The sequence below is a fragment of the Arthrobacter sp. ISL-30 genome, assembly GCF_018613855.1.
Classification (GTDB): Bacteria; Actinomycetota; Actinomycetes; order Actinomycetales; family Micrococcaceae; genus Arthrobacter.
In genome coordinates this window covers 55,475-111,429 of sequence record NZ_JAGGPK010000014.1, presented here as the reverse complement: position 1 = coordinate 111,429, position 55,955 = coordinate 55,475, and the positions used below count along the sequence as shown (strand labels likewise).

Sequence of the window (55,955 nt, the reverse complement as noted above, 5' to 3'; positions counted from 1 at the left end):
CCGACTACTTGACTCCGCCGGCGGCAAACGACAACTACTGCGAGTCACTTGGGTCGGCAAATCGTCGGAGGCGTAGGGCAAGATAGGAACTGTGAGCACAGCACAGAACAGCAAGGCAACCACGGAACTGATTGAGGCTGAAGTAGTCCCCGCCGAATCCGTGCGGGAAGAATATGAGAACCTCGTGGACCTCGTGCGCAAATATCGCTATGCGTACTACCAGGAAGACGCTCCGCAGGTCTCGGACGCCGAGTTCGACTCGCTCTACCGGCGGCTCGAGGAAATCGAAGCACTCCACCCGGAACTGGTAACCAACGATTCGCCCACGCAGGAAGTGGGCGGCGAAGTGTCGGCCGCCTTTGCCGCCGTCCAACACCTTCAGCGGATGTACAGCCTGGAAGATGTCTTCTCCCTTGAGGAACTGGAAGCGTGGGTCCGCAAGGCCGAAGCCTCTGTGAAGAAACTGGGCAACGGCCTGTCCAACGTTTCCTGGCTGACCGAACTCAAGATCGATGGCCTGGCTGTGAACCTGTTGTACCGGGACGGCAAGCTGGTGCGCGCCGCCACCCGTGGAGACGGCACCACCGGTGAGGACATCACGCATAACGTCCTCACCATCAAGGAGATCCCCCGCGAGCTCACAGGCAGCGGTTTCCCGGCGGAAATGGAGGTTCGGGGCGAGGTCTTCATTCCTTCCAAAGCCTTTGCCGAATTCAATGAAAGCCTCATCAACGCAGGCAAGGCGCCGCTTGCCAATCCGCGCAACGCTGCAGCCGGTTCACTGCGGCAGAAGGATCCGGCCGAAACGGCGAAGCGGCCGTTGCGCATGTTCGTCCATGGCATCGGTGCCAGGGAGGGCCTCGCAGCATCCAGCCAGTCCGAAACCTACGAACTCCTGGCCTCTTGGGGACTGCCCGTCAGCCCCTACCTGAAGGTGCTGGGTTCGCTGGAAGAGATCCTGGAATTCATCGCCCATTACGGTGAACACCGCCACGACCTCCTCCACGAGATCGACGGCATCGTGGTCAAGGTGGACGACTTCGCCACCCAGCGCGCCCTCGGTTACACCTCGCGGGTTCCGCGCTGGGCGGTGGCCTATAAATACCCGCCTGAGGAAGTCCACACCAAGCTCCTGGACATTGCTGTCAACGTGGGCCGAACCGGTCGCGTCACCCCCTTCGGAATCATGAGACCCGTCAAGGTCGCAGGTTCCACTGTTGAAATGGCCACCCTGCACAACCAGGAGGTCGTGAAGGCCAAGGGAGTCAAGATCGGTGACATCGTGATCCTCCGGAAGGCCGGAGACGTCATCCCCGAGATTGTGGGCCCGGTCCTGGCGCTTAGGGACCAGCAGGATCCTCCGGTCCGCGACTTCGTCATGCCTACCGAATGCCCGTCCTGCGGAACGCCGCTTGCCCCCGCCAAGGAAGCCGACGTCGACATCCGCTGCCCCAACGCGAAGTCCTGTCCTTCCCAGCTGCGCGAGCGGGTATTCCATGTTGCCAGCAGGGGAGCGTTCGATATCGAGGCCCTCGGCTGGGAAGCCGCCGTCGCCCTCACCCAGCCGTCTGAACCAGCCGTGCCGCCCCTCACCAGCGAGGCCGCCCTGTTCAGCCTCAAGCCCGAAGACCTCGCGGACGTCCGTATCCGTCGCGAAAAGCGATCCAAGGGCGTCGCGACGGGAGAGTACGAGCTCGTTCCCTACTTCTACACAAAGGCCACCGCGAAGACGCCGTCGAAGCCCACGGCCAACACCGTCAAACTCTTCCAGGAACTCGAGAAGGCCAAGTCGCAGCCCCTGTGGCGCGTCCTGGTCGCCTTGTCGATCCGGCATGTCGGGCCCACGGCCTCCCGCGCCCTGGCCACCGCCTTCGGGAGCATGGATACCATCCGTGCCGCGTCCGAAGAGGAACTGGCACATGTTGATGGCGTGGGATCCACCATTGCAGCCGCACTGAAGGAATGGTTCGCCGAGGACTGGCACCGCGAGATTGTGGACGCCTGGGCAGCCGCAGGGGTGCGCATGGCAGATGAACGGGACGAGTCCGTGCCGCGTACGCTGGAGGGCCTTACCGTTGTGGTCACCGGAAGCCTGCCCAACTACAGCCGGGACGAAGCCAAGGAATCCATCATCATCCGCGGCGGGAAGGCCGCAGGTTCGGTGTCCAAAAACACCAGTTACGTTGTGGCGGGAGAGAATGCCGGCACCAAGCTGGACAAGGCCGAGCAACTGGGGGTTCCGGTGCTGGATGAGGATGGCTTCCGGGTGCTTCTGGAGTCGGGACCCGACGGACTGGCCGGCAGGGCGCCGGCAGCCGTCGAAACTGTTGGGGCCAAAACCATGGAGGCAGCCGAATGAGCTCCCCAATCGACCACGAGCCGGACTTCCTCCACGGTCTCCTCGAAGTGGCCCGTCGTGCCGCGGCCGCGGGCGCGAAGGTCCTTGCCGGCCGCGATGGCGTCGTCCTGACGGGGGCGCTGTCACAAGAGACGAAGAGTTCGGGCAGCGACTGGGTTACCGACTTTGACCTCGCTGCGGAAAAAGCCGTCCGGGAAGTCCTGCTGGGAGAGAGGCCTGACGACGTCGTCACGGGCGAGGAACAGGGGACCACCCAAGTCGGAAACCCCAGCGGATTCCGCTGGTCCATCGATCCCCTTGACGGGACCACCAACTTCATCCGCGACATCGTCTACTACGCCACAAGCGTTGCTGTAGCGGACGCCGACGGTCGGTGGCTGGCCGGCGTCGTCAATGCCCCTGCCCTTGGCCGCGAGTATTGGGCCGTCCGCGGTGGCGGCTCCTGGCGCAGGGATTATCGCGAGGGCAGTCCGGAGCGGCGCTTGGAAGGCCCCATGCCCGGGCGCGGGGCCGCAGGTTCGGCACTCCTCGCTACCGGCTTCAGCTACGACCCCTCTATCAGGGGGGAACAATCACAGTTCCTGCCCGGACTCCTCGAAGGCTTCGGGGACATGCGCCGCCTCGGCTCGGCTGCCCTGGACCTGTGCCTCGTGGCCGACGGCAGTCATGACGCCTACGGCGAGCGTGGCCTGAATGAACACGATTATGCTGCCGGCGCGCTCATCGCCGAGGAGGCCGGCTGCTGGGTCCGCAGGCCCCACCTCACCAGCCCCCTCGACGGCGGTCCGTCGGATACAGAGCGGCTGGCCTCCTGGACCTGCGCTGCAAGTATAGAGTTCTCCGGCCGCTTTCCTTTGGATTGAGGGGGCATGGGCCCAGCCCAGCAAGCCGGCGTGCCCCAGCAATGGACAGCCTGGCCCGGCTTGACGGGTCAGAAGGCCGAGCCGATGGAGGCCAATACCGGACGTTCCGCACCGGCATACTGGTTGGCTGGCCGTTCCAGGCCGTAGTGTTCGCGGAGGGTCCGCCCGGCATATTCGGTGCGGAACAGGCCGCGCTCCTGCAGGATCGGGACGACGTGGTCCACGAATGCGTCCAACCCTGAGGGCAAAACGGGCGGCATGATGTTGAAGCCGTCCGCGGCGCCGGCCTCGAACCATTCCTGGATGGCATCGGCCGGTGGCATGCTGCGCAACATGTCGACACGGGTACGACGGCCTTCCCTTCGTAAACCGGGGTTGATAGTTGTGTCACGGAATCGGCCCTTTCGGGCGGGAAGGCGTTAGGCGGCCACTACCATGGATCGGTGCAGCCGCAGATTATTGTCCGTCCCGCCGTCCCCTCCGACTTCGACGACGTCGCACGCATCACCCGGGACTCCTACCTCGTGGCCGGCTACTTTGACTCTGCCGAGCACCCCTACATGAAGTCAGTCCAGCAGGTAGCGCAGCGGGCAGCGATCGCCACGATCTGGGTGGCGGAGCGGGCCGGCCAAATCATCGGCTCCGTAACCTTGGCGACGGCGGGGGAAGCCTTCGCGGACATAGCCCGCGAGGGCGAGCTGGAGTTCCGGATGCTCGTGGTGGACCCGGCCGTGCAACGCAGCGGGGCCGGCAGAACACTCGTCAATGCCATCATCAAGCACGCCCGCTCAACCCCGGGAATTCATTCAGTGGTCCTGACCACGGGCGAGGCCTGGGCCAGCGCCCGCAGCCTTTACGCAAAGCTCGGCTTCCAACGCCTGCCCTCAAGGGACTGGTTTGTGCCGGGAACCGAAATAAAGCTGCTGGTTTACGGGCTGGCAGTCCAGCGCGGCTAAAGTTGCCCCGATGAAACCGCGGCCATCCGCCGCGGAAGCGCTGCCCGCCACGGGCAGCAGACATTGCAGCAACTGGAAAGGCACGGCATGCGTAAGACATATGGCACAGGCTCCACTTGGGAGCAGACACTCGGCTATTCCCGCGCAGTCCAGGTGGGCAACACCCTGTATATTTCGGCCACAGCGGCATCAGGACCCGATGGCATTGTCGGGAACGATTTCTACGCCCAGACGAAGTACATCCTGGAAAAGCTCGGCGCCGTCCTGGCCGATGCAGGTTTCTCCTATGAGGACGTGGTGCAGACCAAGCTGTACCTGACGGACATCAGCAAATGGGAAGATGCCGGCAGGGCCCACGGAGAGATATTTGGCGAGATTCGCCCCACGCTGTCCCTCGTCCACGTACTGCCGTTCCTGGACCCGCAGATGCTGGTCGAAATCGAGCTGGTCGCCCAGAAGGGCGTCAACTAGGGCTGTCCAGAAGGGCGCGAACTAGGGCTGCCCAAAAGGGCGCGAATTAGGGCTGTCCAGAAGGGCGCGAACTAGGGCTGCCCAAAAGGGCGCGGACTAGCGGGATCCGGCCGGGACGCCGTAACGGTGTTCCGGCCGTCCCGTAGAGCCATACCGGAGCTGGATCTCGACGGCGCCATCATCGGCAAGCGACGACAGGTAGCGCTGCGCCGTTGCCCGCGAGACACCAACCCGTTCGGCCACTTCTGCGGCGGAGTACTGGACGCCGGGTTCCAGGGATTCCAGCACGGCGGCCTCGGTGGCGGACCGCGGTTTGCTGGGCGATCCCACGTCCCCGGGAATCAACGAACGCTTTGCGCGCTCAATGGTGTCCTGGTCCACAGACTGCTGCCCCAGGATCCGCCGATACCTGGCGTAGGAGCGCAGCTGCTGTGAGAGTGAGTCAGAGGTGAACGGCTTGAGCAGGTAGGCCAGGGCACCGCGCCGAAATGCCACCCGGATGGACGTTGCGTCCGAGGCAGCGCTGAGCATCATGGCATCGACGTCAAGCTGTCCTAGAAGGTCCAGCCCGGAGCCGTCCGGGAGATAGACATCCAGCAGCACAAGGTCTGGGCGCAGGCTGTGCACCGCTTGCAGGGCCTGGGCGGTGGAGCCCACTGGAGTCAGCGACAGGAAGCCCGCGACGGAGTCAACATAGGTGGCGTGGAGTTTGGCGACGTGAAAGTCGTCGTCGACAATCAGCACCCTTAAGTCGTCGGTCACTGCTTTCCTTTCACCGAGCCTGTTCCCGGGCTGCCTGCGGACGTCGCCGGCTTCGGCGGTCCCATGGTTCCGGGGATGTGTGCCATGAAAACGGCCCCAGGACCGCCCCGCTTTCCGGGATCGAGGAGCTGCACGTCTCCGCCCCGCCGGCGGGCCAGCTGCCGCACCAACGCAAGGCCGAGGCCCTGGCCGCCGCCCGCACGCACCGGTCCCTTCGCCGTCGTAAAGCCTTCGGAGAAGATCGCTTCGGGATCCGTCGCGCCCAGGCCGTCGCCGGAGTCCGTAACAACGATGTGCAGCGTGCCCTCGCTGTCTGCGGGGTCATCCAGTAGTTCAAGTTCGACCCAACGGTCCGCGCCGGAGCCGGCGACGGCGGCATTCACGGCGTTGTCGATCAGGTTGCCGAGGACGGTGGTTACGTCCTGGGGGTCGGTGACGTGCCCACGCACCAGGGTCTCCGGCCCTATCCGCAAGACCACACCGCGTTCATCGGCCTCCACGCCTTTGGCGCCGATGAAGGCCTGCAGGTAAGGGTCCTGTAAGAGTTCGGCCTGTTCGACGGGGAAACGCAGGGGCCCTGTGGCCGCAACCCTGGCCAGGTAGTCCTTCGCCTGTTCGTGCTCTCCAATGCTCATGAAGCCCGCGATGGTGTGCAGCTGGTTGGCGAATTCATGGCGCTGCGCGCGCAAGGCAGCGGACATTGTGCCCACGGCATCCAGCTGGCGCGTCAGGTGCTGCAGTTCGGTGCGGTCCCGGAGCATGACCACCCAGCCGAGGTCTTCGCTCCGGTGCAAGGCCTTTCGGGCGCTGGCCACGAGCACGCGGCTGCCGGCCACCAGTTCTACCGCGCCGGCGTCGACGGCGGCAGGCTGGGTCAGTGCCCTCAGGGGTTCCGGAACGGGGGCCCCGTCCCACCGGATGCCCGTAAGGTCCTCGCTGTCGAGGAGGCGGCGGGCGGCCGCATTGAAGACGCTGATGCGGCCATCGGCCGAAACGCCGATGACGCCCTCGTCGACCCCCTGCAGCACGGCCACCTGGTCCTGGACAAGGGTGCTGATCTGCTCGGGTTCCAGGCCTAGGGTCAGGCGCTGCAGCCTTTGGCGAAGCAGGAACGAAGCCAGCACACCGGTCAGGAGGGCGCCCAGCGCCGTCAGCGCGATCGGCCCGATATCCCTGGCGAGGCTTTGGCCAAGGCTTTCCCTCGAGTAGCCAACGCTGACTTCCCCTACGATGCCTACTGAGGGTTCAATCCCGTACACGGGCACTTTGGCCCCGGCAGACGGCCCCAATGTTCCAGTGTTCCGCGTCGTTACCTCACGGCCGGAGAGGGCCTCGGACGGATCCGTGCTTACTTGTTCGCCAAGCCGGTCCTGCTCCGGGTGCGCCAGGCGGAGTCCTGTTTCGTCGGTGACGACGACGAACAGGGCACCGGTGCGCTGGCGTGCGGCTTCGGCCGCCGCCATGATGGGCCCGGCGGCCAGCACGGAGGCAGGCGGCGTGCCATGCTGCAGGCTGATGGCCTGCACTTCGGCTCGCAGCCCAGGATCCGAAGCCACGGTTCTGGCCAGGGTCAATGCCTGGTTCTCGGCCTCGCGGCTGATCCGTTCGTAGGTCAGCCAGGCGTGCACGGCGCCGCTGAGCAGCACCACCAGAAGTACGACGCCGAGCTGAAGCAGCAGCGTCTGCGTGGAAAATCGCAAGTCCAGGCGACGCACCAGCCCTCCTTCCGACGTCGTTGAGGCCGGCCGGTGCGGGGGGCAGCAGCGGCGCTGGCACTAAAACAGTACCCCTCCATTGAATCACTGAGTTAAATGCGCAAAACGTTCCCAATGAGCAGTATGTCAATCAAATCCTGCAAACACCGCCGCGTGACCCGGACCACCCTAACTTTGTATCCGTCATCACATCGCCGTGATGCCGTTCACAAAGAAGGAGCCTGCCAATGCTGGTATTGCTTGGATTCGCCATGATCGCGGTGTTCATGGTGCTGATCATGACGAAGAAGTTGACGCCCGTGCTGGCGCTAATCATTGTTCCCACCGTCTTCGGGCTTTTCGCTGGAGCCGGCCTTGGCATCGGCGACATGGTCCTGGACTCCATGAAGTCCATGACGTCAACCGCTGCCCTGCTGATGTTCGCCATCATCTACTTTGGCCTGATGATCGACGTCGGGCTGTTCGACCCGCTAGTGAAGTTCATCCTCCGCAAGCTTGGCAACGACCCCGCGAAGGTCGTCCTGGGCACCGCCATCCTCGCGGCTGCCGTTTCATTGGACGGTGACGGTTCGACGACGTTCATCCTCACCACGGCCGCGATGCTTCCCGTCTACCTGCGGCTCAAGATGAGCCCCGTGGTCCTGACCTGCGTGGCAGGCCTGGCCAACGGCACCATGAACATCCTGCCGTGGGGTGGCCCCACAGCCCGAGCCGCTACCGCCCTGAAGATCGACGTCAACGACGTGTTCGTGCCTATGATTCCCTCCCTGATTGTGGGCCTCGTGGTGGTCTTCGTGTTCTCGTGGCTGCTGGGCCTGCAGGAGCGCAACCGTCTCCGCACTGCCGCCCCGGAGATCTGGGGCGAGTTCGCTGACCCCTCGGAGTCCTTCGGTGGTACCGGCAACGGAAACCGTGCAGGCAAGGGCGGCCGCCCCGTGCCTTCAGGATCGGGTGCCACTGCTCCCTCCGGTTCCGGCGTTGCTGTCTTGGAGCGCGGCGATGTTCGCACCGAGGAGCTTGTGGACGATCGCGATAGCGCCATGGCCGACACCGCGCTGGACCCCAACCGTTCCACGCTTCGTCCCCGTCTGTTCTGGTTCAACCTTGGCCTGACCTTGGCCGTCATGGCCATGCTGGTTGCCGACCTCGTCCCGCTGCCCTACGTGTTCATGGTGGGCTCCGCCATTGCCCTGATCGTGAACTTCCCCAAGGTCAAGGAGCAGGGCGCCCAGCTGATCGCCCACGCACCTTCCATCGTCGCCGTCGTTAGCATGGTCATGGCGGCCGCCGTCCTCACTGGCGTCCTGACGGGAACCGGCATGGTTGCGGCAATGTCCGAATGGCTCGTCCAAATCATCCCGTCGGACATGGGCCCCTTCATGGCAGTAATCACCGGTGTGCTCAGCATCCCGATGACGTTCTTCATGAGCAACGATGCGTTCTACTTCGGCGTCCTGCCCGTCCTCAGCGAAACGGCTGCGCACTACGGGATCCCCGCGGCGGACATGGCCCGCGCCTCCATCACCGGCCAGCCGTTCCACCTGCAGAGCCCGCTGGTTCCCGCAATCCTGCTGCTGGTTTCACTGGCCAAGGTGGACCTGGGCGACCACCACAAGAAAGTTCTGTGGAGGACCGCTGTGATTTCGCTGGTCATGCTTGGAGTCGGCATGCTGACTGGAGCTATCGGTATCGGCTAGTCTGATGCTGTCTGCGGGCGACCGTGGACAAACAGTGCTCGTTCGGTGCCCACTGGGGGACGCCGGACGGGTACTGTGCTTTCCGGACTCCCTACCGTCGTCCGGCCGCATGGCCGGAACCGGAACCTGCGCAGCCACGTAGACTAGAGCCGAAAACCAATTGAACTTGCAGGGGAGATCCATGGCTGCGATCAACCGTGAGGACGTCGCGCATCTGGCGCGACTCGCTCACATCGAAATGAGTGCCGAAGAGCTGGACAGGATGGCCGGGGAACTGGCCGTCATCGTTGATGCGGTGAAGTCCGTCAGCGAAGCCGCCGGGGAGGACGTCCCGGCAACATCCCACCCGATTCCGCTGAACAACGTCTTCCGTGAAGACGTCGTGGGCCACCTCCTCAGCGCGGAGCAGGCACTTTCCGGCGCTCCGGATTCCGACGACAACCGCTTCAAGGTTCCGGCAATCCTGGACGAGGACTAAGACCATGACTGAACTGAACAACAGCCTGATCCACCAGTCCGCAGCCGCCCTCTCCGCCAAGCTCATCGCACGCGAAGTGTCGGCCGTTGAGGTCACCCAGGCGCATCTGGACCGCATCGCCGACGTCGACGGACAGGTGAATGCCTTCCTCCATGTCAATGCCGAAGAGGCACTGGCTGTCGCGTCCGACGTCGATGCCATCCGCGCTGCCGGCGGAGAAGCCGCAGCCGGGCTGCATGACCTCGCTGGCGTGCCGATCGCCGTCAAGGACCTCATCGTGACCGTGGGCCAGCCCACCACCGCGGGGTCGAAGATCCTGGAAGGGTGGCACAGCCCCTACGACGCCACCGTTATCAGGAAGCTTCGTGCCGCTAAGATGCCCATCCTGGGCAAGACGAACCTCGACGAGTTCGCGATGGGCTCCTCCACGGAGCATTCCGCCTACGGTCCTACCCGGAACCCCTGGGACCTCGACCGCATCCCCGGCGGTTCAGGTGGCGGCTCCGCTGCCGCCGTCGCTGCCTTCGAGGCTCCGCTGGCATTAGGCACGGACACCGGCGGGTCCATCCGCCAGCCCGGCGCCGTCACCGGAACCGTGGGCATGAAGCCGACCTACGGTGCCGTCTCCCGCTATGGCGCTATCGCCATGGCCTCGTCCCTGGACCAGATCGGCCCCGTGTCCCGCACAGTGCTGGACTCCGCGCTGCTGCAGGAAGTCGTTGGCGGCCACGATCCCTATGACTCGACGTCCCTCAGCGATCCGTTCGACAACCTCGTCACCGCTGCCCGCACAGGGAACGTCGCCGGCATGAAGATCGGCATTATCAAAGAACTTCACGGCGAGGGGTACCAGGCCGGCGTCGAGAACCGCTTCAACGAATCCCTGGAACTGCTCCGGGAAGCGGGCGCGGAAATCGTCGAGGTCTCCTGCCCCAACTTCCAGTACGCCCTGGGTGCCTACTACCTAATCATGCCGTCCGAGGTGTCCAGCAACCTGGCAAAGTTCGACGGCGTCCGCTACGGGTTGCGGGTCCTGCCCAAGGACGGTCCCATGACCATCGAGCGCGTTATGGGCGCCACTCGCGCCGCCGGCTTTGGTGATGAAGTGAAGCGCCGCATCATCCTTGGCACGTATGCCTTGAGCGCCGGTTACTACGACGCCTACTACGGCTCCGCGCAGAAGGTCCGCACCCTCATCCAGCGCGACTTTGACGCCGCTTTTGCCCAGGCGGACGTGCTGATCTCGCCCACCTCGCCCACTACGGCGTTCAAGCTGGGGGAGAAGCTGGACGACCCCCTGGCTATGTACCTCAACGACGTCGCCACCATCCCGGCCAACATGGCCGGGATTCCCGGACTGTCCCTTCCGGGCGGCCTCGCCGACGAAGACGGCCTCCCTGTCGGCATCCAGCTGCTGGCCCCTGCCCGCCAGGATGCCCGCGTCTACCGTGTCGGCTCTGTCCTTGAGTCCTTGCTCGAAGAGAAGTGGGGCGGTCCGCTGCTGGCGCAGGCGCCTGTCCTCGGTTCCAGCTCCACCATTGCCGGAGGTTCCAAGTAATGTCTGTCGACACAATTGTCAGCTTCGAAGAAGCCATGGAGAAATACGATCCCGTCCTCGGCTTCGAAGTCCACGTTGAACTGAACACCAAGTCGAAGATGTTCTCCTCGGCCCCAAACGTCTTCGGTGACGAGCCGAACACCAACGTCAACGAGGTAGACCTCGGCATGCCGGGCGTCCTGCCGGTCCTGAACAAAGCCGCGGTGGAATCCTCCATCAAGATCGGCCTTGCGCTGAACTGCAAGATCGCCGAATACTGCCGTTTTGCCCGGAAGAACTACTTCTACCCGGACACGCCCAAGAACTTCCAGACCTCGCAGTATGACGAGCCGATCGCCTACGACGGCTACCTGGATGTCGAGCTGGAGGACGGCACTGTGTTCCGTGTTGAGATCGAGCGCGCGCACATGGAGGAAGACGCCGGAAAGCTCACCCACCTTGGCGGTGCGGCAGGCCGCATCCAGGGCGCAGACTACTCCCTCGTGGATTACAACCGCGCGGGCGTGCCCCTCGTGGAAATCGTCACGAAGCCGATCGAAGGTGCGGGCAGCCGTGCTCCCGAACTGGCCAAGGCCTATGTCGCTGCCGTGCGTGAGATCGTGAAGAACCTTGGCGTGTCCGATGCCCGAATGGAGCGGGGCAATGTCCGCTGCGACGCCAACGTCTCCCTGCGTCCGCATGGCCAGGAACGTTTCGGTATCCGTTCCGAGACGAAGAACGTGAACTCCCTGCGCGCCGTCGAACACGCTGTCCGTTACGAAATCCAGCGGCACGCGGCGGTCCTGGATTCCGGCCAGCCTGTAGTCCAGGAGACGCGGCACTGGCATGAGGACACCCGTTCGACGACGTCGGGCCGGGCGAAGTCCGACGCCGACGACTACCGCTACTTCCCGGAGCCCGACCTCGTTCCCGTGGTCGCGAGCCGCGAGTGGGTGGAGGAGCTGCGCGCCACCCTGCCCGAGCCTCCGGCCGAGCGCCGCAAGCGGCTCAAGGAAGCCTGGGGCTACTCAGACCTGGAATTCCGTGACGTCGTCAATGCCGGCGTCATGGACTCCATCGAGGAGACCATCGCCGCCGGAGCCAGCGCCAATGTGGCCCGCAAGTGGTGGATGGGCGAGATCGTGGGACGTGCCAAGGTGGCCGACGTCGATCCGGCCGAGCTCGGCGTGACCCCGCAGATCATCGTGGAGCTCAACGGGCTCATCGAAGCCGGCAAGATCAACAACAAGATGGCATCCCAGGTGCTCGACGGCGTACTTGCCGGCGAAGGCACCCCGGAGGAGATCATCGAGAAGCGCGGCCTGGCCGTGGTCTCCGACGACGGCCCCCTCCTCGAAGCAATCGATGCCGCCCTGGCCGCGCAGCCCGACGTCGCAGAGAAGATCCGTGGCGGCAAGCTCCAGGCCATCGGTGCGATCGTGGGCGGCGTCATGAAGGCCACCCGAGGGCAGGCCGATCCCGGACGCGTGCGCGAATTGATCCTGGAGAGGCTCGGCGTCCAGGCCTGATCGGACGCAAGTCCAGCACCAGGACAGCCAAAATGCCTGGTGACACCCGCATACGGGTGTCACCAGGCATTTTCTGTGTCCCGGGGCATTATCTGCGTCTTTGGCTGTTCTTGCGCTAAAAGTGATCCAATTCACAGGCAAATCACAGTTCATGGGGCCATCCTAAATTTCCCCAGCTCATGTGGCCTTGGATTTTGCACTGAGAAAATTGGCCCTGAGAAATTTGGCATTGAAAGGTCTCGCCATGGATAACCTGCAGCTTCCCCCGGAATCCGGATCGGATGGTCCGGTCTCCGGGTCGAACCCACGCCGGTGGTTGCGCGCTCGCCGGGTCGCGCTGGCAGCAGCCGTTGTCCTGGCCCTCAGTGGCGCCGGCGCCGCGACCGTCTGGGCCGCGTCAGCTGACGCACCCAGCCCGCTACCGTCGTCATCGGCCACGCCCACTCCGGACTCCGGGAAACCGGGCAAGGGCAACCAGAAGTCGCAGGACGCGAAGGCCCAGGACCAGAAGTCGCAGGACCAGAAGTGGCAGGACGCGAAGGCCCAGGACCAGAAGGCACAGGACGGGAAAGCACGGCGCGGCGAACATCTCCACGGCGAGAACGTTGTGAAGAGGCCTGACGGGACTGTGCTTACCTTCCTGACCCAGAAGGGGTCGGTGGAATCGGTCAGCGAATCCTCCATCACCGTCAAGAGCGAGGACGGCTTCAGCCAGAGCTATGCGATCAACGCCGACACCAGGCTCTTTCGGATCCCGGCGGGGGCTGGCGGATCTGGAGCCACCGGATCGGCGGAGAAGGACGCCGCGGGCAATCGGCCGAAGCCCAACGACGTTAAGGCCACGGACCTGAAAGCTGGCGACGTCGTTCGCGTGGCCGGCACCAAGGAAGGCGATACCGTGACGGCTATTCGAGTAGTGGCCGGGGATCTGCCCGCCAACGCCAAGGGGCCCGGGGGTCACTTCGGGAAGGGCTGGCTGAACGGCCAAGGCCAGGGAGGCGGACCCAAAGCCTCCGATAGCCCGCCCCCTGCACCATAAACTCCGCCCCCTCGAACTCGAGTTCAACCCCTACGCCATAAGTTCGCCCATGACAGTCTGAAGGGAATCGCAGACGATCCTGACAGATTTGCGCTTAAGTGTCTCCGGCCGGGCAAGAATGTCGATTCGTCGCACGGAATTAACACCTGTCAACGCCCGCAGCACCAGCCCGGGGTGGAGGACGCGCTGGGCCGTGTACCGCGGCAGGAGGCCAATCGCTCCGCCTGCGGCAACAAGGGCGGCAACGGTTGAGTAGTCATTGATGCGGTGCAGCACTTCGGCGCTACGGCCGTTCACAGCAACGACGGCGGCAAGGACGTCCGCGGGGGAGTAGCCGTCGCGGCTGGTCACCCATGCCTGCCCGACGACGTCGGCCGGCGAAAGCTGCCGCCGGGCGGACAGCGGATGCTCGGCAGGAAGTGCTACGTCCAGGGGCTCCTCCGCGAGCGGAATCACCGCCACCTTATCCTTCGGCCACTCGGGGCTGTGTTCCATTCGGTGGGCCAGGACCAGGTCGTACCGGGCGGCCAGGCCAGGGAAATCCTCCTGGGCAACGTCTTCGTCCGAGAGGCGCAGCCGCGGGCCGCCGCCCTGTGCTGCGAGGATTGCCGCCAAGGGAGCGAACAGCGCTTGCCCGGCACTGTGAAAGGCACTCACTGTAACCGCAGAGTCAGGGGAATCGTGGAAGGTTCCGATCGCGGCACGGGCGTCCGCCATCGCTTTCACGACGGCGGCCCCAGCATCTGCGAGGACCCGGCCGGCGTCGGTCAGTACGAGCGCCCGGCCCTCCTTGCGCGTGAGCGGAACATCGAAGGACTTCTGGAGCAGCGAGAGTTGCTGGGACACTGCAGACGGCGTAACCATGAGCGTCTCGGCCACCGCCTTGACGCTGCCAAGGTCCCCGAGCTCGCGAAGCATTTGCAGCTGATGGACTTCCATTTAGTAGATACTAAATCGTTGATTGAGAAATACCTAGTTGTGCTAAATCTTTTCCGGCGTTTCAATTAGGGAACTGCCCATCGCTGATTGAGGAAGAACCAATGAAGGCTCTGTACAAGTCCGGCCCGCACGCGGGTTTCGAGCTGGTTGACCGCCCTGAGCCGGAGCCCGGCCATAACGAGGTCAAGATCAAGGTCCTGACTACCGGGATCTGCGGCACCGACCTTCACATTCAGTCGTGGGACGCCTGGGCGCAAGGGATCATCGAGGCTCCGCTGATTGCGGGCCACGAGTTTTACGGCGAAGTGGTGGAAATCGGCGAAGACGTCAGGGACGTCAAAGTGGGGGATAAGGTCTCGGGGGAAGGCCATGTAGTCTGCGGGATCTGCCGCAACTGCAGGGCAGGACGCCGCCAAATGTGCATCCACACGGTTTCGGTCGGCGTTCAGCGGGACGGGGCGTTCGCTGAATACGTCGTGATCCCCGAGACTAACGTCTGGGTCCACCATGATCCCTCCGTCACCCCCGAACTCGGGGCAATCTTCGACCCCTTCGGCAATGCAGTCCACACCGCCCTGAGCTTCCCGCTGGTGGGCGAGGATGTGCTCATCACCGGTGCCGGTCCCATTGGACTGATGGCCATCGCCGTCGCACGCCACGCTGGGGCGCGGAAGATCGTCATCACTGACGTTTCCCCCTCCCGCCTGGAACTGGCTCGCCACATGGGCGTGGACCTCGCTATCGATGTCTCCACCACCCGGGTGAGGGACGCCCAGCGCGAGCTTGGACTGCTGGAGGGCTTCGATATCGGACTGGAAATGTCCGGCCACCCCACTGCACTGCCTGAGATGATCGACAACATGAACCACGGCGGACGCATTGCCATGCTTGGACTACCCAGCCAGTCCATCGATATCGACTGGGGCAAAGTGGTCACGCACATGCTGACCCTCAAGGGCATCTACGGACGCGAGATGTTCGAAACGTGGTACGCCATGAGCGCCATGCTCTCCTCCAACGCCGTCCTGCACCGCAACATCTCCGCCGTCGTCACCGACAAGCTTCCTGCAGCGGAGTGGGAACGGGGTTTCGAGATTGCCAGGACCGGCGTGGGCGGAAAAGTGGTCCTGGACTGGACCGACGTGTAGGCCCTGAACTGTAGCCGGTATTGAACTGTCAGCGACCCAAACCTAGACCGAGGAACCACACCATGTATTCAGCAATCAAGGAACAGCTCCAGGACGAACTGGCAGCCATCCGGGACGCCGGCCTCTTCAAGACAGAGCGCCACATCGATTCCCCGCAAGCCAGCCACATCATTGCCGGCCAGCTAGGCCAGGATGGCACCGGAGTCCTGAATTTCTGTGCCAACAACTACCTCGGCCTTGCCGACCATCCCGACATCATTGCCACAGCGAAAGCGGCCATGGACCAGCGAGGGTTCGGAATGGCTTCCGTGCGCTTCATCTGCGGAACCCAGGACCTTCACCTGCAGCTGGAGCGGAAGGTCTCAGAGTTCCTTCGCACGGAAGACACCATCCTCTTCTCAAGCTGCTTCGACGCCAATGGGGGCGTCTTCGAGTCCTTGTTCAGTGCGGAAGACGCCGTCATTTCCGACGCCCTGAACCACGCGTCCATCATCGACGGCATTCGGCTCTGCAAGGCCCGGCGGTATCGCTACGCCAACCGTGACATGGAAGACCTGGAAGCCAGGCTGGTCGAAGCTTCCACTGGGGAAAGCCCCGCACGGCGCAAGATCATCGTGACTGACGGCGTTTTCTCCATGGACGGTTACCTCGCACCGCTTGAAGCCATCTGCGATCTCGCCGAAAAATACGATGCCCTCGTGATGGTGGATGATTCCCACGCGGTGGGCTTCATGGGTCCCACCGGGGCGGGCACCCCCGAGCACGCCGGCGTCTCCTCTCGGGTGGATATTTTCACAGGAACCTTCGGCAAAGCGCTGGGCGGAGCATCCGGAGGGTACGTTTCGGGCCGTCGGGAAATCGTGGATATGCTGCGCCAGAAGGCCCGGCCCTACCTCTTCTCCAATTCACTGGCGCCTGCCATCGTGGCCGCCACCATCAAGGCCCTTGAACTCGTGGTGACTTCCGGAGAGCTGCGATCGAGGCTTTTCGAGAACGCCGGGCTGTTCCGCCGCCGCATGACCGAGGAAGGTTTTGAGCTGCTTGAGGGCGAACACGCAATCGTTCCTGTGATGTTCGGCGATGCCGTGGTGGCGGCCAGGGTGGCGGACGACATGCTCCGTCACGGGGTCTTCGTGACCGCCTTTAGCTATCCTGTAGTGCCGAAGGGGGCCGCCAGGATCCGCGTGCAGCTGTCGGCGGCCCACAGTGCGGAGGATGTCGAGTCCTGCGTCCAGGCGTTCGTCAAGAGTCGTGCGGCGATAACCGCCTAAGGCAAGTTGCGGTCTGCAAGGATGTAGCCATGGCAGCGACTTATGACGTGGTAATCGTTGGTGGCGGCATCGCCGGACTTTCGCTGGCTTCGGTCCTGGCCGGTCGCTGCTCGGTGGCCCTCGTCGAAGCCGAGCAATCGCTCGCCTATCACGCCTCCTCGCGTTCGGCCCGGCAGCTGATCCCCAGCTATGGGCCGCCGGTTGTCCAGGAACTCACCATGCGGACCCTGGAACTCATGGCGATTCGGGACTCCGTGCTGCCGGAACCGGTCCTGACCCCGAGCAGCTTCATGCTCATCGGCGACTTCGAGCAGGTGCGCGCCCAGGCAAGCGGCCACATGCGCCCGATCAGTGTCGCCGAGGCCCTTGAGTTGTGTCCCGTCCTCAAGCCCGGGACGTTCAGCGCGGCGGGCCTGGACACCGGTTCATTTGCCTGCAATGCACCACTCCTGATCGAAGACCATCGGCGGTTGGCCGAAGCTGGCGGGGTTGACATCATGGCGGGAGCGCGGGTCCATTCAGCACAGCGGCTTGGCAGTGGCTGGCAGTTGGGGGCCGGGCAGGAAGCCTTCCAATCGGCCGTCGTCGTTAATGCAGCCGGTGCATGGGCGGACGAGCTTGCGGTGATCAGCGGTGTCGAGAAGCTCGGCCTGCAGCCCTTCCGCCGAACAGCGGCAATTGTCGACGTCGAGCGGCCGCTTCCGGAAGGCTGTCCCGGGGTGACCGCCGCGGACAACTCGTTCTACTTCTGGCGCAACGACGGCCACGTGCTAATCTCGCCGTCCGAAGCCGTCCCAAGCGGGCCCGAGGATGCCAGGCCGAGGCCGGGGGACATCCAGCAACTGATCTCCCGGCTGAACTCGCTCACGACGCTCGGCATCCGCTCAGTGCGGCGGTCCTGGACGGGGCTGCGTACCCACGCGGCTGACGGCGTCCCGGTGGTCGGCTTCGATGCGGAAGCCCCCGGGTTCTTCTGGCTCGCCGGTCAGGGCGGCTACGGCTTCCAGACGTCGTCGGCCATCGCCGAGCTTGCCGCCGATATGATCCTCGGGTCGATCTCCGGGGGAGGCGCCCACGAGGCTGCGCCGACTTATACCGAGCATCCGGAATCCCGGACAGCTGAGGCGCTGGCGGCGACGCGCTGGTCGATCCGACGTTGAAGAATGGATGCATGTCCATACTGATCGGCGATATCGGCGAACTCATGACCCAGGACGTGGATTACCGCGTCCTCAGCAATGCCGCGGTGGTGATCGAGGGCGAACGGGTTTCCTGGATTGGCGCCGCCGCAGAGGCGCCGGCGGCGGACGAGTTCGTCGACGCCGGAGGCCGCGCCCTGTTGCCGGGCTGGGTCGATTCGCATTCCCACCTGGTTTTTGCCGGCGACCGCACCGCTGAGTTCGAGGCTCGCATGGCCGGCCAGACCTACAGTGCGGGCGGGATCGCGGTGACCATGGAGGCCACGCGCAGCATTGGTGATGAGAAGCTCGCGCAGCTGACGGCAGGCCGCGTAGCCGAAGCCGTCTCGCAGGGGACCACGTATCTGGAAACCAAGACCGGCTATGGGCTGGACATCGAACACGAAGCCAGGAGCGCCCGGATCGCGGCCGGACTCGTCGACGAAGTGACGTATCTGGGGGCGCATCTGGTTCCCAAAGGGGCCGATGCCGACGAATACACGGAGCTGGTCTGCGGACCGATGCTGCAGGCGGTACTGCCCTATGTGAAGTGGGCGGATGTCTTCTGCGAGCGCGGAGCGTTCACTGAGGAGCAGTCCCGCAAAGTACTCCAGGCGTGCAAGGACGCGGGCCTGGGACTTCGGGTGCACGGGAACCAGCTCGGGGAGGGACCCGGGGTTCGCCTGGCTGTGGAGTTCGGCGCAGCCAGCGTGGACCACGTTAACCACCTGACGGAAAAGGACGTCGGTGCCCTCGCGGACAGCTGGAGCAGCTGGGACGCCTCCTCCGGAACGGGCGACCGGGGAACTGTGGCAACCTGCCTGCCTGCCTGTGATCTTTCAACCAGGGAGGTCCTCGCCCCCGGGCGGGAACTGCTCGACGCCGGTGTGCAGCTTGCCTTGGCCTCCAACTGCAATCCCGGGACGTCTTACACCACCTCTATGGCCTTCTGCGTCACCACAGCCGTCCTGCAAATGCGGCTCAGCGTCCATGAGGCTGTCCGGGCGGCCACCTACGGCGGCGCCCTGGCGCTTGGCAGGGAGTCCGGGAACGACGTCGACGGCGAGCGGGCCGTCGGGTCGATCGCCGTCGGGCATCGGGCGGACCTTCACCTGCTCAACGCTCCGTCGGCCACGCACCTGGCGTACCGTCCCGGAATTCCGTTGACCCGCGCAGTGTGGAGGGCCGGGAGCCGCGTCCAGTGATGTAGGGTCCACCACCCTTAACAGCCGCCGTCCTTCCGGACGGCGGCTGTTGCTTTTGGTGGACCAGGTTTGGCGCACCAGCGTTGGAGCAAGAGTCTTGTGCGATTGAAAATGCTCGTTTAGTGTTTGCATAAGTCAGAAAACGTCAACACTCTCCATTTCTTCGCCTCGCACAAAGGAACGTGAATCATCATGGCTGACACCATCCTCGGAGCCTTCATGGAAGAGGAACTGTTATCCCAGCCGGACGTTTGGCTCCGTGCCATCGCCCAGGCCGGGACGGAAAGGCTGCTTCCCCAGGACGGGGCGCGGGTCGCCGTCGTCGGCTGCGGCAGCTCCTGGTTCATGTCCCAGTGCTACGCAGTAGCCCGCGAGGGCGCCGGCAAGGGCGAAACCGAGGCTTTTGCCGCCTCCGAAGCCTTCCTCGACCACTACCGGAAGAACCGTGACTACGATGCAGTAGTTGCCATCACGCGTTCCGGAACCACCACCGAAGTCCTTGAACTCCTGGCCGAGCTCAACGGAAGTATTCCGACTGTTGCCGTCATCGGCGATACCGGCAGCCCCATCACGGACCTGGTTGATGAGGTCATTGGACTGCCCTATGCCGATGAGCAATCAGTGGTGCAGACCCGCTTCGCTACTGCTGCGTTGGCTTACCTCCTTACCAGCCTGGGTACAGACGTCCGGGCGGCAGTGGACCAGGCCCGTGAGGTGCTGGCCGAGGCGGTACCGGCAGAATTGCTCGACGCCGAGCAGTTCACCTTCCTCGGCCGCGGCTGGACCGTAGGACTTGCGCATGAAGCTGCCCTCAAGATGCGGGAGGGCGTCCAGGACTGGACCGAGTCCTACCCCGCCATGGAATACCGGCACGGGCCCATCTCCATTGCGGCCCCCGGCAGGGTTACCTGGCTCTTCGGCGAGGAACCGGCAGGACTTGAAGCGGATCTTGCCCGGACCGGTGCACTCTATGTCCGCTCCGCACGGCATCCACTGGCCGAGCTTGCCAGGCTGCATAAAGTCACCCTTGAACGTGCGCGGCAGCGCGGGCTGAATCCGGATGTGCCCCGCCATCTCACCCGTTCTGTCATCCTCGACCCCTCGGCCTAGGCCAATGGACTCCGAGACTGTTCCCCCGAGGACTGTTCCCTCAGGTACGGCGGCAGCCCTGCCGTCGGGCAGGCTCGGACGCGCCTCACACGCTGTCCTGGCCTTCGACGTCGGAGGTACCGACCTGAAAGCGGGCCTCGTAGATTCCGACGGCTCCCTGAAGGGCAGGCGAAGGACTGCCACTCCGCATGATCCTTCCCGCCCGGCGGAGTCGATCCTGGATCGCGTGGCCGAGCTGGCTGCAGAGCTGGCCCACGAATACCCTGGCTCCCCGCCGAGGGCTGCGGGCGTGGTGGTGCCAGGCATCGTCGATGCCGTAGCGGGCGTGGGAGTCTTCTCCGTAAACCTCGGCTGGCACGATTTCCCGTTTGTGGCAGAAGCAGAGGCACGTCTTGGCATGCCAGTGTCCTTTGGCCATGACGTCGGAGCGGCAGGCGACGCGGAAGTGCTCCTTGGTGCAGCGCGGGACTACCGGGACGTTGTGGTCATGGTGCTGGGAACAGGCATTGCCGGAGCTGTGTTCTCCGAGGGGCAGGCTGTGACCGCGGGAGGGCATGCCGGCGAGTTGGGCTATGCCCTGGTGCCGTCACCGGACGGGACGGGCACAACAATCCTTGAGGCAGTGGGTTCCGCGGGGGCCATCGCCCGGCGTTACACGGAGCATTCCGGACATGCGGTAGGCGGTGCACGGGAGGTACTGGCCCTGTCCCGCTCCGGTGATGCGAGCGCCGCGAAGGTATGGAGCGAGGCCGTTGACGCCCTCGCCTTCAGCATCTGCCAGTGCGTCAGCATCCTCGGAACGGAGGCCGTGGTGGTCGGCGGGGGACTCGCCGAAGCCGGCGAGGCCGTTCTTGGACCCCTGCGCCGTCGCGTGGACCAGCTGCTGGACTTCCAGCGGAGGCCGGTCATCCTTCCCGCACAGCTGGGCCAGGATGCCGGGCTGCTTGGGGCGGCGATCCGGGCCCGGGCGCTGCTGGGTTCGCCGTGACGCTTCGCCGGGTGGTCACCGTGACCCCAAATCCCGCCCTTGACTTGACGTACGAAGTGCCCGGCATCAAGCCCGGCGCCAGCCACCGCGTGCCCCCGCCGTTCAGCCGAGCCGGGGGCAAGGGATTAAACGTTGCCCGAGTGGCCCATCAGCTGGGATATCCGGTAATGGCCGTAGTCCCGTTCGGCGGCCACACTGGAGACTCCTTCATCGCCGAGCTTCGCAGCAGCGGATTGCCGCACCGCCCGGTTGCCATAGCCGGCGAAACCCGCCGGAGCATAGCCCTGATGGACACGGACAGTGGCCTGGCGACAGTTTTCAACGAAGAGGGTCCTTCCCTGCAGCCTGGTGAATGGCGCGCACTCGCGGCAGCCGTCGTCGACGTCCTTGGCGTTTCCGGCGACCTGGTCCCCGGCGTCCATAACGTCGACGATACTGCCGGTGGGCAGGCCGGAGTGCTTGTGGGAGCCGGAAGCCTGCCGCTTGGGGCGCCGGGCGACTTCTATCCGGCGCTCGTGCGGCTGGCTCACGACGTCGGAGTCCCCGCCGTCGTGGACACGTCAGGATCAGCGCTCCTCGACGCCGCCCGGGCCGGCGCCGACCTTTTGAAACCGAATCACCACGAACTCCGGGAGGCCACGGGAGAGGACGAACTGCACAGGGGCGCCCGCAACCTGATCGCACAGGGAGCCCGCATGGTCCTGGTCAGCGCCGGCGCCGACGGGATGTCGGCTTTCCACCGCGACAGCCCGGACGGATATTTCACGGCACGCCTGCCGCAGCCCCTCGAGGGAAATCCGACCGGCGCCGGGGACGCAGCTGTCTCTGCCGCGGCCGTCGCGCTCGCTGCCGGGATCACCGACCCACCGGAAATCCTGCGAAGGGCCAGCGCCTGGTCGGCCGCCGCGGTCCTCATGCCGGTCGCGGGGGAAGTATCAGCTCGCCTGGACATGCTCGAAGAGCAGTTGGTTATCACGTGGGAGGAGGATACGCAGTGACGCTGGCCAGCACCCGGGAACTCATGGACAAGGCGGCGGCAGAAGGCCGGGGACAGGGCGCTTTCAACGTCATCCACCTCGAAACGGCGGAAGGCCTCGTGGCCGCGGCGGAAGCCGCGGGTCTACCGATGATCCTGCAGGTCTCCGAGAACTGTGCCCGCTACCACGGTGGGTTGGAGCCGCTGGCGCTCGCCGTAAAGTCGATCGCGCACAGCTCCTCAGCTCCAGTGGCCCTGCACCTCGACCACGCCGAAAGCGAAGACCTCGCCCTGCAGGCTATCGACCTTGGCTTCAGTTCAGTGATGTACGACGGCGCCCATCTTCCTTATGAGTGGAACGTCGAAGTGACTCGCCGTGTTGCCTCCTACGGCCACGACCGGGGAGTGTATGTGGAGGCCGAACTTGGCAAGGTAGGAGGCAAGGACGGTGCCCACTCTCCGGGAGTGCGAACGGACCCGAAGGAGGCTGTGGACTTCGTCGCCGCCACAGGCGTTGATGCCCTCGCCGTCGCAGTGGGGTCATCCCATGCAATGACGGAGCGGAACGCTGTGCTGGACCTGGAACTGATTGCCCGACTTAAGGAGGCGCTGAACGTGCCCTTGGTGCTGCACGGTTCATCCGGCGTCGCAGACGAAATGCTAATGGCAGCCATCGCTGCAGGTATGACTAAAATCAACGTGTCCACACACCTGAACGGGTTCTTCACCCGCGCCATCCGTGAGTATCTGGAGGCCAACCCCGCTGTCATGGATTCCCGGAAGTACCTCAAGGCAGGCCGGGACGCGCTCGTGCCGGAAGCCGCACGTATGTTGACGCTGTTCGCGAAGGCGACGTAGTCCCGCCCATGAAAGGCCAAGAATGACCCGCACCGAACGGCTGACAGCCATCCTGGACCTGCTTGCCGAAACAGGCCAGGTAGAAGTCGAGGATATCGTCACCAGGCTTGGGGTTTCGCCTGCCACAGCACGTCGGGACCTGGACAGCCTGGCCAAGCAGCGGCTTCTCAGCCGGACCAGGGGAGGAGCCACTACGGGCTCAGTCGCTTACGACCTCCCCGGCCGCTACAACAGGGACGACCACGCGGAAGCCAAGCACCAGATCGCCCTGGCTGCCTCCGGGCTCATCAAGCCCGGAGCAGTGATCGGGCTGAGCGGTGGAACCACCAGCACCGCGCTGGCCCAGGTGCTCTCCACGCGCGAAGACCTCAACGCGCCGTCGAACAAGCCCATGCTCACCGTCGTTACCAACGCAATCAATATTGCGGCGCAGCTCGCGGTCCGGCCCAATATCAAGATCATGGTGACAGGCGGCATCCTGAACCCCCGATCCTATGAACTGGTGGGGCCCTACACGGATGTCATCATGCAAAAGGTTGCCCTGGACATCGCCTTCATCGGCGTGAACGGAATCGATCCCATGATCGGTCCCACGATCACGGACGAGGGCGAGGCCATGGTGAACGCTGTCCTGGCACGCCGTGCCACTGAGTCGTATGTGCTGGCAGATTCCTCCAAGGTAGGAAGGCGAGCGTTCGCTGCTATGGCAGGTTACGATTTCCGCTTCCTGGTGACGGATGCCGGCATTAAACCAGCTGACAAGGAAGCCTTTGAGGCGAACGGCACCCAGGTGATTGTTGCCCCTGAAGCTTAGGGGACGGGACTCCATGGGCGGGGCGCGCTGCTGCGTTCGGCTTTGTGCCAGGAAAGTACGGGCAAGATAGGTACATGCTGGTACCGTCCCGCCGTCGACTGCGGCTCGAAGTCCTGATCGTCCTTGGCCTGTCCCTGGGCCAATCAGCCGTCTACTCAGTGGTGCAGCTGCTGGACAAGATGACGCGCGCCCCCTTGTCGGAAGCTACGTCCACACTCAACAGGTCCCAAAGCCCGAGGGAATACTTCGACCTGACGTACCAGCTTCTGGACATCGCCTTCGCGCTGGTCCCGGTGATGCTGGTGTTCTACTTCTTGTCGGTGCAGCGGCAGGGGGCGGGAGAGGACGGCTCCGCCTTCAAGAAATTCGGCTTCAACCTCGAGCGCCCGGGAAGGGACGCCCTCCAAGGACTTGGGCTTGCCGCCCTGATAGGCCTTCCCTCGCTGGCGTTGTACGCCGCGGGCAGGGCGCTCGGAATCACGACGTCAATCATTCCAAGCGGCCTCGACGCCTACTGGTGGACAGTCCCGGTCCTCATCCTGTCGGCCATCCGGCACGCCATCGTGGAGGAGGTCATCGTGGTGGCGTATCTGTTGGACCGTTTCGGAAAGTTTGGGTGGAGCACGCCGGTAGCCATCGCGCTGAGCGCGATGCTGCGCGGCACCTACCACCTGTACCAGGGCTTCGGCCCGTTCCTCGGCAACGCCATCATGGGCGTACTGTTTGCCTGGCTGTACACCCGGACCAGGAGGGTTCTTCCGCTGGTCGTGGCCCACGCACTGCTGGACATCGTGGCCTTCGTGGGGTTCAGCCTCTTCGGCAACGCAGTAGGCCTTGGCTGAGGTCGCCGTTAAAGAATTCGGCCGCCATCTCCGGGTGGCGCCGTTGGCACCCGCGGATGGCGGCCGAAGTTTCCGGGACACTCCATCGTGTCCCTGGCGGTCAGTGGTTACCTCAAATGATTACAGCGCCGTTGGCGGTTTCGAACGTTACGGACAGGATCCCCGGCGTGCCGTGAGGAGCTACCCACTGGACGGCTACGTCCTCAAGCGGCCTCTCCACAGGTTCGCCTAGCCATTCGGTAACCCGCTCAGCCGAACCGGCAATGGTGAGGCTGGACATCTTGACGTCGCTCGCGTAGGCATTCGACGGGTGGAGGTCCGGGTCGCCTTCCCACTTGAGCATGTAGGGCACCTGGGGGTCGGCGATGAGGCCGAGGATGCCGATCTGCTGCCAGACGAGTTCACGGCCATCCGGGAACTTCCGGTTGCCCGGGACAGCGGCGCGGCCAAGGCGCTCCTCGAAGGGTGCAAGGTCCTTGACCTCCACGCACCATCCCATCCAGCCCCCTCCGGCAGCTGAGCGGGCCCGAACCGCCTGGCCGAAAGGTGCCTTGTCCGAGGCGGGGTGGTCCAGGACCTCCACGACCTCCAGGTACTTATGGTCAGCAAGGGGAATGATCATATTGCGGGTACCAAAGCGGGGGTGCACTCCACCCCTCACGGCCTCAACTCCGAGGGCCGCGGAGATCCGCTCAGTTGTGGCCGCGAGGCCATCTTGTTCACAGGCGTAAGAGACGTGATCCATGCGCATGGCTTCATCTTGACACTTTGTGATGGACCTCTCAGCTAAGGGTAACCTAACCAAAATTCCGGGAAGGCAAAGGCGAGGCAACGAGGCGCTGGAGTCACATAGCTGTCACATTCTTGGGGTATCCGGAAGCGTGTTTCGTACACTCTTTGTAGGTCATGAGTGCCAGCGACAGCCCCGGCTTGCTGGCCGGCAACCCTCCTTCCGCGGCGGGGTGCCCCGGGTGAAGACCTGGCCTGCCGAACAGCTGACGGCAGGCAAGCGCGATGAAGAGGTCTTTTTAATGTCGATAGCCGTAACAGCCATATCGTCCGAGGATTCCGAGAACGGGGATGCCCTGAGCACTGTGCCTGACGGAACGGTCCAGTATCTTTCCGTTGGAGCGCTTGAGCTCGAAGCCGGCGGATTCCTGCCTGAGGTCACGCTGGCCTATGAAACCTGGGGCCGCCTCAACAGCGATGCCTCCAACGCGGTCTTGATTCAGCATGCCCTCACTGGCAGCACCCATGTCACTCGTGGTGCCTCTGATGAGGAGGGCTGGTGGGAACAACTGGTGGGTCCCGGTGCCCCCGTTGATACTGACAAGTATTTTGTGGTGTCAATCAATATTGTGGGCGGCTGCTACGGTTCCACGGGACCGTCCTCCATTTCTCCAGATGGCCGGCCCTGGGGTTCCCGCTTCCCGCTGATCACCCTTCGCGACAGCGCCGCCGCTGAGGCCAGGCTGGCCGATGCACTGGGCATCCGAAGCTGGTATGCGATTTTGGGCGGCTCCATGGGCGGTGCCCGCGCGCTTGAATGGGCGGTCACTTTTCCGGAGCGGGTGAAGCGCTGCGGCGTGATTTCCGTGGGAGCGTACAGCACGGCGGAGCAGATCGCCTTCGCCCAGGCCCAGACCCTTGCCATTCGGCAGGACCCCGATTTCAACGGCGGCGACTACTACGGCGGCCGCACCCCTGAAGCCGGGCTCGCCCTGGCTCGTCGAATCGCCCACATCACTTACCGTTCGGCTGATGAGCTGGATTTCCGGTTTGGCCGCAACGCCCAGGGCGAGGAATCGCCGTTCGACGCCGCGGTGCTGGGGGAGCGGGGCCGTTACCAGGTGGAAAGCTACCTCGACCACCAGGGCACAAAGCTGGTGCGACGCTTCGATGCCAACAGCTATATCGCCATCACAGAGGCACTCATGAGCCATGACGTGAGCCGGGGGCGCGGCACCCTGAAGGAAGCACTCGAGAAGGCAACCGCGGAATTTTTCATCGCGGCTGTGGACTCTGACAGGCTGTACTTCCCGGCGCAGTCCCGCGAACTTGCCGATGCCCTGCCCGGCGACGTTGACGTACACGTTATCGAAGCTCCGATCGGCCATGACGGGTTCCTCACGGAAATCGGACAGCTCCAGGAGCAGTTGAGGAACGGGTTCTTCGCCTGACAGGGCCCCATGGCTCACGGGGCTATCTCCTGGACCGGCCGTTGTCCCTTGGGTCGGACGCCCTTGGGTAGGGCGTAGCTCGGCTTCAGGTTCGTTTCACGGGCATGCCAAGGAACGCGCCGTACGCGGAGATGGTCCTCTCCAGCGCCTCGCGTTCTGGGCCATCCAGCTCCGTATCCATGCGGATATCCAGTTCGCACGTTCCCCGTTCAAAGCGATGACGCCAGAAGCCCGCGAGCCTGCCATTACGGAGCACGACGTGAATGGGCTTATCGCCCGGGAAGAGCGGCACTGTCCCGCCAAGATAATGCCTGGACTGCGAGTACCCCATCACGTACTCGTCATAGCACTGGATCAGATCCAGGCGCGTCCCGTCGTCGTCGCTCGAGGCATCCGGACGGAAGTAGAAGTCAGTGCCATCGATCGTGAAGGACTCCAGCAGGCCCGGGTCCTGCTCTTCGGCCAGCCGTAACCCAAAGCGGACATCGGTCATGGTCATTCCGGACCATCCCGCGCAATCCCTGACGGTCGCCGGTCCACGGCTGCTGAAATAGCGTTGCGCGAGCCGGGCCAGCGCGGCTTCGCGTTCCACGGACCCCGCCGGGACCCTTTCGTCAAAGAGCGCGTAGCGCTGCTTGAGGGCGCCGCCCGGGGAACGCAACGGCGTACCACTCACCAGGATTCCGTTGACCTCAGCATGCATCACCAGGTAGGCCAGTCTCAGGCGTTGAGCTTCGAAGCCTTCATCCTGGAGGATGGCCGCCAGTTCCTCCCGGGTCTTGTGTCGGCCTCCCGCCACGGCTTCGGCCAGGATCGCATCGCTCCTGGCCGAATCCCCGGCACTGATGCCGGTCTGCCGATAGGTTGCCTGGTTGGCCTGGTGCAGCCGCGGCCGCGAGAGCTCCATCAACCACCTGAGGTCGTCCCTGTGAACGAAATGCCAGGTGGGCCGGAGGATATGCGTCCGCAGGATACGGCCGTCCGCCACCGCGTCCTCAACAAGTTGGGCTGTTGTCCCCGAGGTGCGCTGTGCCAGGGACCAGCGCGCGTACGCGAATTCCTGCGCCTGTACCGCCAGGAGTTGCCTCAGTATCTCCTCCGGGGAGCTCGCATACGGGGGGCGAAGCTTTTGGCGGACGAGCCGGAGCCGAACAAGCTCTTCAGCGTCCATTGCGTCCACCGGCCGAAACAGCCATCACCCGGGGTCGCATCACTCGGGCGGAAGGATGAGCGCCGTGCCCTGGTCGCTCCCAAACCGGTCGCTCCCAAAGACGGGTCCCGGCGTCGGACGCTTGGCCGTGATGCCGTCCCCGGAAGATCGGTGCCTCAGGCGCCGGATGACCCAGGGGACAAAGTATTCACGGGCCCACACGAAGTCTCCGGCTCGCGCTTCACGCCAAGTCCGCGGCGGAAGCGGCTTGGGGGACAGGGGCTCCAGGGTGTGGGGAACATTGAGGGAATCCAACACCATCGCGGCAATCGTGTGATGGCCCAAGGGTGAAAAATGCAGCCTGTCTTCATTCCACATCTGGGGATCGGCCAGCTGTCGCAGCGACCACATGTCAGCCACCACGGCGTCGTGACGGGCGGCCACAGTGCGCAGGTTCTCGTTATAGATGGCTACCTTGCCGCGAATGCGGCCCAGGACAGTTGAGCCGGTGTCCGGACCGCTGAACAGGATCACGGTCGCACCGGCGGAACTCAGGATCTGGACGGCGGAATCCAACTTTTCGGCCAATAGATCCGGATCGCCGCCGGGGCGGATGAGGTCGTTGCCCCCGGCGGAAATGGACACGAGGTCCGGCTTCAGCGACAGGCACGGCGCCAGTTGCTGGTCGCTGATCTGCTGCAGGAGCCTGCCGCAAACGGCGAGGTTCGCATAGGCAAAATCGGCGTGGCCGCGGCTAAGCTCCTCTGACACGCGATCTGCCCAGCCCCGGTGGCCGCCCGGGCTATTGGCTTCCGGGTCTCCGATTCCTTCCGTGAAGGAGTCTCCCAGCGCCACATACCTGCCCCAGGGATGGGCCGCAGCCGTTCCGTCCGCAGCCGCCAACGAGTTGATCTCACTCACCATTTCATCCTGCCTTTAGCCGGCGGACCTCGCCAGGGAAAACTTGTTACTAGTGGGTAACTGCAAGAATAGTCCCATGACTGAAGCTGTTGTGTTTCCTGCCCCTGTTGTCTTGTGGTCCAAGCCCGAAGAGGAACGTAAGGGGAAGCCGCTGCTGGTGCTGCTGCACGGCTACGGAGCCAACGAACAGGACCTTTTCAGCCTGGCACAGCTCCTGCCGGACGAGTTCGTCGTCGCCTCAGTGCGCGCGCCGCTGGTCATGGGCCCCGGCTTCACCTGGTTTCCGCTGAGCCAGTCCATCGATTATTCCGTTGAGGCAGTATTGAAGGCCTCTGACTACGTGCTGGACTGGCTGGACGGCGTCAAGCGCAACCATCCTTCTGTCACTCTTTTGGGTTTTTCCATGGGTATGGCCATGGCGACCACGCTCTTGCGTCGCCGGCCGGGTGACTTCGCCGCCGTCGTTGGACTATCAGGTTTCGCTGTCGACGGCGGCGCCCACGCAGACTTCCGCGACGCCGAACTCGACGGCACGGTCCCGATGTTCTGGGGCCGGGACCAGCAGGATCCAGTCATTACGCCGGACAAAATCGAATTCACCATGGGCTGGGTCCGTAAGCACGTGAAGCTCACCAAGGTCCTCTACACGGGAATGTGGCATGGCATCAATGAGCAGGAAATCGGGCACGTCAACGAATTCCTGACCCACGAGGTCCTGAAAAAATAAGCTTTCGGGGCGGAAGTAAGACGTCCGGTCGGTGGAGGCTTGGCGTCAGGAAGCAGCAATCCGTACGGACTGGCCACTGACGGTGACTGTGTCGCCCGGGTGAAGCTGGCGGCCCCGCCGCTCCTCGATCTCCCCGTTGACCTTGACCAGGCCGTTCTTGATGAGCTCGGTAGCTTCGACGCCGTCTTCCACCAGGTTGGCAAGCTTCAGCAGCTGCCCAAGCCGGATCATGTCGTCGCGGATGGGGATCTCTTCGATTTCGGGGTTGCTCATAGAAGCAATGATGCCTGAAGTAGGGTGGGTCGAGTGCCTTCTCCGACCACTCGCTCCTCCCTTCCCCTCGCCGCGGGCCTGCCACTGGCTGTGGCCGCCGGCCTGGCTATTCCGCTGCAGGGCCGGATCAACGGCGCCCTGGGCACCCGGCTGGAGGATGGAATTGCCGCAGCCGTAGTGAGCTTCACTACGGGACTGATCCTGATGGTGGTGATCTCCCTCATCCTGCCGAAAGGCCGCCAGGGGATTGCCCGAATCGTGCCGGCCATCCGCTCGCGGAGATTCCCGCCGTTCTATGTGCTTGCTGGCGGGATCGGGGCCCTTTTTGTCTTCTCCCAGTCCTTCACCATCGGCCTGCTCGGGGTGGCGCTCTTCACGGTGGCAACCGTGACTGGACAGACGCTCAGCGGGCTCCTCGTGGATCGGCTGGGCATCGGTCCGGGAGGGAAACGTTCCATCACCGGCGTCCGCATCCTTGGCACAGTCATGACCATCGCTGCCGTGGCGTGGGCTGTTTCCCCTCGGTTCGGGGGCGCGGGGAGTGACCCTGCAACCCCGCTGCCGATACTGCTGGCGGTCCTGTTGCCGATGTTGTTGCCTTTGGCAGGTGGCTTCCTCATGAGTTTCCAGCAGGCTATGAACGGCGTTGCGACCCAGCACTATGGGACGCCGATCGCAGCCACCCTGGTCAACTTCATCGCGGGGGCGGTCATCCTGTGGCTTGCACTGTTGGTCAAGGTCCTCTTGGCGGGACCCGGCCAGGGGCTGCCATCGGAGTGGTGGTACTACCTTGGCGGACCTATGGGCTGTATCTTCATTGGCCTTGCCGCCTTGCTGGTCCGGAGCCTAGGCGTCCTGGTCACCGGGCTCGGAATGATTGCGGGGCAGCTTATGGGATCGCTGGCATTGGACGTGGCCTTCCCCGCGCCGGGGACCGTGGTGGCCCTGCCCACAGTCCTCGGGACCCTCCTGACCCTTGGCGCCATCATCATCGCCACCCTCCCATGGCCGCGCGGAGCCTTCCGGGTGAAGAGCGCACCCCTCGGGCGGGAGAGTGGAGCCAAAGGCCGGTAGGCTAGGACACGCAGCTTTCTGCACACAGCTTTCCTTCCCAACCCCGCCGGGCATCAGCCACGGCCAAAGGACAAAACCGCGGACCGCACCCAGCGGCCCTGTAGAAAATGGAGTTCCCATGGCAGCAAAATCCGTCCTCGACCAGGTCATTTCCCTTTCCAAGCGGAGAGGCTTCGTTTTCCAGGCCGGCGAGATCTACGGAGGCTCCCGCTCGGCTTGGGATTATGGTCCGCTCGGTGCAGAGCTGAAGGAGAACATCAAGCGCCAGTGGTGGCAATCCGTAGTACGCGGCCGTGAAGACGTAGTGGGCCTGGATTCGTCCGTGATCCTGCCCCGCCAGGTATGGGAAGCATCCGGCCACGTCGAGGTCTTCTCCGACCCGCTGGTGGAATGCCTGTCCTGCCACAAGCGCTACCGCGCCGACCACCTCGAGGAAGAATACGAGGAAAAGAAGGGTCGCCCCGCCGAAAACGGCCTCAAGGACATCGCCTGTGCCAACTGCGGCACCCGCGGCCAATGGACCGAACCGCAGGAATTCTCCGGCCTCCTCAAGACCTTCCTCGGCCCGGTCGCCAACGAAGAAGGCCTGCACTACCTGCGTCCGGAAACGGCACAGGGCATCTTCGTCAACTTCAGCAACGTGCTCACCACCTCGCGGAAGAAGCCCCCGTTCGGCATCGGCCAGATCGGCAAGTCCTTCCGCAACGAGATCACTCCCGGCAACTTCATCTTCCGCACCCGTGAGTTCGAGCAGATGGAAATGGAATTCTTCGTCGAGCCCGGTACGGACGAAGAGTGGTACCAGTACTGGATGAAGGAGCGAATGGCCTGGTACACGGACCTGGGCATCCGCGAGGAGAACCTCCGCTTCTTCGAGCACCCGCTGGACAAGCTCAGCCACTACTCCAAGGGCACCACGGACATCGAGTACCGCTTCGGCTTCCAGGGCTCCGAATGGGGCGAGCTCGAGGGCATCGCCAACCGCACGGACTTCGACCTCTCCACCCACGCCAAGGCCTCGGGCGCCGACCTGAGCTACTTCAACCAGGCCACCAACGAGCGCTACATCCCGTACGTCATCGAGCCGGCGGCCGGCCTGACCCGCTCCTTCATGGCCTTCCTGGTGGACGCCTACACCGAGGACGAGGCACCCAACGCCAAGGGCGGCGTCGATATCCGAACGGTACTGAAGCTGGACCCGCGGCTTGCTCCGGTCAAGGCCGCCGTGCTTCCGCTGAGCCGCAATGAGGACCTCTCACCCAAGGCCAAGGAACTGGGCACGCAGCTGCGGAAGAACTGGAACATCGACTTCGACGACGCCGGTGCGATCGGTCGCCGCTACCGCCGCCAGGACGAGATCGGTACGCCGTTCTGCATCACAGTGGACTTCGACACCCTCGATGACCAGGCCGTGACCATTCGCGAACGCGACACCATGAGCCAGGACCGCGTGTCCCTGGACAAGGTGGAGGGCTACCTCGCCGCGCGGCTGATCGGCGCCTAGCAATGGCTATTGAGTACCGGGAATGGCGGGAGGCCGACGACCTCGCGCTGCTGGAAATCTGGGGTGACCCCGAAACCCTTCCCGCACAGCAGTTTCGCGCTGCGTTTGCGCCTTCCTCGCAGTCCCCCTGGAGGCGCTGCATTGTGGCTGAGGACGTCGTGGACGGCGTCGGCATTCCGGTGGCGGCGGCAGTGGTCCACGAGGCTTCGCTGCATCCGGAAAGGCTTTGGGCCTACGTAGAGGTGGCCAGGGACCACCGGCGTTCGGGCGTGGGCAGCACGCTGCTGACCATGCTGCGCCGCGAGGCGGAGCTGGCGCCGTCGGGCGTCTCCCGGCTGCGCAGCAAGGTCGAACCCGGAACGCCCGGCGCGGCGTTTGCCGCCCAGGCCGGACTGGCTCCGATCCAACGCTCGCGCCTGGTGGTAGTGAACCCCGAGCCGCTGAAGCTGCCTGTGTTCGGTGACGGCTCCGAGGAAGCAGCCTCCGAACGGGTGGAGGACCTCGCAACTGGTTCGGTTGAACTGAGCGACGTCGTCGGCCGGTACTACACAGCGGTCCACCATTGGGACAGCCCGGGCGATCTCGGCATCCCCACCGTCCAGCGGCTTTTCCTTGACGACCGCACCGGAGCGCATGGCGCGATTGTGTTGCGGGCACCCAAGGCCAGCGCGTTCGGACAAGGCGTTCCGGCAAGCCGGAAGGGAAAGCTGCAGGCCTTTGCCATCAGCTATGCCCAAGGAAAACCTGACGAGCCCTCGGAAGTCTTCCTCGGCCACAATCCGGATCTTTCCCCTGGGGAAGCTACGGCCGCTGTTCGTGACCTCCTTGCCCTCATCGCCTACCAGCACCCTGTGCTGCTGGAACTGGACGACTCCATGACGGCGCTTCGCGACGTCGTCGAACCCCTGCTTGAGGCAGGAAAGGCCCGGGTGCGGGGCTCAGAAACGCACATTGTCAGCGACTAACTGCAGGGTCCGGGTGCGGCGCATCCGGGCTCCTGGATGGGATCACACAGGCTGTGGGACACGGACACATACATGCAGGGCAACATGAGCCCACGCCGCAGGCCCTTACGGCCAGGCGGCGGGCAAACTGGATCCTTGTGGCGGTGCTTGCTCCCATTGCGTTGTTGACCATCGCTGCAATGGTCCTGATGTGGCCGTCGGGGAGCCGCGAAGGAATCTCGTTCGCAAGCCCTTATGCGGCCGCCCCCGGAGTAACCTTCGACTCCGGACGCATCCAAAGTGTGGTGGAGGAAAGTTGTGCGGCTGCGGGGTCCGGGCCGGGCACGGAAACCACTCCCCAAACTCCCGCCCCGCAAACTCCCGATCCCGGGGCCGGAAGCCAGCAGGGCTCCCAATGTACGTTCGCCTTCACCGAACCGGACAAGGGTGGCAGCCCCGTCAAGGTGGTCATCAATCCGGACATTGCCAAATCCCATGGCGTCAAACCCGGAGACAACATCCGCTACCTGAACCTGTCCGCTGTTCAGGGCACCGGTGCCGGCGCCGGATCGCCCGCCTACGTCTTCGTGGATTTCGTCCGCTCCATTCCCATCACCCTGCTGGCCATCCTGTACGCCGTCGTGGTCATCGCGGTGGCTCGCTGGCGGGGGTTCCGTGCCCTCCTGGGACTCGTCGGGGCCTACGTCGTGCTGGTCGCGTTCATGCTGCCCGGCCTGGTCGAGGGCAAGCCGCCCCTGCTGCTGGCGCTCGTTGGGTCCACGGCCATCATGATCGGCGTGCTCTATTTCGCCCACGGTTTCTCCGCCCGGACGTCCACGGCCCTGCTCGGCACCATCTTCGGCCTGGGCATCACGGCAGCGCTTGCGGCCTGGTCCACGGACGCCGCAAACCTTGCCGGAGTGGGCAGCCACGACGCCGCCACCCTGGTCAACATGTCGGACCACATCTCCATCTCCGGAATCATCCTGTGCGGTCTCATCATCTCGGGGCTGGGCGTCCTGAACGACGTCACGATCACCCAGTCTTCGGCGGTGTGGGAGCTGTACGAGCTCGCCCCGGAAACCACGGCCCGGAAGCTGTTCACCTCGGCCATGCGCATCGGCCGCGACCACATCGCCTCCACCGTGTACACGATCGCGTTCGCCTACGCCGGCGCGGCCCTGCCCATCCTCATCATCGTGATGCTCTATGACCGGCCCCTCGCGGAGGCCCTCACCAGTGCCGAGCTCTCCGAGGAAGTCATCCGCACGCTGGTCGGTTCCATCGGACTGGTGCTGGCGATTCCTGTCACCACGCTGATTGCCGTCCTTGTCGTGAAAGCGACCGGGGTGAAGGGCTCCGGGGCGGTGGCCGTCGGGCCGAACGGCGGGGGCACGGTCCAGGTAGGGCCCGACGACGTCGAGGACACCGGCGCACTCGCGGCAGCCGCCGTCGTGGCCCGGAAAGCTGACGGAACGTCTGCCCTGCCGCTGCCCGGCGGTCGGAGGGCCAGGCGCGAGGCACAGCGCGAGGCCGAGCGCGGGCAGGACGGCAGTGCGGAGCGCTAGGAAGGTCCGGGAGCCGATTTGCCTGCTTTTGAGACAATGGACGAGTGACTTTAGCAGCAACCACTCCCGCCCCGAGGCTTGAACTCCCGCCCCTGAAGATCGGCAGGATCACGGTGGACACTCCCGTGATCCTGGCTCCCATGGCCGGAATCACGAACACTGCCTTCCGACGGCTCTGCCGCGAATACGGCGGTGGCCTGTACGTGGCCGAGATGGTCACGTCCCGCGCCCTGGTTGAACGGACGCCGGAATCGCTGCGGATCATCTCCCATGACGACGATGAGAAGGTCCGCTCCGTGCAGCTGTATGGCGTCGACCCGGTCACCGTGGGCCAGGCCGTGCGCATGCTGGTGGAAGAAGACCGCGCCGACCATATCGACCTCAACTTCGGCTGCCCCGTGCCCAAAGTCACCCGCCGCGGCGGCGGTTCTGCGCTGCCCTGGAAAATCGACCTCTTCACCTCTATCGTGCAAACCGCCGTCAGGGAATCGTCCAAGGGCGACATCCCGTTGACCATCAAGATGCGCAAGGGCATCGACGATGACCACCTGACCTACCTCGACGCCGGCCGCATCGCCCGGGATTCCGGTGTGGCCGCCGTCGCGCTCCATGGCAGGACCGCGGCCCAGTTCTACTCCGGAAAGGCCGACTGGAGCGCCATTGCCCGGCTTCGGGAGGCCCTGCCGGACATTCCGGTCCTCGGCAACGGCGATATCTGGTCCGCCGAGGACGCTGTCCGCATGGTGCGGGAGACCGGCGTCGACGGCGTTGTGGTGGGACGCGGCTGCCAGGGCCGTCCCTGGCTGTTCGGCGACCTGCAGGCAGCCTTCGAAGGCAGCGATCACCGGTACAGGCCGGGCCTGCGCCAAGTGGCCGACGGCGTCTACCGCCACGCGCAGCTGATGATTGAGACATTCGGCGACGAATACAAGGCACTGCGAGAGATCCGCAAGCACATGGCCTGGTACTTCAAGGGGTACGTGGTCGGCGGCGAGCTGCGGGCCAAGCTGGCCACCGTGCCCACCCTGGAAGTGCTGCGGGAGCTGCTCGATGAGCTGGACATGGACCTGCCCTACCCAGGCGTCGACTCGGAGGGACCGCGCGGCCGCGCGGGATCGCCCAAGAAGCCGGCCCTGCCCAAGGACTGGCTGCTCAACCGCCAGATGGACGCCGTCCAGACCCGCGATATTGCGGCAGCGGAACTGGACGTTTCCGGCGGCTGAGGCGCGATGGCTGATGGGCACTGTGCACGCAGATGGCCCAACTCATGGAAAACTGGCAACCACAGGCACCATCGAACTGAATCCGGGGGAGGCAGATAACAATGGGGAATGAATCAACGTCTGCGCTGGACCGGACTGTCATCACGGACAACGCCGCCGCGGGCTTCGGAGCCATGCCCGGCTACTCCGAGGCCGACTCCGCACGCTGGGTGAAGGAACCGGCCAAAAGCACCTACCGCTCCGATTTTGAGCGCGACCGGGCAAGGGTGCTGCACTCTTCGGCGCTCCGCCGCCTCGGGGCAAAGACCCAGGTGGTTGCGCCCGACACCGACGACTTCGTCCGCACCAGGCTCACCCACAGCCTTGAAGTGGCACAGGTGGGCCGGGAACTCGGCCGCGCCTTGGGTTGCGATCCCGACGTCGTGGACACCGCCTGCCTCAGCCATGACCTGGGCCATCCACCCTTCGGACACAACGGTGAGGCGGCCCTCAACGAGGTGGCGCACAGCATTGGCGGCTTCGAGGGAAACGCCCAAACGCTGCGGCTCCTGACCCGCCTGGAACCCAAGGTGATCTCGGCTTCCGGGCATCCCGCAGGGCTGAACCTCACAAGGGCCAGCCTGGACGCCGCCTCCAAATATCCGTGGTCGGCAGATGACGCGCCCGTCATCCATGGCCACCGGACCAGCAAATTCGGGGCGTACCAGGACGACCTGCCCATTTTCCAGTGGCTCCGTGAAGGGGCACCCGGGAACCGCTCCTGCATCGAAGCCCAGGTGATGGACCTCGCCGACGACATTTCCTACTCCGTGCACGACGTGGAGGACGCCATCGTGGCCGGGCACTGCCAGCTGCGGTGGATGGATAACCCGGACCATCGTGCGCGGGTGGTGGGGTACGCCAAGCAGTGGTACCTGCCGCACAACGATCCCGCTGAGATCGACGCCGCACTGGCCCGGCTGGAGGCCACCGACGTCTGGGTGCGGGAAGCCGACGGCAGTCGCAAGTCCATGGCCGCCCTTAAGGACATGACCAGCCAGCTCATCGGACGCTTCTGCCAGAGTGCCCTGGAAACCACCCGTGCCATGTATGGTCCCGAACGACTCACGCGTTATAACGCCGAGCTTATTGTTCCCGATGACACTGTGATGGAAATCGCCGTCATGAAGGGCCTGGCCACAACCTTCGTGATCTCCACGGACCATCGGCAGCCGGTCTACGAGCGGCAGCGGGAAGTGCTGCATGCCCTGGTCAGCGCCCTCAAAGCCACAGGTGACCGCCACCTGGAGCCGATGTTCGCGGCAGACTGGCGGGACGCCGTCGACGACGGTGCCAGGCTCCGCGTGGTCATCGACCAGGTTGCCTCGCTGACCGATGCTTCCGCACTGGCCATGTACGAACGGCTGGTGGGCAGCCTGCCCTCGCTGTGGTGACTAGTATTGGGTTGTGGCCGGCCTGATCAAACGCGAAGACATCGACGAGGTCCGGCAGCGCACCGATATCAAGGAAGTCGTCGACGGCTACGTCACACTCAAGGGTGCCGGGCTTGGCACTTTCAAGGGTCTTTGCCCTTTCCATGACGAGCGGTCGCCGTCGTTCAACGTGCGTCCCCAGGTTGGCCGTTACCACTGCTTTGGCTGCGGAGAAGACGGCGACGTCATCTCGTTCGTGCAGAAAATGGACCATAGCTCCTTCCATGAGGCAGTGGAAAAACTAGCGGCCCGAATCGGTTACGAACTCCGCTATGAAGACGGTGGAACGGGACCCAGCCGGGAAGAAGTAGGACGCCGGCAGCGGCTGCTGGACGCCCACAAGATCGCCGACGAATTCTTCCGGGCGCAGCTGCTTACCCCCGGCGCCTCCGAAGGCCGCAAGTTCCTCCAGGGCCGTGGCTTCGACCGTGCGGCTGCGGAGCAGTTTAGCGTCGGCTACGCGCCCCAGGGCTGGGATGCGCTGCTGAAGCACCTGCGCGGGCGGGGCTTCACTGATCCCGAGCTGAAATTGACCGGGATGTTCTCGGAAGGCAATAGAGGGCTGTACGACCGTTTCCGTGGGCGCCTGATCTGGCCGATCCGCGACATCGCCGGAGACACCATCGGGTTCGGCGCCCGGAAACTGTACGAGGACGATCAGGGCCCCAAGTACCTGAACACTCCGGAGACCACCCTCTACAAGAAATCCCAGGTGCTGTACGGCATCGACCTCGCCAAGCGGAACATCGCCAAGGACCGGCAGTTGGTGGTGGTGGAGGGGTACACGGACGTGATGGCGTGCCACCTGGCCGGCGTCGCCACTGCAGTGGCCACTTGCGGCACCGCCTTCGGCGCCGAGCACATCAAAATCGCCCGCAGGCTGCTGTCCGACGACGGCACCGGGGGAGAAGTCATCTTCACCTTCGACGGCGACGCCGCCGGGCAGAAAGCCGCGCTGCGCGCGTTCGAAGAGGACCAGCGCTTTGTCGCCCAGACCTATGTAGCGGTGGAACCCACGGGCGCCGACCCCTGCGAGCTGCGTCAGCTCAAGGGCGACGACGCGGTCCGGGACCTGATCGGGATGCGGCGCCCGTTGTTTGAGTTCGCCATCCGCGCCACGCTCAAGCGGCACAACCTGGAGACAGTGGAGGGCCGCATCGCGGCTTTGCGCGAGGCGGCCCCGGTGGTCGCCCAGATCCGGGATTCCGGGATGCGACCCGCCTACACCCGGGAACTGGCTGGCTGGCTCGGGATGCCCATCGAGGAGGTCAGCAGGGCCGTTGGCGCAGCCGCCAAGCGCGCCGCGGCGGGCGCGGCAGCTCCGACGTCGGGCGCTACCGGACAGCAGACCTCCGACGCAGGGGCAGGTGGGGCAGGGTCTGGTGCGGTGGGGTCTGGCGTTGCCGGGTCGGCGGCAGGCTCGACGCCGCTGCAGCCAGTCTTCACTCGGCCCGACCCTCGCGACCCCATAGCCGCCATGGAACGGCAGGCGCTCGAAGTAGTTATCCAGGAACCCGGCGTACTCGCCGGTGAGGCGTGGGAGAGGTTTACGGACGTTCATTTCACGGTCCCGGCTTACGCTGCCGTGCACCTGGCCGTACGTGCCACCGGACTTGGCCCGTCGGCGGATCCTGTGTCGTGGGTGGAGCACATCCGCCAGGAGGTTCCGGAACCGCTGCGTCCGCTCGTCTCGGAGCTTGCCGTGGTGCCGCTTCCGGCCAGCAACCCCGAGGCGATGCAGCGCTACTGCCGCGACATCCTGGCCAGGCTCTTTGAACTGCAGATCACCCGGGTGAAGGCCGACAAGATGGGCCAGTTGCAACGGCTGGACGCAGCCGCCCACCCGGAGGAGTTCCAGCGCCTGAACCGGGAACTCATGGAGCTCGAGATGCAACGCAGGGCACTTCGCGCCGACGCCTGATCTCCTGCAAAGACCCGGACAGGCGCTCGATTTCATTTAGCGGCGGGGCTTTGTTAGGCTTATATCCGCTTCATTCCTCCGTAGCTCAATTGGCAGAGCATTCGACTGTTAATCGAAGGGTTACTGGTTCAAGTCCAGTCGGAGGAGCGCACAGTCCCCGTTCCGGCTTCCGGAACGGGGACTTTTTTCATACCCTCCGGGGGTATCCCTGCGGCTCGGCTTTCCGATTTCACTTTGCGATGCAACCTTTGCTACAGTCATACCTGCTTCATTCCTCCGTAGCTCAATTGGCAGAGCATTCGACTGTTAATCGAAGGGTTACTGGTTCAAGTCCAGTCGGAGGAGCGCGCGGGCCCCTGACAGGTTTCATAGCCGGTCAGGGGCCCTTTTTTGTTGCCATCGCTCAGGGCGTCAGCTTCTGGAGGCAGTCCTAGACGAAATCCATTTCCACCTGCAGGAATCGTTCGGCTTCGGCAACGGCCGCTTTGAACGCTTCAGCCTCAGTGGGCGATTTTCGGGGTTCGCGCGGATGCCATTCATGCGGCGCGGAATAGACCCTCGTAAAGCCAGCGCCCGGCGGGGCGTAGAAGATCCCGAACCGCTGCACAGGCCATTCGGGAGAGGTCTCAGGCGCCACCAGGAGCGCGGCATCGAAGGCTGGGTTGAACCATTGGGCGATTGGCCTGCGCCGGTCCTCCGTGAAGAGCCCGGCCGCATAGAGCGCCGCTGACTGCTCGCTGGTCACGGAACACAAGCGGTCCCACCACAGCGGCAGGATTCCGTCATCACGGCGCTGCCACATCGCTGGTAAAGGCGTTCGATCCCGCCGGTTGGGCACATTCCAACTTTATCGCCGGGCTGTAGCGGACAAAAGCGCGTGGCCGCCCAAGTAACTGGCACTTGTTGTCGTCATTAGCTCTCGTATTACGACAACGAATGCGAGTCAGTCGGGATTCTCCGCTTCACTGGAGGCTATCGGTATCTCTAGAATTTTGTCCGCCTCGATCCAGCTGCTCCGCGTACCCAGCCGGCTGCTCAGCCGTTGCATCCGCTCGGCAATTGCCCCGGCGCTTCGACGCGCCAGACGGGTTTGCAGGCGGACGATATTCGTCGGATGCAGTCGCAAGCTACTGGGCAGGCTTCCTTTGGTCTCCAAGAGGAAGATGAACGACTGGTCGTTGCGTTCGTCCGGGTCCACGGCGTAATCATCCACAAAGTCGCCGGCACTATAGATGATGGGCCTGTCCCTGTGGATTTCGACGCCGCGGAAAATGTGGGCTGAATGGCCGAACACGACGTCGGCCCCCGCATCGATCAGCGCGTGGGCCAGTAGCTGATGCGCAGGCGGGACACCGGCTCCCCAGTTGGGACCCCAATGTGCCGAAACGATCAGCAACTGGATCCTGCCCTTCGTCCGCCGGACCAGGTCCAACAAATCCGCTCTCCTGTAGTCGATGTCGTCCACGGGGACATAGTGGGTCCCTGGAGAGTGGCTGGTTGCCTCCCAACCCGGCTCATTGTCGGTGAACGCGATGAAGCCCACCGCCGTTGGGCCAAAGTACTTGACTGCAGGTCGCCGGGCTGTAGCCAGGTCCAATCCTGCTCCTGTCGCCAGGATCCCGTGCTGTTCGAGCGCCGGCAACATCTCCCGCAACGCCTCAACTCCGAAGTCCAGCACATGGTTGTTGGCGAGTGACACAACATCGATAGCCACGGACGTCAGGCTCGCCACGTTCTTTACATCCGAGCGGAAGTGATACACCTTGCCTGCCACAGGCATGCCATCGTCCGCGAGGACGCATTCGAGGTTGGCGAACCTGAGATCCGCCTGCCGAAGGATCGAGAGGGTGTCCCCCCAAACGTAGGCCGGATCGGCTGTCTTTAGGTGGTCGTTTACCAGCCGGCCGAGCATCACGTCCCCAAGGAGCGCGATCTGCATGCTCCACCTCCAAGGTGCATGGCTTCTCCTATCAGCATGAACCGCTTCCTTTTCTCCGGCCAGTCAGCCTCCTGAGGCGTTATCCGCCGTCGAAACCTCGCAGACCGCACCTCAGCAATTTCTTGCTACGAAAGGCCTCGATTTGTCCTAATCCGTGAGGGATAGTGGGAGCAGGAGCCTGTCGCGGGCCTTTCCTGGCCCGCGGACCCTGTTGCCGATGGGGCGAGTCCACTGTCCTGATGAAAGCCCCTGATGGGAAATGTCGCGATGGCCATTTTTGAGGACAGGCCTGATGCAGGGCGGCAGTTGGGGCTGCGCCTGGCGTATCTGCGCGGCCAGGATTCAGTGGTCCTTGGACTGCCTCGCGGCGGCGTCCCGGTGGCTTTCCAGGTTGCGGCGGCCCTCGACGCACCCTTGGATGTGATCGTGGTGCGCAAGCTGGGCGTACCGCTCCAACCCGAGCTTGCGATGGGAGCAATCGGGGAGGAAGGGGCGTATGTGCTGGATGAAGCTGTCCTCTCGGCCGCAAAGGTCAAGCAGGAAGAGTTGCGCGCTGTTGAGCGGCGCGAGCGCGCTGTGCTCGATGAACGGGTGGCACGACTGCGCGCCGGGCGTCGGCGAATAGACCTGAAAGGCCGCATTGCCATCATTGTTGATGACGGGATCGCCACGGGGTCAACAGCCAGGGTGGCATGCACAATCGCACGGAAGCTGGGGGCTGCGAGAGTAATCCTTGCCGTTCCTGTTGCTTCCGCCGAAGTCATTGCGTCATTGGCGGAAGCGGACGACGTGATGTGCCTTGCGACGCCCCGGAAGCTCGTGGCCATCGGCTACCACTACCATGACTTCTCACCTGTACCTGACGATGATGTGCTGCGGCTGCTCAATACTGCGGCCAAGCGACTGAACGAAGCATCTTCTGCCGTCCCCGACCCCGGACTGGAGGAAGCCGAACCTGGACTTGAGGAAGCCGAACCTGGACTTGATGAAGATGTGCAGATCCCATTTGAGGAGGTGCTGCTCGAAGGACGGCTGTACCTTCCAAGACCGGCTGCCGGAATAGTCGTGTTCGCCCACGGAAGCGGCAGCGGCCGCCACAGTCCGCGAAATCAGTTCGTCGCCGCGGTACTCCAAGAGGCAGGCCTGGGCACTTTGCTGCTTGACCTGCTCAGCCCCCGGGAAGAGCTCAATCGGGCAAACGTATTCAACGTGGAACTGCTTGCTCGCAGGCTGCGCGCTGCAACGGACTGGCTTGCCGGCAGGCCGGCTGTGGCTTCATCCGGGGTGGGATACTTCGGCGCCAGTACCGGAGCGGGTGCCGCATTGTGGGCGGCGGCCGAACAAGGGGACCACATCGGCGCAGTTGTTTCACGAGGGGGCCGTCCGGATTTGGCTGAGGAGAAGCTTGCCTTGGTCCGCGCCCCGACACTCCTGATCGTCGGCTCTGCAGATCATCGGGTCCTCGAACTCAACCGCCAAGCAAAAGCCTTCCTGAAGTGCCACAACCGGCTGGAGCTTGTCGAAGGGGCAACCCACCTGTTCGAGGAGCCCGGCACTTTGGAGGAGGTGTCCATACTCGCCAGGGACTGGTTCGTTCGGTACCTGTCGTCGGAGATCAGCGGCGCTTCCAGGGGCCTGGGTTGACTCGATAAAGCAGGGCGGCCCCGACGACGGCACCAAGCAGGGCGCCGAACACGGGGTTTCCCGCCCCACGACCAATGAAGAACCCAACGATGGCGCCCACCACGGCGCCGAGGAAAAGACCTCGGCCATTGCGGGAGGGTTTGCGGGAAGGCTGCTTGCGTTCCATTGCTAATTGCGTTCCATGGCTAGTGAATCGACGGAACGGTCTGAGGGCGGACAACAAGCCACAAGGCGGTCAGGCCACCGAGCAGGCACAGGGCCTGGACAGAGCCCATAGGTACCGCTGAACCGACGCCGAGCCAGCCCACAATCGGCGAAATAATGCCGGCCATCATGAATGTGGACGCACCGAGCAATGACGCCGCCGTACCCGCTTGGGCCCCGTGCTTCCACAAGGCAATGACCTGCACGCAGGGGAAGGAAAGGCCCGTCGACAGGATGTACAACCACAATGGAACCAGAATTCCCCATAGGCCGGCACCGAGCAGGTCCAGCCCCACGATCAAAGCGCCCATGAGGAGCGTGGATGCTGTGGAGCAGGCAAGGATCCATTGTGGTGGAATGCGTTTGATGAGTCGGGAGCTGATCTGCACCCCCGCCACGATTCCCAGGGAGTTGATACCGAAGAGCAGCCCGTATTCCTGGGCCGAGAAGCCATAGACTTGCTGGAAGAGGAACGGGGATGCAGACAGGTAGGCAAATAGTCCGCCGAAGTTGAAGCCACCCACTAACAGCATGCCCACGAAAATCCGGTCTGACAGTACGGCTTTGTAGCGCTGGCGGAAGGTATTGCCGGACTGGCTACGGCGTTCGGGAGGGAATGTCTCCCTGATCAGGAATATCGAGGCCATAACCACAAGGCTCCCGTAGGCAGCCAGGAAATAGAAGATCCCGGGCCATGGCATCACGAGTAACAGTTGGGAGCCGATAACCGGGGCCAGGATGGGGGCAAGGCCGTTCACAAGGGCCATGCGGGAGAACATCCGCACCATGGGATAGCCGCTGAACAGGTCCCGGACCATGGCCATGGCAACTACCCCGCCGCCTGCGGCGCCTACCCCCATGAGGACCCGAAATACGGAGAGTGTGGTGATGTCCGTGGCCAGCGCCGCTCCCAGGGAGGAGGCAATATGCAGTGTCGTGGCCAGGATCAAGGGCCCGCGGCGGCCAAACCTGTCGCTGAAGGGACCCACCACCAGCTGTCCGACGGCGAAACCTACCGTGGTTCCGGTCAGGGTCAGCTGGATGGCCGCGGCGGTTACGTCAAAGCTCTCCTCCAGGGCGGGAAAGGCTGGCAGGTAGAGATCCACAGTGAACGGGCCAAGAGCCGTCAGCGCACCCAGGAGCAGGATGTAAAGGAATTTTCGGCGCCGGCTCAGGGCATCGCCCGGATTGGGGGGAGTGTTCACGAAGTTCCATCCTAGGGGTGCCGGGCGAACTTTTTACAGCGTTGGAGGCGACTCACCGCGCTGGAGACCCGCAAGTTGAGCCTGAGGCTGAATGATAGTTTTGTGGACAGGTGCGTTCGGGAAGCCGAGCCAGCGTAGAGAATTTGCCGAAACCGAAGCGTCAAGGGAAGCAGTAAGGCGGAACTGATGAGTGGACGTCACAGCAGTGAGACAATCCAGGGGCCCCGCATCACGGCCTTGCCGAAGACCCTGAAGCTTGTGGCTATGCTGGCGCCCAGGCAGCTGAATGACGAGATCCGACTGGCGAAGGAGGAGATCAAGCGCAAGGCGACCCAGGTGGGCGTTGCCGGCGCGTTTTTCGGTGTAGCCCTTGTCTTTCTGACCTTCCTGGTCGTCGCACTGATTGTTGCCGCAATCCTTGGCCTCGCTACCGTGATGCCCGGCTGGCTTGCCGCCCTCCTGGTTGCGGCACTGTTCCTGCTCATCGTGGCCATTGGAGCAGTAACCGGCCTCCTCAAGTTCAAGAAGGCCATGCCCCTAATGCCGGAGGACACCATCCGTGGCATCAAGCATGACCTTGGCATCGCGAAGGAAGGCACCAGCTTCGATGCCCGGAAGCTTGATCCAAACTCCGAGCAGGGCAAGGCTGAAAAGGCAGCCAAGGAAGCGGAGGCGGCGAAGGCCAAGGCCGAAAAGGCTGCGAAGGCCGCCGCCCGTGATGCGGACGAAAAACCAGTCAGCGAGGCCGAGCTCCGGCGTCGGCTGGGCCAGCGACGAGACCACCTCGCCAGTGTTCGGGACGAACTGGACGTGGAACTGGACGTCAAGACGCAAGGCAAGGTTCTCCTGGACGCCGCCGGCCGTCGGCTCGATGACGGAAGGAACGTTGCCCGGAGGCGGCTCAGCGCGCTGGGCGAATCCCTCCCGGACGACCTTCCGGAACGCCTCGCGGCACGCTGGAAAGCGCTGGCAGCGTTCGCCGTATCTGCCACCGTACTGGTTGTGCTGCTGCGAAGGCTCTTCCGGCAGTAGGCTTGATTGCCGCTTCCTCCCGACGGGGTTGCCGTCAATGCGATCTCCGGGGCCGGATTAAGCAGCCGCCACGTCACAGCCGAAAGTACGGAAAGGGGGACAGATGAAGTTCATCGGCGCCGGTGAGCGGCCAGGCCAGCCGCCAATCGACCACGACGTGGTCTTCACCGTCCCCAACCTCCTCACAGTGCTCCGCTTTATGGGCGTGCCGCTGTTCGTATGGCTGGTCCTGGCACAGCGCGAATATGGCTACGCCGTACTCGTCCTGGCCATCATGGGCAGCACCGACTGGATCGACGGCTACGTGGCGAGGCGCTTCAACCAGACCTCTAAGCTCGGTCGGGTACTGGACCCCGCCGCCGACCGGCTGGCCCTCATCGCCGTCGCAGTCACGCTGGCGATCGCCGGCGTCGTGCAGTGGTGGTACCTTGCCGCCCTGGTGGTGCCGGACATCATCCTTGGGTCCGTGTCGCTTTTCTATTTCCGGGGCCACCCTGACCTGCCCGTGAGCCGGATCGGAAAGATCCGTACGGGGCTGCTGCTTGCCGGAACCCCGCTGCTTGTGCTGTCCAAGCTTCCGATCCCGCTGACGGACGTGTATTTCGTGGTTGCCTGGATCTTCCTCGGGCTGGGCCTGGTGGGCCATTGGGTGGCAGCCTGGAACTACTTCTGGGCCATTCGCAGTAAGGGCCGCGAACTCAGGAACGACGACGGCGGATCCGCCTGATGGTCTGGCTCGCGGTTTTTCTCGCAGTACTTGGTGCTTTCTGCCTGGCTTTCGGCGCTCAGCGCCAGGGCAGCGCGGTCAAGGCAGACACAGGCGGCCTGGCCCTAAGCTCGAACGGCTTCCTGCGCCTGCTTCGCAATCCGCGCTGGGTGCTCGGGTTGTTGCTTCTCTTCGCGGGTATGGCCATGAACGCCGTCGCACTGGTCTCGGCGCCGCTGACTGTGGTGCAGCCTATCGGCGCTATCGCGCTAGTCATCACCACTGTGGTCAACGCCAGGGACCAGGGGCTGAGCATCAACCGGGCCACGGTGGTCGCGATTTCGGCCTGCGTTACCGGTTCGGCACTGTTCGTGCTGCTGGCAGTGAACGTCACACAGGAAAACCACCATGTGAGCGGTGAGGACGAGCTCACCGTCGTGCTGCTGCTTGCGCTCGCGGTGGGCCTCTTTGGCTCGTTGGCCGTAATGTTCCGCCACCGGATGAACGCCTTTGTCTACATACTGGGCGCGGGGGTGCTGTTCGGTTTCGTCGCCGTCCTGACCCGGATTATCGGAAAACACCTCCTGGACCCGAACGGGCTGTTCCTGCTGAACGTCCAGTGGTACACCGTTGTTGCCATCGTTGCAGCTGGGGGACTGGGGTCCTGGTTCGTGCAGAGTGCCTATTCCACCGGCCCGCCGGACCTCGTGATTGCCGGGCTTACCGTGATCGACCCCATCGTGGGTATCGCAATCGGGATTGCCATATTGGGTGAGCTTCGTCCCGATGTCCATGCTGTGATGGCAATCGCCATGGCGGTGGCCGCTTCCCTTGCTATCGTGGGGGTTATTGCCCTGAGCCGGCACCATCCGGAGGTCACCACGCGCAAGCGCGACGCGAAGGCGGCCACAGGCCGGAAGGCTTAGGGCAGGAGCTGCATCTCAAGGTCGACCGCCAACCCGGTCCGGCGAAGCGCGGATTCAGCACAGCGACCAACTCGTCGCTGCCGCATTAGACCATCCGCACCGTGACAATCAGGAGTTCTCCACGTGACCATTCCCGACAGTAATAAACCGCTCTCTATCCTGATTGCCGCGGACACCTACCCGCCCCATGTCAACGGTGCAGCGCAGTTCGGGTATCGGCTGGCGAAGGGCATGACCTCGCGCGGTCACAGCGTCCATGTGCTGGCCTGCCGCCAGGACAAAGGCAGGAGTTTCACGGAGTTCCGCGACGAAGCCACCGTCCACCGGCTCCGCTCGCACTCCGTGCCCACCCACGACTACTTCCGCATTTGCTTTCCCTGGGAAATCAAGAAGGAAATCAGCCTGCTTTTTGACAAGGTCAAGCCAGACGTGGTGCACATCCAGAGCCACTACATGATCGGCGAACACGTACTCTACGAAGCCGTGAAGCGTGGCGTGCGCATTGTTGCCACCAACCACTTCATGCCTGAGAACCTCAATCCCTTCCTTCCGTTCCCGCAATGGTTCAAGAACATCATTGGACGGATTTCGTGGAAGGACATGGGCAAGGTCATGGGCAAGGCCGACGTCGTTACAACGCCAACGCCACTTGCCGCCAAGGCGATGCATGAACACGCCTTCCTTCGCAAGGTCCTTCCGCTATCCAACGGTATTGATTCAGCGGCCTACGAACTGCAGCCGGGGGAGTGGATCGAACCCCACCCCCACCCCACTGTGCTGTTTGTCGGCCGCCTGGCCGAGGAAAAGCACGTCGACGTGCTGATCGACGCCGTCGCGAAGACCCCGGCAGCGCTGAACGTGCACCTGGAGATCATCGGGGGAGGCGAGGTGCGTCCGGCCCTGGAAGCCAGGGTCGCCAGGCTGGGGCTCCAAGACCGCGTGAAATTCCTGGGCCTGGCGAGCGATGAGGAGCTGCGCGAGGCCTATATCAAGGCAGACATTTTCTGCATGCCCGGCACCGCCGAGCTCCAGTCCCTGGTGACCCTTGAGGCGATGTCTGCCTCGACGCCCGTGCTGCTCGCAAATGCCATGGCCCTGCCTCATCTGGTCCGTGACGGCCAGAACGGCTTCCTCTTCACACCGAATGACAGTGAGGAACTGGCGGCTAAGCTCACCGCAATGCTGGAGATGCCGTCCGCGGAATTGCGGGCGATGGGCGAAGCCAGCAGGAAGATGGTGGTGACGCACAGCATTGAGGGAACGCTGGCCACCTTCGAGGAGCTCTACCGCGGCGCCCGCTATGAGGACCTGGTGGTGTAGCAGGACTGATTTTCCCAGGGCTGATTTCCGCAGGGCGGGGCTTTTGCGACGCCGGAAGCGATTACTATTGCTAAAGTGTTTTTGCCCCGATCGTGCAATACGTTGCCTCGTGCAGTGTGTTGCCGGCCAGTGTGTTGCCGGCATGGGGCACTATGGGGCTATAGCTCAGCTGGTTAGAGCGCGGGACTCATAATCCTAAGGTCCTCGGTTCAAGTCCGAGTAGCCCTACATGAAAAGTGCCTCTGACTTGCGGAAACGCAGGTCAGGGGCACTCTCGTTTTTGCGTTCTGAGGTCATCACCCACCGGAAACCCACCGGAAACGTTTTGGGCTAGTTGCCGAAAGCCTCGAGCAGCGAGGTGTTATCCGGTGCCTCGTGCGTCTTCTGGACGTAGTGCTTCCTTGTCACGTTTTCGCTGGAGTGGCCAAGCTGGGCTGAAGCGACAGCCACTCCTGACGAGGCCTCCAGCAGGGTTCCTACGGTCTTTCTGAAGGTGTGCGGGGTAACCCATTGAAATCCAAGGTCGTCACTCGCAGAACGCCATTGCCTGCGGAAGTTATTCGGATCGCGCAGCGAACCAATGGCCGAAGGGAACACCACGTCCCAGGGATTGGCCTCCAGAAGCCCAATTTGCCGTCTCAGGAGCATTTCCACGGCGAAAGACGGTAGGAAGTACCTTTGACGGGAATTGGCGCTCTTAGGGTGCTCCTGGATGGTCAAGCCCTGCTTGGGCATGTAGACAATCGTTCCGTTCACGGTGACCGTTGGCTTCTCGGATTTTAGATCGACGTCCTTCCACCGTATGGCCAACGCCTCCCCGATGCGTGCGCCCGTGGCGAGCATGATGTCGATGACGTCGAGGATGTCCACAGTCGGGTATCGGCCGACCTGCTTCTTGTCGGCCTCCCATTGCCTGAGACCCGCACGTAATGCGACAACCTCTGTCACGGTTAGCGCCCGGACTTCTTTATGATTTGTCGGGATCGTAGCCACGTCTCGCAAGGGGTTTCCATCCAGCGCGCCGTGGCGGGCTGCAAGGCCCAGCATGCCCGACAGGACGGTCTTGCAGAGCTTTGCCGTGGCGTTGCCGTGCTTGATGCGTATGGTCTTGAGGAAACGATCCAAAGTGGAGACCGTTGCTTCGCGAATCCGCAAACCTCCGACGCCGGGAGAAACGTAGTTGTCCAGGATGTCCCTGTAGCGCTGGCGAGTGTTGAGTGCGCGATCGGCGTCCTCAAATTCCGCCCACCAAATCAGAGCCAGCTTGGTGATTCGGGTGTCCGACGTGATGTCTTCGCCTGCCGGCATGGCGCGGTCCGTGAGCGCAGAAATCAGCAGCCGTTCGGCCTTCCCACCTTTGTCGTTCTTCGACGTGGCCGCCGCTCGAGCCTCCACTTTGCGGGTGACGCCGTCGAAGTCCCGGAATCTTGCCATTGCGCGCCAGACCCCAGGCGACACCTCGTCTCGACTGATCTTCCCCCAAGTGCCGATCTGCAGCGGCGGTCTAGGCATCGCCGGCGCTCCCTTCTCGCCCGATGATCCCCAGACTATGTGTGATGAACCCCGGCGTGATGAGTGGATTGGAGATCATGGATTGCCTGCTCGAGCTCAGTTTAGAGCTGCCAACCGACATTTATCAGGCTGGGTTCCCGGTTGCTCGGCATGCCAAGCCAGATATCAGAATCCTGATTGGCGACTGCGCGTGAGGCCGCGTCAATGAGTCGCTGAACGCCCACGGTCTGAGATTGCTGTTCCCTTTCGTAGTCCGCAGGGACGGGTCCGAGGGGGAGTGACGAGTCACCGACGCCCCACCTTTCCCGATAGATAGCAACCGTGCCAATCGCGCTGTTGAGGGCATCTGCGCCTATGTTGGGCGGCAGAGCGTCGAGGAGGTTTTGCTTCCACTCGGGGTCGAGCACCAGAGCTGCTCTGATAATGCTGTCCGTCCTGCGTTTGATCCGTTTGCTTACTTGGTCAATCAGGTCGGCGAGATCCGGCCGATCCGTGTGGATCGGATCCGGGACGACCGCAAACTCGCCGGAGGGCATCCTGGACGCGAAATTGATGAGTCGGGCGTGCATGACGGCTGCGATATCTTTCGCGCCGGTGCTTGTTTCCAGAGCCGCGGCGATAGTCCGCTCCGCACCGGGGCGGCTGATTACGGCGGCTCGGCGCCAGGCCGCCACAGCCGCGCCCCATGACGGAGACTGATGCAGTTCCTCCACGGGCCCCGGAACGCGCCCTTTGATGAACGTTGTCAGGTCCTCGGCGGCCGCGATCTGGGCGAGGTAGTCGTATTCGGCGTGGAGTCGTTCGAGATTGTCGGCGCTCGACTGTTCGGCGGCGAGGATTTCGTGGGCGGTTCGTTCGGAGCCTTCCGCAGCCAGTACCTCACCGAGGATCTCCCGCCATGCGGCCTGCGATGACGTGACGGCCCCACGGGCTCGTGATCGCCGTGGTCGGTCTCGCTGATGTACGCGTGGTTGTCTCCGCGCCCGCGGGTCATGCTGACGTACAGTAGTTCCCGGGTGAGGCGGCCCTGGGTGATGACGGTGTGTCCGGCATCCACGGTGATCCCCTGGGAGCGGTGCGCCGTCGTCGCGTATCCAAGCTCGACCGCGTTCTCGACATAGTCTCGGTGCAGCATGATAGTGGCTCCGGTGTCCCTGCGGACCGCCACTAGGGAGGCGTCGCGCCGTCCGGTATGCACGACGTCGAGGAGGGTGCCGTTGCGGATAAAGTCACCGGTACTGTCTGAAAGAGTTCGGTCGTTGCGGCGTGCGATGACCGTGTCACCGCGCCCGGCACGCAGCCCGTCGCTTAGTGGAACTGTCTGCTCGGCGTCCACGGCGCCTTGGGTCACCCGGTCGCCCTGGGCTCTCTCGTTGAGGATACTGACGGTCTCATTGTCCGCGGCAATGAGAATGGACGATTTCCCGCCACGGGTGTCGGATTGCCAGGCCAGGTAGGCGTGGTCGACCATGTCGAGATAAGCGCCATTCGTTATTCGTTGGTGCTGGTCGTAGTCGTCGATGGCTGTGATGTCCCCGGCCCTGAGCTTCAGCGAGGCATTCCGTTCCCAAGCGTGCTCGAACCGCCAGATGGTGCTCAGACGCGCGGTTTTGCCTTGCCGGTCCAGCCAGCCGAGGACGCCGCCGGCGTCGATCGCATCCAGTTGCCCCGGATCGCCCACCAAGAGTATTTTGGCGCCGGCGTCCCGGGCCTGGTGCACGAGGGCGGACAGCTGCAGGGTGGGGACCATGGAGGCTTCGTCGATGATGACCAGCTGATTCGGGTGGAATCGCCACCGGTTCTGCTCCGCGGCAAGCCTCGTTGCTTCCTGCGCCAGCCGGGTATTTGCCGCCCCGGAGTTGCTCAGGCGTGCTTCGACGGCGAAGAACCGCCCAGCCCGGCGGCTGGCACCCGCGCCGGCGGATTCGTGGAGCCATTTCGCGACGTTCTCGGCGGCCATGGATAATTCCCGGCCGAGAACGTCGGCGGACGCCGCGGCGGGTGCAAGGCCGATGACGCCACCAGCTCCGTATTGGGCTTCCCATGCGGTTTTGACTGCGCCGAGCGTTGTGGTTTTGCCGGTGCCCGCCGGGCCGACGACGGCGTCGAGCCGGTTGCCGCTGAGTACCACCTCGGACGCGGCGGCACGCTGATCGGAGTGCAGTGCGAACCGGCCGTGGTGTTGGTAGCCGGCGAGTGTCTCCATGGCGACGGTCGGGCGGAGGGCGGGGCCGCCGTCGTCGTTCCTTGCCGCCATGACCGCCTGCTCGCAGGCGAGTGTCGTGGCGTCGGTGCAGAGACGCGATCCATGGAAGTCGAAGACGCTTTGGGCGCCGAGGCGCAGATCGGGCAGCGCATTGGTGGGGACGCTGTAACGGTGCTCGTTGAGTGGGACTGATTGGGCCTCGGCGGCGGTGGCGATTGCGTCGATCATGGCGGTGCGGTCTCGTGGCGTTTGGCAGCGGATCGCGGCGCACACTCGCTCGGCTTCGGCGAGGAGGTTCCATCGGTTCCAGGTGGCCCGTTTCGCCGCGACGCGCTGCCGGGCAAGTGATGCGACGGTTTCGATCCAGTTCGTCCTGAAGTCGCCGGCGCGGAACGGGGCTTTTTGGGAGCGTCGAACGGTGTTGGCAAGGATGAGGCGGGGGTCGAAGCCCTTGGCGACTGCGCGCGCCTGCCACTGCGCGGAGAGCTGATGAAGGGGTGCAACTGACTCTGCTTTGGGAGTTCTCGTGGAGAGGGTTGCCTGCTGGCGGAGTTTGAGGGTAGTCGTTGCCGTCGGGGGAGTGCCGTGCTGTTTGGTCCATTTGGCCACGAGCCGGTCGGTTTCCAGATCGATGAGGCGGGATCTGTTGGAGAATTCGCGGATCAGCGCATCGTCGACACCGGTGAGCTGCTGACTCGGGTTGTGGGTGTTTGTGGCCGGAGCACGAATTTCTGTGTCCGTAGCTAGGTGGCGGTGGAGGGCGTCGAAAAGGAGACCGTTATAGCGCTCGCTGGCAGCGACGGCGGCGTTGTAAAGCGTTCTCGAATCCAGGGTGACCCAGGCGCCGTCGCTGATGCGCTGGACCCGGTTGGCGATGACCAAATGGGTGTGCAGTTGCGGATCCCCGGCACGCGACTCCCAGTGATCGAACGCAGCGGCGATCGCGCCACGGGTGCCGAGGCGGGCGATGCCATTGCGTCCGGCGCGCGTGTGGATGACCGCTTTCTCGAGCCATTGCAGGGTGGCGTGGATGGCGTCGTGGTGCGTCTGGAGGATTTGGTCCTGGATGGGATCTGGGGCTCAGTGCCCAGAGGACGGACACGGACTTGGGCACGCTGAAGGTCAGGTCGAAGCCGACGACGGCGTGGCGCGTTTCGGTTCGGCCGTGGCTGTTTTGGACGACTGTGGGTCGGCCGTGCGGACGGCCCAAGGAGGTCCCGGTGTCCGGGTGGACCGCATGGTCAAAGATGGCTTTCGCATCGGTTTCGGTGACGGCGTCTCCAGTGGCGCGGCTGATGCCGGGCAGGCCTGAGCCGAACCAGCGGCCCTGTGGTGTCCCGGCCTTCATGTAGTACGTGGTGGCATCCGCGGGGGTGACGGTCCGGTCGTCCATCATGGTGGTCTTGAACAGGTATTTCAGGCCGGACTGAGCGGAGAGCCGGGCGATGGACATGGTCATTGCTTTTGCGCCTCAGACTGGCTGCCGGCCGTCCAGCCTCGACGGCGGAACAGCGCCTCGGCGCTGTTGCCGCGTCCGAATCCTGCGGTCTCGGAAGGGACCAGCAGGCTGCTGGCGACGCGGACCAGGTCCTCGGCATCAGTTCGCTGGAAGCCCTGACCACATTGAATACTCTTGTTTTCATTCACGACGATTCATGGACGTCGAGCCCGACTACGACATGACTTGCCGTGAATCATGGCTCACGGTTTACCTCGAGTGCCAGAGGTGGTCTGTGAGAGCTGGAGAGCTGGCGTCACTTGCTGCGTGAGGCCCTTTGTGGACCCATATGGGCGGTAGGAAGGGTACAGAGAGGCATCGGTAGAGTGTTATGGACTGCCGTCCGTATTGGCCTTACGCCAAGCCGGATATTGCTGGGATAGGAAGCAAGTCCTGAGACTTCAATTGTCTCCCTCTCGAAAACGAAGGATCTCGAGAATATGCCCTAATCGAGAATGGCGGGACCTTCTTCCTCGGAGGCTTCGCCATGCTGCGGTGGTGGGTACGAGTAGAGGCCTGCTGGGGGGAGCCGAGCTCTTGGCGTTGCCTCTCCTGAATGATTCTCGAACGGGACGTTCCGGCCAGCCCCAGAACGAGTTTTGAGAAGGGAGACCGCCGCTGCCCCGATAGAGAATCCCTTAGGCTGCTTCCGAACGGCTTCGAACATCGAACGCGTGACGTCACGCAGACTTGAACCGCGCGGCTACCGACTCACGCATCTCCGCCACCTCAACGTCGCCGGCTGTCTCCTCTACAAGCACTTTGGCTAGCCGTTTCGGCCAGAGTACGTGAATGCCACGAGTCGAGAACGCGCCCCTAACCAGGGGCCAGTCGGCTTCGATGAAGCACAGCGCCCCGGTGACCGGAACATCCCCGACGAGGTCGCGCACGACGTCGACCTGTTTGAGCACCCCATCGACCAGTTTCGTGCAATCACGCCGGCCGACGAGGAGCTTCTCGGCGCGTGGGCGGAAGATGCCGCCCTCGATCTTCAGCTCAGGTCGTCCCTTGTACCGCTTCGCGTCGATAACCCAGATTCCGCCGCGAGTGATGGCGATGTGGTCGATGTTCGCCTTGGAACCGGGGATGCGCCAGTCGTGAAGGACAGCGAGACCATCGGCGGCCAGGGCGTCTAGCCGAGCGCCGAGGCGCTCCTCACCGATCGCGCCTCGATCCCAAGACTTGGTGCTCGGCCGCTCGTCAGAGAGAGCGACTGCGAGGCCACCGAATCGACCCCACTTCTCGCGCAGCTTTTCCTCGTCCTTCGCTTTGCGGCGCTCGTATTCACGTCGGGCCGACGACCCGGCCATTCCGGACTCACTGGACGACGGCTCATCACAACGTGGTTCGAGGTCGGAGGACATCGTTTCCGCAGCCTCGGTGGCACACTCCAAGCAGCGGACGGTCCTCGTCTCGCTCTCATAGATCGCTTCTGTCCCGGTCGGAAGAGAGGCACCGCACACCCGACACGCTCCGGCGTACCGGAGCCTCATCTGCTTCATGAGGATGAGGGGTGGATCACCGACACGGACACATCAGCCGTCGCCTTCGGCTCTGCGAGCTGATCAAAGACTTCGGTCCGGACCGAAGGGAAGACAGTCGGCTTGTAGATCACGGCGTTTGGGCCGCTGATGCGCTTTGCCATAGCTCAATCCTCACCCACGGCAGCAACTTTTTCGGGACGTGTCGTACGTTATGCATGTCAAAGACCTTGCGAACTGTCCCAGTGAAGGATCCCGAGCGTGCGTGTTTGCCTCCCGATTCGGTAAGCAATCTCCTGAGCAAACTTAGAGCTGTTGGCCTCCGCTGTCGATGCGCGGATGGTTCCCATACATGGTTGGTGTTTCGGTTTCTCTAATGCTCGGAACGGCAAGGCGGGGCGGCCGAGAGCCGCGCTCAGGCGGATGCGGAGCGGGCCGATCGCGGCGAAGCAACGATCGAGGAGATGCAGGGCCAGCTTGCGAATGCCCGGGCCGATTTGGACCGTGCCCGTGAGGTGGCAGCCGACCTGCGCGGCAACCTGGCAACGCTGACCGCTGAGCGCGATGCCGCCAGAGCTAATTTGGAGCTT

At 63.8% G+C, this 55,955-nt stretch carries 51 protein-coding genes, 3 tRNA genes, 2 pseudogenes and 1 riboswitch (1 of these 57 cut by a window edge); of the genes and pseudogenes, 36 read left to right on the top strand and 20 right to left on the bottom strand.

Translation table 11 applies throughout. The annotated features are described in order from the left end of the window. The first annotated feature begins 91 nt into the window (after positions 1-91). Positions 92-2,359, top strand: coding sequence for an NAD-dependent DNA ligase LigA (gene ligA, locus J7E82_RS06650; RefSeq protein ID WP_214861781.1), 2,268 nt, complete (start codon positions 92-94; stop codon positions 2,357-2,359). After that, on the top strand, positions 2,356-3,222 hold the full coding sequence (locus J7E82_RS06645) for an inositol monophosphatase family protein (RefSeq protein WP_214861779.1): 867 nt from the start codon (positions 2,356-2,358) through the stop codon (positions 3,220-3,222). The genes ligA and J7E82_RS06645 overlap by 4 nt, the downstream gene beginning before the upstream one ends. 68 nt (positions 3,223-3,290) lie before the next feature. Here J7E82_RS06645 and J7E82_RS06640 read toward each other — a convergent pair. Continuing rightward, positions 3,291-3,536 (bottom strand): annotated as a pseudogene (locus J7E82_RS06640) (LLM class flavin-dependent oxidoreductase); the annotation flags it as partial. A gap of 129 nt (positions 3,537-3,665) precedes the next feature. On the opposite strand from J7E82_RS06640, the gene J7E82_RS06635 reads away from it, so the two are divergent. Continuing rightward, complete coding sequence (locus J7E82_RS06635; protein ID WP_214861771.1) at positions 3,666-4,178, top strand: GNAT family N-acetyltransferase; 513 nt, start codon at positions 3,666-3,668, stop codon at positions 4,176-4,178. Positions 4,179-4,265: 87 nt separating this feature from the next. Then, positions 4,266-4,649: a RidA family protein gene (locus tag J7E82_RS06630; RefSeq protein WP_214861770.1), complete on the top strand. Its 384-nt coding sequence runs from the start codon at positions 4,266-4,268 to the stop codon at positions 4,647-4,649. A 96-nt stretch (positions 4,650-4,745) separates the two neighbouring features. On the opposite strand, the gene J7E82_RS06625 is transcribed toward J7E82_RS06630, so the two are convergent. Then, a complete protein-coding gene (locus tag J7E82_RS06625; protein ID WP_214861768.1) occupies positions 4,746-5,411 on the bottom strand; it encodes a response regulator in 666 nt (221 codons plus the stop codon). Beyond that, on the bottom strand, positions 5,408-7,126 hold the full coding sequence (locus J7E82_RS06620; RefSeq protein ID WP_374223595.1) for an ATP-binding protein: 1,719 nt from the start codon (positions 7,124-7,126) through the stop codon (positions 5,408-5,410). The genes J7E82_RS06625 and J7E82_RS06620 overlap by 4 nt, the downstream gene beginning before the upstream one ends. 227 nt (positions 7,127-7,353) lie before the next feature. Between J7E82_RS06620 and J7E82_RS06615 the strand changes: the two genes are divergently transcribed. The 5 genes from J7E82_RS06615 to J7E82_RS06595 all read left to right on the top strand — a co-directional run bounded on the left by J7E82_RS06615 (position 7,354) and on the right by J7E82_RS06595 (position 13,406). Next, a complete protein-coding gene (locus J7E82_RS06615; protein WP_214861766.1) occupies positions 7,354-8,823 on the top strand; it encodes a CitMHS family transporter in 1,470 nt (489 codons plus the stop codon). Positions 8,824-9,004: 181 nt separating this feature from the next. Continuing rightward, positions 9,005-9,301: an Asp-tRNA(Asn)/Glu-tRNA(Gln) amidotransferase subunit GatC gene (gene gatC / locus J7E82_RS06610; RefSeq protein WP_214861758.1), complete on the top strand. Its 297-nt coding sequence runs from the start codon at positions 9,005-9,007 to the stop codon at positions 9,299-9,301. A gap of 4 nt (positions 9,302-9,305) precedes the next feature. Continuing rightward, on the top strand, positions 9,306-10,859 hold the full coding sequence (gene gatA, locus J7E82_RS06605) for an Asp-tRNA(Asn)/Glu-tRNA(Gln) amidotransferase subunit GatA (protein WP_214861755.1): 1,554 nt from the start codon (positions 9,306-9,308) through the stop codon (positions 10,857-10,859). Next, a complete protein-coding gene (gatB, locus tag J7E82_RS06600; RefSeq protein ID WP_214861753.1) occupies positions 10,859-12,367 on the top strand; it encodes an Asp-tRNA(Asn)/Glu-tRNA(Gln) amidotransferase subunit GatB in 1,509 nt (502 codons plus the stop codon). The genes gatA and gatB overlap by 1 nt, the downstream gene beginning before the upstream one ends. 244 nt (positions 12,368-12,611) lie before the next feature. Then, positions 12,612-13,406 carry a hypothetical protein gene (locus J7E82_RS06595; protein ID WP_251041533.1) on the top strand — a complete coding sequence of 265 codons (795 nt, stop codon included), beginning with the start codon at positions 12,612-12,614 and terminating at the stop codon, positions 13,404-13,406. Between the two features lie 30 nt (positions 13,407-13,436). Here the strand turns inward: J7E82_RS06595 and J7E82_RS06590 are convergent, their stop codons facing one another. Then, the gene (locus J7E82_RS06590) at positions 13,437-14,345 is read right to left on the bottom strand and encodes a LysR family transcriptional regulator (RefSeq protein WP_214861751.1); all 909 of its coding nucleotides are present in this window, start codon (positions 14,343-14,345) and stop codon (positions 13,437-13,439) included. A gap of 101 nt (positions 14,346-14,446) precedes the next feature. Here J7E82_RS06590 and tdh point away from each other — a divergent pair, with 101 nt between their 5' ends. The 10 genes from tdh to J7E82_RS06540 all read left to right on the top strand — a co-directional run bounded on the left by tdh (position 14,447) and on the right by J7E82_RS06540 (position 24,735). After that, positions 14,447-15,493: an L-threonine 3-dehydrogenase gene (gene tdh, locus J7E82_RS06585; RefSeq protein WP_214861748.1), complete on the top strand. Its 1,047-nt coding sequence runs from the start codon at positions 14,447-14,449 to the stop codon at positions 15,491-15,493. A gap of 62 nt (positions 15,494-15,555) precedes the next feature. Continuing rightward, a complete protein-coding gene (locus J7E82_RS06580) occupies positions 15,556-16,764 on the top strand; it encodes a glycine C-acetyltransferase (protein WP_214861746.1) in 1,209 nt (402 codons plus the stop codon). Between the two features lie 29 nt (positions 16,765-16,793). Continuing rightward, complete coding sequence (locus tag J7E82_RS06575; RefSeq protein ID WP_214861744.1) at positions 16,794-17,924, top strand: FAD-binding oxidoreductase; 1,131 nt, start codon at positions 16,794-16,796, stop codon at positions 17,922-17,924. Positions 17,925-17,935: 11 nt separating this feature from the next. Further along, positions 17,936-19,147: an imidazolonepropionase gene (gene hutI, locus J7E82_RS06570; RefSeq protein ID WP_214861742.1), complete on the top strand. Its 1,212-nt coding sequence runs from the start codon at positions 17,936-17,938 to the stop codon at positions 19,145-19,147. 192 nt (positions 19,148-19,339) lie between these two features. Next, the gene (locus J7E82_RS06565; RefSeq protein WP_214861740.1) at positions 19,340-20,257 is read left to right on the top strand and encodes an SIS domain-containing protein; all 918 of its coding nucleotides are present in this window, start codon (positions 19,340-19,342) and stop codon (positions 20,255-20,257) included. A gap of 4 nt (positions 20,258-20,261) precedes the next feature. Further along, a complete protein-coding gene (locus J7E82_RS06560) occupies positions 20,262-21,245 on the top strand; it encodes an ROK family protein (RefSeq protein ID WP_214861738.1) in 984 nt (327 codons plus the stop codon). A 20-nt stretch (positions 21,246-21,265) separates the two neighbouring features. Continuing rightward, positions 21,266-22,243, top strand: coding sequence for a hexose kinase (locus J7E82_RS06555; protein WP_308113653.1), 978 nt, complete (start codon positions 21,266-21,268; stop codon positions 22,241-22,243). Continuing rightward, complete coding sequence (locus tag J7E82_RS06550; RefSeq protein WP_214861727.1) at positions 22,240-23,079, top strand: class II fructose-bisphosphate aldolase; 840 nt, start codon at positions 22,240-22,242, stop codon at positions 23,077-23,079. The genes J7E82_RS06555 and J7E82_RS06550 overlap by 4 nt, the downstream gene beginning before the upstream one ends. A 22-nt stretch (positions 23,080-23,101) precedes the next feature. Then, complete coding sequence (locus J7E82_RS06545; protein ID WP_214861725.1) at positions 23,102-23,893, top strand: DeoR/GlpR family DNA-binding transcription regulator; 792 nt, start codon at positions 23,102-23,104, stop codon at positions 23,891-23,893. Positions 23,894-23,967: 74 nt separating this feature from the next. Next, a complete protein-coding gene (locus J7E82_RS06540) occupies positions 23,968-24,735 on the top strand; it encodes a CPBP family intramembrane glutamic endopeptidase (protein WP_214861723.1) in 768 nt (255 codons plus the stop codon). Positions 24,736-24,847: 112 nt separating this feature from the next. On the opposite strand, the gene J7E82_RS06535 is transcribed toward J7E82_RS06540, so the two are convergent. Further along, positions 24,848-25,486: a VOC family protein gene (locus J7E82_RS06535; protein WP_214861721.1), complete on the bottom strand. Its 639-nt coding sequence runs from the start codon at positions 25,484-25,486 to the stop codon at positions 24,848-24,850. Between the two features lie 151 nt (positions 25,487-25,637). Next, positions 25,638-25,753, top strand: a riboswitch (SAM riboswitch). A 13-nt stretch (positions 25,754-25,766) separates the two neighbouring features. Between J7E82_RS06535 and J7E82_RS06530 the strand changes: the two genes are divergently transcribed. After that, positions 25,767-26,915, top strand: coding sequence for a homoserine O-acetyltransferase (locus J7E82_RS06530; RefSeq protein WP_214861719.1), 1,149 nt, complete (start codon positions 25,767-25,769; stop codon positions 26,913-26,915). Positions 26,916-27,000: 85 nt separating this feature from the next. Here J7E82_RS06530 and J7E82_RS06525 read toward each other — a convergent pair whose 3' ends face one another. Together J7E82_RS06525 and J7E82_RS06520 are read right to left on the bottom strand one after the other, a co-directional pair. Next, a complete protein-coding gene (locus tag J7E82_RS06525) occupies positions 27,001-28,086 on the bottom strand; it encodes a winged helix DNA-binding domain-containing protein (protein ID WP_214861717.1) in 1,086 nt (361 codons plus the stop codon). Between the two features lie 39 nt (positions 28,087-28,125). Next, positions 28,126-28,989 carry an SGNH/GDSL hydrolase family protein gene (locus tag J7E82_RS06520; protein ID WP_214861716.1) on the bottom strand — a complete coding sequence of 288 codons (864 nt, stop codon included), beginning with the start codon at positions 28,987-28,989 and terminating at the stop codon, positions 28,126-28,128. A 73-nt stretch (positions 28,990-29,062) separates the two neighbouring features. On the opposite strand from J7E82_RS06520, the gene J7E82_RS06515 reads away from it, so the two are divergent. Beyond that, positions 29,063-29,713, top strand: a complete 651-nt coding sequence (locus J7E82_RS06515; RefSeq protein ID WP_214861714.1) for an alpha/beta hydrolase — start codon at positions 29,063-29,065, stop codon at positions 29,711-29,713. A gap of 45 nt (positions 29,714-29,758) precedes the next feature. On the opposite strand, the gene J7E82_RS06510 is transcribed toward J7E82_RS06515, so the two are convergent. After that, complete coding sequence (locus J7E82_RS06510) at positions 29,759-29,986, bottom strand: RNA-binding S4 domain-containing protein (protein ID WP_214861712.1); 228 nt, start codon at positions 29,984-29,986, stop codon at positions 29,759-29,761. Between the two features lie 24 nt (positions 29,987-30,010). Here J7E82_RS06510 and J7E82_RS06505 point away from each other — a divergent pair, with 24 nt between their 5' ends. The 9 genes from J7E82_RS06505 to J7E82_RS06465 all read left to right on the top strand — a co-directional run bounded on the left by J7E82_RS06505 (position 30,011) and on the right by J7E82_RS06465 (position 40,037). Continuing rightward, positions 30,011-31,060, top strand: coding sequence for a DMT family transporter (locus J7E82_RS06505; RefSeq protein ID WP_214861710.1), 1,050 nt, complete (start codon positions 30,011-30,013; stop codon positions 31,058-31,060). A 118-nt stretch (positions 31,061-31,178) separates the two neighbouring features. Next, positions 31,179-32,564 (top strand): glycine--tRNA ligase, encoded by a 1,386-nt coding sequence (locus tag J7E82_RS06500; protein WP_214861708.1) that lies wholly within the window; start codon positions 31,179-31,181, stop codon positions 32,562-32,564. A 2-nt stretch (positions 32,565-32,566) separates the two neighbouring features. Next, complete coding sequence (locus tag J7E82_RS06495; RefSeq protein ID WP_214861706.1) at positions 32,567-33,529, top strand: GNAT family N-acetyltransferase; 963 nt, start codon at positions 32,567-32,569, stop codon at positions 33,527-33,529. 179 nt (positions 33,530-33,708) lie between these two features. Continuing rightward, on the top strand, positions 33,709-35,076 hold the full coding sequence (locus tag J7E82_RS06490; RefSeq protein WP_251041544.1) for a YibE/F family protein: 1,368 nt from the start codon (positions 33,709-33,711) through the stop codon (positions 35,074-35,076). 44 nt (positions 35,077-35,120) lie between these two features. Further along, positions 35,121-36,299 (top strand): tRNA dihydrouridine synthase DusB, encoded by a 1,179-nt coding sequence (gene dusB, locus J7E82_RS06485; RefSeq protein WP_214861702.1) that lies wholly within the window; start codon positions 35,121-35,123, stop codon positions 36,297-36,299. A 173-nt stretch (positions 36,300-36,472) separates the two neighbouring features. Then, positions 36,473-37,732 (top strand): deoxyguanosinetriphosphate triphosphohydrolase, encoded by a 1,260-nt coding sequence (locus J7E82_RS06480; RefSeq protein WP_214861795.1) that lies wholly within the window; start codon positions 36,473-36,475, stop codon positions 37,730-37,732. Positions 37,733-37,745: 13 nt separating this feature from the next. Next, on the top strand, positions 37,746-39,692 hold the full coding sequence (gene dnaG / locus J7E82_RS06475) for a DNA primase (RefSeq protein ID WP_214861700.1): 1,947 nt from the start codon (positions 37,746-37,748) through the stop codon (positions 39,690-39,692). A gap of 74 nt (positions 39,693-39,766) precedes the next feature. Next, positions 39,767-39,839, top strand: a tRNA-Asn gene (locus tag J7E82_RS06470). Between the two features lie 125 nt (positions 39,840-39,964). Then, positions 39,965-40,037, top strand: a tRNA-Asn gene (locus J7E82_RS06465). A gap of 85 nt (positions 40,038-40,122) precedes the next feature. On the opposite strand, the gene J7E82_RS06460 is transcribed toward J7E82_RS06465, so the two are convergent. Together J7E82_RS06460 and J7E82_RS06455 are read right to left on the bottom strand one after the other, a co-directional pair. Further along, positions 40,123-40,494 carry a hypothetical protein gene (locus J7E82_RS06460; RefSeq protein ID WP_251041541.1) on the bottom strand — a complete coding sequence of 124 codons (372 nt, stop codon included), beginning with the start codon at positions 40,492-40,494 and terminating at the stop codon, positions 40,123-40,125. Between the two features lie 141 nt (positions 40,495-40,635). Next, positions 40,636-41,631 carry a CapA family protein gene (locus tag J7E82_RS06455; protein WP_214861696.1) on the bottom strand — a complete coding sequence of 332 codons (996 nt, stop codon included), beginning with the start codon at positions 41,629-41,631 and terminating at the stop codon, positions 40,636-40,638. A gap of 267 nt (positions 41,632-41,898) precedes the next feature. Here J7E82_RS06455 and J7E82_RS06450 point away from each other — a divergent pair, with 267 nt between their 5' ends. Further along, positions 41,899-43,275, top strand: a complete 1,377-nt coding sequence (locus J7E82_RS06450; RefSeq protein ID WP_214861793.1) for a phosphoribosyltransferase family protein — start codon at positions 41,899-41,901, stop codon at positions 43,273-43,275. Here the strand turns inward: J7E82_RS06450 and J7E82_RS06445 are convergent. Both J7E82_RS06445 and J7E82_RS06440 read right to left on the bottom strand, forming a co-directional pair. Further along, complete coding sequence (locus J7E82_RS06445) at positions 43,247-43,441, bottom strand: glycine zipper domain-containing protein (RefSeq protein WP_214861694.1); 195 nt, start codon at positions 43,439-43,441, stop codon at positions 43,247-43,249. The genes J7E82_RS06450 and J7E82_RS06445 overlap by 29 nt on opposite strands. Positions 43,442-43,460: 19 nt before the next feature. Beyond that, the gene (locus tag J7E82_RS06440) at positions 43,461-44,684 is read right to left on the bottom strand and encodes a multidrug effflux MFS transporter (protein WP_214861691.1); all 1,224 of its coding nucleotides are present in this window, start codon (positions 44,682-44,684) and stop codon (positions 43,461-43,463) included. A 186-nt stretch (positions 44,685-44,870) separates the two neighbouring features. Here J7E82_RS06440 and J7E82_RS06435 point away from each other — a divergent pair, with 186 nt between their 5' ends. The 5 genes from J7E82_RS06435 (at position 44,871) to J7E82_RS06415 (ending at position 48,896) form a co-directional block, all read left to right on the top strand. Beyond that, entirely contained in the window at positions 44,871-45,716 is an 846-nt protein-coding gene (locus J7E82_RS06435; protein WP_214861689.1) for a phage holin family protein, read from the top strand. Between the two features lie 103 nt (positions 45,717-45,819). Further along, positions 45,820-46,443, top strand: coding sequence for a CDP-alcohol phosphatidyltransferase family protein (locus J7E82_RS06430; RefSeq protein ID WP_214861687.1), 624 nt, complete (start codon positions 45,820-45,822; stop codon positions 46,441-46,443). After that, entirely contained in the window at positions 46,443-47,348 is a 906-nt protein-coding gene (locus tag J7E82_RS06425) for a DMT family transporter (RefSeq protein ID WP_214861685.1), read from the top strand. Before J7E82_RS06430 ends, J7E82_RS06425 begins: the two co-directional genes overlap by 1 nt. Positions 47,349-47,471: 123 nt before the next feature. Further along, positions 47,472-48,668, top strand: coding sequence for a glycosyltransferase (locus J7E82_RS06420; RefSeq protein ID WP_214861683.1), 1,197 nt, complete (start codon positions 47,472-47,474; stop codon positions 48,666-48,668). Positions 48,669-48,822: 154 nt separating this feature from the next. After that, positions 48,823-48,896: transfer RNA gene (locus J7E82_RS06415), tRNA-Ile, on the top strand. A gap of 102 nt (positions 48,897-48,998) precedes the next feature. On the opposite strand, the gene J7E82_RS06410 is transcribed toward J7E82_RS06415, so the two are convergent. From J7E82_RS06410 to J7E82_RS06375, 8 genes and pseudogenes are all read right to left on the bottom strand, one after another. Then, positions 48,999-50,180: a site-specific integrase gene (locus J7E82_RS06410; RefSeq protein WP_214861681.1), complete on the bottom strand. Its 1,182-nt coding sequence runs from the start codon at positions 50,178-50,180 to the stop codon at positions 48,999-49,001. A gap of 101 nt (positions 50,181-50,281) precedes the next feature. Beyond that, positions 50,282-50,893: a hypothetical protein gene (locus J7E82_RS06405; protein ID WP_214861679.1), complete on the bottom strand. Its 612-nt coding sequence runs from the start codon at positions 50,891-50,893 to the stop codon at positions 50,282-50,284. A gap of 32 nt (positions 50,894-50,925) precedes the next feature. Further along, positions 50,926-53,442: a MobF family relaxase gene (mobF, locus tag J7E82_RS21170; RefSeq protein WP_308113655.1), complete on the bottom strand. Its 2,517-nt coding sequence runs from the start codon at positions 53,440-53,442 to the stop codon at positions 50,926-50,928. Positions 53,443-53,521: 79 nt separating this feature from the next. After that, a pseudogene (locus J7E82_RS21300) lies at positions 53,522-53,779 on the bottom strand (relaxase domain-containing protein); the annotation flags it as partial. Between the two features lie 62 nt (positions 53,780-53,841). Then, on the bottom strand, positions 53,842-54,033 hold the full coding sequence (locus J7E82_RS06390) for a hypothetical protein (protein ID WP_214861673.1): 192 nt from the start codon (positions 54,031-54,033) through the stop codon (positions 53,842-53,844). A 531-nt stretch (positions 54,034-54,564) separates the two neighbouring features. Further along, complete coding sequence (locus tag J7E82_RS06385) at positions 54,565-55,278, bottom strand: nuclease-related domain-containing protein (RefSeq protein ID WP_251041531.1); 714 nt, start codon at positions 55,276-55,278, stop codon at positions 54,565-54,567. A 104-nt stretch (positions 55,279-55,382) separates the two neighbouring features. After that, complete coding sequence (locus tag J7E82_RS06380; protein WP_214861671.1) at positions 55,383-55,529, bottom strand: hypothetical protein; 147 nt, start codon at positions 55,527-55,529, stop codon at positions 55,383-55,385. Positions 55,530-55,586: 57 nt separating this feature from the next. Further along, positions 55,587-55,955, bottom strand: the 3' portion of a protein-coding gene (locus tag J7E82_RS06375) for a hypothetical protein (protein WP_214861665.1). 66 nt of this gene lie beyond the right edge of the window; 369 of the gene's 435 nt are visible here — the last part of the coding sequence; its start codon lies beyond the right edge, outside the window; it ends in the stop codon at positions 55,587-55,589.

What these genes read in the sequence shown, in the direction of transcription:
- J7E82_RS06645 (WP_214861779.1), top strand. Translation starts at nt 2,356, where the DNA reads ATGAGCTCCCCAATCGACCACGAGCCGGACTTCCTCCACGGTCTCCTC.
- J7E82_RS06630 (WP_214861770.1), top strand. Translation starts at nt 4,266, where the DNA reads ATGCGTAAGACATATGGCACAGGCTCCACTTGGGAGCAGACACTCGGC.
- J7E82_RS06615 (WP_214861766.1), top strand. Translation starts at nt 7,354, where the DNA reads ATGCTGGTATTGCTTGGATTCGCCATGATCGCGGTGTTCATGGTGCTG.
- gatC (WP_214861758.1), top strand. Translation starts at nt 9,005, where the DNA reads ATGGCTGCGATCAACCGTGAGGACGTCGCGCATCTGGCGCGACTCGCT.
- gatA (WP_214861755.1), top strand. Translation starts at nt 9,306, where the DNA reads ATGACTGAACTGAACAACAGCCTGATCCACCAGTCCGCAGCCGCCCTC.
- gatB (WP_214861753.1), top strand. Translation starts at nt 10,859, where the DNA reads ATGTCTGTCGACACAATTGTCAGCTTCGAAGAAGCCATGGAGAAATAC.
- J7E82_RS06595 (WP_251041533.1), top strand. Translation starts at nt 12,612, where the DNA reads ATGGATAACCTGCAGCTTCCCCCGGAATCCGGATCGGATGGTCCGGTC.
- J7E82_RS06590 (WP_214861751.1), bottom strand. Translation starts at nt 14,345, where the DNA reads ATGGAAGTCCATCAGCTGCAAATGCTTCGCGAGCTCGGGGACCTTGGC.
- tdh (WP_214861748.1), top strand. Translation starts at nt 14,447, where the DNA reads ATGAAGGCTCTGTACAAGTCCGGCCCGCACGCGGGTTTCGAGCTGGTT.
- J7E82_RS06580 (WP_214861746.1), top strand. Translation starts at nt 15,556, where the DNA reads ATGTATTCAGCAATCAAGGAACAGCTCCAGGACGAACTGGCAGCCATC.
- J7E82_RS06575 (WP_214861744.1), top strand. Translation starts at nt 16,794, where the DNA reads ATGGCAGCGACTTATGACGTGGTAATCGTTGGTGGCGGCATCGCCGGA.
- hutI (WP_214861742.1), top strand. Translation starts at nt 17,936, where the DNA reads ATGTCCATACTGATCGGCGATATCGGCGAACTCATGACCCAGGACGTG.
- J7E82_RS06565 (WP_214861740.1), top strand. Translation starts at nt 19,340, where the DNA reads ATGGCTGACACCATCCTCGGAGCCTTCATGGAAGAGGAACTGTTATCC.
- J7E82_RS06560 (WP_214861738.1), top strand. Translation starts at nt 20,262, where the DNA reads ATGGACTCCGAGACTGTTCCCCCGAGGACTGTTCCCTCAGGTACGGCG.
- J7E82_RS06545 (WP_214861725.1), top strand. Translation starts at nt 23,102, where the DNA reads ATGACCCGCACCGAACGGCTGACAGCCATCCTGGACCTGCTTGCCGAA.
- J7E82_RS06540 (WP_214861723.1), top strand. Translation starts at nt 23,968, where the DNA reads ATGCTGGTACCGTCCCGCCGTCGACTGCGGCTCGAAGTCCTGATCGTC.
- J7E82_RS06535 (WP_214861721.1), bottom strand. Translation starts at nt 25,486, where the DNA reads ATGCGCATGGATCACGTCTCTTACGCCTGTGAACAAGATGGCCTCGCG.
- J7E82_RS06530 (WP_214861719.1), top strand. Translation starts at nt 25,767, where the DNA reads ATGTCGATAGCCGTAACAGCCATATCGTCCGAGGATTCCGAGAACGGG.
- J7E82_RS06525 (WP_214861717.1), bottom strand. Translation starts at nt 28,086, where the DNA reads ATGGACGCTGAAGAGCTTGTTCGGCTCCGGCTCGTCCGCCAAAAGCTT.
- J7E82_RS06520 (WP_214861716.1), bottom strand. Translation starts at nt 28,989, where the DNA reads ATGGTGAGTGAGATCAACTCGTTGGCGGCTGCGGACGGAACGGCTGCG.
- J7E82_RS06515 (WP_214861714.1), top strand. Translation starts at nt 29,063, where the DNA reads ATGACTGAAGCTGTTGTGTTTCCTGCCCCTGTTGTCTTGTGGTCCAAG.
- J7E82_RS06510 (WP_214861712.1), bottom strand. Translation starts at nt 29,986, where the DNA reads ATGAGCAACCCCGAAATCGAAGAGATCCCCATCCGCGACGACATGATC.
- J7E82_RS06500 (WP_214861708.1), top strand. Translation starts at nt 31,179, where the DNA reads ATGGCAGCAAAATCCGTCCTCGACCAGGTCATTTCCCTTTCCAAGCGG.
- J7E82_RS06495 (WP_214861706.1), top strand. Translation starts at nt 32,567, where the DNA reads ATGGCTATTGAGTACCGGGAATGGCGGGAGGCCGACGACCTCGCGCTG.
- J7E82_RS06490 (WP_251041544.1), top strand. Translation starts at nt 33,709, where the DNA reads ATGGTCCTGATGTGGCCGTCGGGGAGCCGCGAAGGAATCTCGTTCGCA.
- J7E82_RS06480 (WP_214861795.1), top strand. Translation starts at nt 36,473, where the DNA reads ATGCCCGGCTACTCCGAGGCCGACTCCGCACGCTGGGTGAAGGAACCG.
- J7E82_RS06460 (WP_251041541.1), bottom strand. Translation starts at nt 40,494, where the DNA reads ATGTGGCAGCGCCGTGATGACGGAATCCTGCCGCTGTGGTGGGACCGC.
- J7E82_RS06455 (WP_214861696.1), bottom strand. Translation starts at nt 41,631, where the DNA reads ATGCAGATCGCGCTCCTTGGGGACGTGATGCTCGGCCGGCTGGTAAAC.
- J7E82_RS06450 (WP_214861793.1), top strand. Translation starts at nt 41,899, where the DNA reads ATGGCCATTTTTGAGGACAGGCCTGATGCAGGGCGGCAGTTGGGGCTG.
- J7E82_RS06445 (WP_214861694.1), bottom strand. Translation starts at nt 43,441, where the DNA reads ATGGAACGCAAGCAGCCTTCCCGCAAACCCTCCCGCAATGGCCGAGGT.
- J7E82_RS06435 (WP_214861689.1), top strand. Translation starts at nt 44,871, where the DNA reads ATGAGTGGACGTCACAGCAGTGAGACAATCCAGGGGCCCCGCATCACG.
- J7E82_RS06430 (WP_214861687.1), top strand. Translation starts at nt 45,820, where the DNA reads ATGAAGTTCATCGGCGCCGGTGAGCGGCCAGGCCAGCCGCCAATCGAC.
- J7E82_RS06425 (WP_214861685.1), top strand. Translation starts at nt 46,443, where the DNA reads ATGGTCTGGCTCGCGGTTTTTCTCGCAGTACTTGGTGCTTTCTGCCTG.
- J7E82_RS06410 (WP_214861681.1), bottom strand. Translation starts at nt 50,180, where the DNA reads ATGCCTAGACCGCCGCTGCAGATCGGCACTTGGGGGAAGATCAGTCGA.
- J7E82_RS06380 (WP_214861671.1), bottom strand. Translation starts at nt 55,529, where the DNA reads ATGGCAAAGCGCATCAGCGGCCCAAACGCCGTGATCTACAAGCCGACT.